This is a genomic window from Fontibacillus forbon (assembly GCF_046559655.1).
Classification (GTDB): domain Bacteria; phylum Bacillota; class Bacilli; order Paenibacillales; family Paenibacillaceae; genus Fontibacillus.
Genome location: NZ_JBKGFV010000011.1, coordinates 1 through 57,671 on the forward strand (window position 1 = coordinate 1; position 57,671 = coordinate 57,671).

Here is a 57,671-nt window from a genome sequence, read left to right on the forward strand (position 1 = left end):
AGGCCTGAGGTGGAAGTGCAGCAATGTATGGAGCTGACAGGTACTAATCGGTCGAGGGCTTATCCAAAACAACTCCAAAAAGTGGCGTCAGGCTGAACAAGCCGATAGGAGCACTTGAGGAGACTAAGACGCAAATTCACGTTTCGTATCCAGTTTTCAAGCGATTAAGACGCTTGAACCGTTTGGTGGCGATGGCGGAGGGGTTCCACGCGTACCCATCCCGAACACGACCGTTAAGCCCTCCAGCGCCGATGGTACTTGGACCGAAGGGTCCTGGGAGAGTAGGACGCCGCCAAGCATAATGTTCCCTGATAGCTCAGTTGGTAGAGCACTCGACTGTTAATCGAGTTGTCACAGGTTCGAGTCCTGTTCGGGGAGTCAACTCCCCAGAAAGTGACGAATGGCTTTGAAGCATATTCCGATTACTTTCTGGGGACCCCAAAATAAATTATGGCCCGTTGGTCAAGGGGTTAAGACACCTCCCTTTCACGGAGGTAACAGGGGTTCGAATCCCCTACGGGTCACCATTTTTCTTAATAAGTGCATTACATATGGAGGCTTAGCTCAGCTGGGAGAGCATCTGCCTTACAAGCAGAGGGTCGGGGGTTCGATCCCCTCAGCCTCCACCATTAACTTAATATCTTTTTACTGACGCGGGGTGGAGCAGCCCGGTAGCTCGTCGGGCTCATAACCCGAAGGCCGCAGGTTCAAATCCTGCCCCCGCAATTATCCCTTTAAGGGATGGAAAATTACTAGTGTGGAGCCGTGGTGTAGAGGCCTAACATGCCTGCCTGTCACGCAGGAGACCGCGGGTTCGAATCCCGTCGGCTCCGCCATTTTCATCTTAGATTCGCTTATGCGAGCCATTAGCTCAGTTGGTAGAGCACCTGACTTTTAATCAGGGTGTCGAAGGTTCGAGTCCTTCATGGCTCACCAGTTTTATTATTAGTTTGCGGACGTGGCTCAGCGGTAGAGCATCGCCTTGCCAAGGCGAGGGTCGCGGGTTCGATTCCCGTCGTCCGCTCCATAATATGCGCCCTTAGCTCAGCTGGATAGAGCGTTTGACTACGAATCAAAAGGTCAGGAGTTCGAATCTCTTAGGGCGCGCCATTTTTTAATTGTATAGGCCGGTGTGGCGGAATTGGCAGACGCGCGCGACTCAAAATCGTGAGGGAAACCGTGGGGGTTCGAGTCCCTTCACCGGCATATATCGGGACGTAGCTCAGCTTGGTAGAGCACCTGGTTTGGGACCAGGGGGTCGCATGTTCAAATCGTGTCGTCCCGATCAAAGACAGTCATCGCAGATGGCTGTTTTTTTATTGTTTTCTGAAATTTTGCCTCAAAGAAGCAATGCGGTGCTTAATGCAGATGAACTTATCGAGATCCTTTTCGGATGTTGTATATTTCCACCCTTTGGCGGTCACAATATACATAAAATTCCGAATGAAGGGGATCCCCGTGAATATTTTTCATATCAGAAGGCAGCTCAGAAAACGTTGGAGACGATGGAAACGGGCTATTTGGACCATTGGGGCTTGCGTCTTGGTGGCATTGATGGCATGGCTAGGCATGCTCCTGTCAGAACAAATGGAGAAGCTGATGATGAAAGAACCGCTTGTCCTGGAAACGTTCGGTAAACTGGAAGATCAGTTAGCGGAGGAATCCTCGCAAGATTGGCTGGAGAAGCTCCGTGAATCCAATCAAGTCCGAATCGTTCATTTGAATAAAATATATACCTGCGGTGAAGAAAATTTGGTGCTCGGATTGATGAAACCGACGGAAATTAGTCAATTAGCCAGAGAACACCCTGCTTGGAACGGCCGGCTCGCCCCGGGCGGCGATGTATGGTTCGACGAGCATGTTCAAGGGCTGTCCGACATTTGCCAGCGCGAGGGCTACGTGGGCATCGACAAAAACGGGAATTTGAGTCTTTTTGAGGGCCCGCCGAAGCAGGAAAAGGTGATTCGTACTTTCTTTCAACTTGATGTAGAAACGATGGAAAGCGCGCTTCCTTCGGAAGTGCTGAAACAGCTGAACAGCGGCATACGAATTCAGGACGTTGAAGAATATAACAGTGTGTTATCCACCTTTAGCGACTTTGCCGTTGAAGCATCGGAAAAAACAATGCAACATACCGAACAGTAGGGCGTATAAGCTTAGAGACGTTAAAATTAACGTCTCTTTTTGCTGTGTTCAATTTTGATGCAATTGTGGGCGGATTACTTTTAGGCAGGTATACAAACTTTTTCCTCAATAACAGTAATCTTTTGTTATAATAAAGTGAATACATATGTTCGCTTATCAGGACATAAAGCCGGACCTTTGCAATCTAACGTTAAAGGTTTCGGAAGACTTGAGCAGGTTGGGGAGAGGTTGAACTTTGCGAATATTGGGAATAGACCCCGGAATCGCTATTGTTGGTTTCGGATTTATTGATAAGCAAGGAAGCAAATGTGTTCCGGTTCAATACGGCTGCATTCAGACGGAGGCACACACGCCCGAAGAGGAACGTTTGCTTCATGTGTATGAAGGCATGGTCCAACTGATCGACAAATATAAACCGGATGCGGTAGCGCTGGAGAAGCTGTTTTTTAATCGCAACGTAACGACCGCGATGTCGGTTAGCCAGGCACGGGGCGTCATGATTCTGGCTGCGATGCAGAAGGGGCTCCCGGTGTCGGAATATACGCCGATGCAGGTAAAACAGGCGATTGTTGGTTATGGGAAGGCTGAGAAAAGACAGGTACAGGAAATGACCAGGATGTTCCTGAAGCTTCAGGCGATCCCGAAGCCGGATGACGTAGCGGATGCGCTAGCTGTAGCAATTTGCCACGCTCACTCCTGTACATTAAATTCCAAATTGAATGAGGTATTGAGGTCATGATTGATTTTTTACGGGGCCAGGTTGCCCATCTTGAAAGTGAATACGTTGTGCTGGACGTCAACGGGGTAGGGTATCGCGTTTTCTGTCTGAACCCGTATGCCTTCTCGGCCAAAAATCAGGAGACAGTTACGGTGTATACGCATCATCATGTACGTGAAGATGCTATTTTGCTGTTCGGGTTTTCGACCCGGGAGGAGCAGAAGCTGTTCCGTAAGCTGATCGAGGTGTCGGGGATAGGCCCCCGCGTGGCAATGGGGATTTTAAGCGGCGGCAACCCGGATACGGTAGTGGCTGCGATCCATCAGGAGAATATTTCATTCTTGACAAAGCTGCCAGGTATCGGCAAAAAAACTGCGCAGCGCATGATCCTGGATTTGAAGGACAAGCTGGAGGGCATGGGTGGCATGGCTTCCTTGTTCGATCCCGAACCGGCTGCTGCTGCGGCTTTCCAAGACGGCAATCCGGGCTGGCCTGAGGCTAGAGAAGGATTGAAGGCGCTTGGATACACCGAAACGGAACTGGACCGGGTATGGAGCAAGCTGAAGGATCAGGTGAGTCAAGACGAAGCTGTCGATTCGGTTATGAAAAAGGCCCTCAAGCTGCTGTATGCAGGTTGATAACAGGCCGGGAGAAAGAGGTGCTGGAAAGCGATGATGGATGACCGGATCATATCCGCGAACTTGATGATGGAAGACCAAGCCGTCGAGCTGAGCCTGCGTCCCCGCTATTTGGCGGAGTATATTGGGCAAAATCAAATCAAAGAGAATTTAAAAATATATATTGAAGCCGCAAAGATGCGGAAAGAAGCGCTGGATCATGTCCTGCTATATGGACCTCCCGGACTTGGCAAAACGACGCTGGCCAATATTATCGCCAATGAGCTGGGCGTAAATCTGCGGACGACGTCTGGCCCAGCCATCGAACGGCCGGGTGATCTTGCCGCTTTGTTGACCAATCTACAGGAAGGCGATGTCCTGTTTATCGATGAAATCCACCGGTTGCACCGGACCGTGGAAGAAGTTCTTTATCCGGCGATGGAGGATTTCGCGCTGGATATTATGATCGGTAAGGGCCCAAGCGCCCGTTCCGTCCGGCTTGATCTGCCTCCATTTACGTTGGTTGGCGCTACAACCCGCGCAGGTCTGCTGTCAGCTCCGCTACGCGACCGCTTCGGGGTAGTCAGCCGCCTGGAGTTTTACACGCAGGACGAGCTTAGCTATATTGTTTCGCGCAATGCCGATATTTTGGGGATTGAGATTATCGGTGATGCCGCGGATGAAGTCGCGCTCCGATCCCGGGGAACGCCGCGGATCGCGAATCGCCTGCTGAAGCGGGTAAGGGATTATGCTCAGGTTCGGGGCGACGGGATGATCACCCCTGAAATCGCCAGAGAAGCTCTTCAGATGCTTCAGGTTGATCCGATGGGGCTGGATATGATCGATCATAAGATGCTTCGTGCCATGATTACGAGTTTCCGGGGCGGCCCCGTAGGACTCGATACGATCGCGGCAACGATTGGCGAAGAAAGCCAGACGATCGAGGATGTATACGAGCCTTATTTACTGCAGATCGGATTCTTGCAACGGACGCCGCGGGGACGGGTTGTGACTCCGGCGGGGTACCATCATTTAGGCTTACCGATTCCGGATGAAAAATAAAAGAAACATGAAATAAGCTTGGCATCATGAAGGAGGAGTAACCGCGTGAGATCAACGTTATCGGGATTCAAATGGAGCAGATGGGGAAAAGGAATCATTGCCGGAATACTGCTGGCCGGCGCGATACAGCTTCCGGCATCGGCGGATTCGGCCACTGGCACTCATGTTCGGGTAGCCATGTATCTGGATCTCGGCAGTACCTATAAATCGACCGCACCGGCGGTTACTATAAAGGCGGATTCGGCCTGGGGCGCAGGACCGCGGACGGGAGCGGAGAACTGGATTCAACTAGCTCCCGGGCAATCCGCTCGCTTTAGTGTAGACGGATATAAGGTAAAAGCGCTGGAAAGCACGGACTGGAAGACGGTGTCGGCAGCGGTCAAAAAATTGCAGGGAACGACCGACAAACCTGTGGCGTTTGCCCGCAATAGCACAGAGGGAACGGTGTACGAAATTTATACGGGACCCTATGCCAACGCCGCTGAAGCCCAAAAAGCCGTTGATAGAGTCGCCGGCTCCGTGTCGGCCTGGCTAAAAGGCCAAAAGCCGTCGGTTCATGGCAATTATTATGTTTCGGCCGGCAGCTTCGGCAGTCAAGGAGAAGCGCAGGCTGTTCTGAGTACATTAAACACCTCCGGGGCGGGGGCCTTTGTGGTTATGACGGGACCTCAGCAGTATGCGGTCTGGGTGGGGGGCGCTGCCAATGAAACCGAGCAGGGTACGCTACAAGCTCAATTGGCTCAGACATTTCCGCAAATAGCCTGGTCGCCTGTTTCGCAAGGGGGAGCCGCGATCATTCTTCGCAGCGATGTAACGCTGAACCTGGATAGCCCGGTACCCGTTGATCACTATGAGCTTAGCGGCAATGATGCGGCTCTCCTGATCCGTGATGGCGATGATTCTCTGCTCCAGCTTGTCGAACGTTCCGGACGCAAATACCGCGGCGATTTTGAAATCAGCCGGTATAACGGACAGCTCGCGCTCGTCAATGAGGTCCAGTTGGAACAATATCTTTACTCGGTCCTTGGGGCCGAGATGTCGGCCTCCTGGCCTCAAGAATCGTTGAAGGCGCAAGCGGTTGCCGCCCGGAGTTACGCGTTGTATAATGCTTCTCTTAATAAATTCAAGATTGCCGGTCTGGTGGATACGACGTTAAGTCAAGTTTATAATGGGACCGAGAAAGAGGCCGACAGCATTGCCCAGGCCGTAGACAGTACGGCCGGCGAAGTGATGATGGCGGACGGGAAAATCGTTGAAGGGATTTTTTCCTCCAACAGCGGCGGAGTGACCGCGGATTCCACGGAAGCATGGAACAGCTTCAACTCCGTGTATTCCAGCGTACCGAGTAAGGAAGATGAGGTAACGCAGGCTTCTTTAAAATCATGGTACCATGTGCTTCTATCGAACGGCGCGACCGGTTATGTACGCGAGGACAATACGGCCATGTCCGGAGGGACCACGGCAGCGGGTTTAAGCAAACTGACGGTGACCACCAGTTCGGTCATGGTTCGGCCGCTTCCGTTAATTCAGTCCGATGTGGATCCCGTAGCCAAGCTGAATCCGGGAGATCAAGCCATTGTGCTTGATAAAGTGGATGAATCGAGCGCCTACTCCTGGATTCGGGGGCCTTATAGCTCGGCAGAATTGCTGAAGTCGTTAAAAGGCAAAACAGCCACCGAATTTTCCTCTCCGATCGTGAATCTCGAGATTACCCAAAGAGGACCCTCGGGTCGGGTAATCCAGATTAAAGCGAATGGGCAAATCCTTGATGTGAAATACCCGGATGCTTTCCGTTCGGCGTTAAACGGACTGCCCAGCACCCTGTTTGATATTGCCGCTACCGGAAGGTATACTGTACAGAGTGCCGGAGGCGTAACCGCAAACGGCACGGCAGCCTCGGGCACTCCGGTGCTGACGTCATCCGGCGTCAAAACCTGGACCGGAGGCAGTATGGTTGTTATGGACGGCAACGGAGTTGCCCGCGTCATCGATCAAAGCAACGAATTTTTGTTCGTCGGCAAAGGATACGGTCATGGAATCGGCATGTCCCAATGGGGCGCCAAGGGAATGGCTGATGCGGGGTATGATTACCGGCAAATTCTGCAACACTACTATCAAAATGTGACAATAGTCAAGGAATGAAGGCGTACTGATTATGAATGTGGACTTGTATGATTTTGAGCTGCCGGAAGAATTAATTGCCCAGACTCCGCTCGTGGAGCGGAGCGCTTCGCGGCTGCTGACTTTAAATAAGCAGGATGGCGGCATCCGGCATCAACTTTTCTCGGATATCGTGGAATACTTGCAGCCGGGAGACACATTAGTCTTAAATGACACCCGGGTTATTCCGGCGCGCTTGTTCGGCGTCAAAGAAGATACAGGGGCGAAGGCGGAAGTTCTTCTGCTCAAAAACCTGGGCGACGATCGCTGGGAGGCGCTAGTGAAACCCGGCAAAAAACTGAAAATCGGCGCGATTATTGTTTTTGGCGATGAGCTGAAAGCCACGATCGAGTCGGAAGGGGATATGGGTGGACGAGTCCTTCGCTTCGCTTATCAAGGGATCTTCAATGAGATTCTTGACAGGCTGGGGCAAATGCCTTTGCCGCCATATATAAAGGAAAAGCTGGACGACCGTGAGCGGTATCAGACGGTTTACTCCAAACATGAAGGATCCGCAGCTGCACCGACGGCCGGTTTGCATTTTACCGAGTCCTTGCTGGAGGAAATCCGGGCCAAAGGCATAGACATCGCTTTTGTAACGCTGCATGTCGGGCTGGGAACTTTCCGTCCGATGTCCGTCGATCGCGTTGAGGATCATGTGATGCACGAGGAGTATTATGTTCTTCCGCAGGAAACGGCGGATCTGCTCAACGAAACCAAAGCCAGAGGCGGCCGCGTCATCGCGGTGGGAACGACCTCCGCGAGAACGCTGGAGACGGTCGCCCGGAAATGCGGCGACGGACCCGTCGTGAAAAGCAGCGGCTGGACGGGCATTTTTATATATCCCGGTTATGAATTTGGCCTGGTGGATGCGATGATCACCAATTTTCATCTTCCCAAGTCAACGCTGGTCATGCTTGTCAGCGCGCTTGCGGGGCGGGACAATATATTAAAGGCGTACCAGGAAGCGATCGAACGGAAATACCGGTTCTTCAGTTTTGGCGACGCCATGTTTATTTACTAAGGCTACAGAGGATGGATGATAACAATGGCAGCGATAACTTATGAACATATCAAAACATGTAAACAGTCCGGAGCAAGATTGGGTCGGGTGCATACGCCTCATGGCACGATTGAAACGCCGGTATTTATGCCGGTAGGGACTCAGGCTACCGTTAAGACGATGAGCCCGGAAGAATTGAAAGAAATGGATGCCCGGATCATTCTTAGCAATACCTATCATTTGTTCCTGCGTCCGGGTCATGAACTTGTCCGGGAAGCCGGCGGGCTTCACAAATTTATGAACTGGGACCGCGCTATTTTGACCGACAGCGGCGGGTTTCAGGTGTTTTCGCTTAGCGAAATGCGCAAAATTACGGAGGAAGGCGTTCACTTCCGCTCTCACTTGAACGGGGATAAGCTGTTTTTGTCACCGGAAGTGGTGATGGAAATCGAAAACGCGCTCGGTCCGGATATTATGATGGCCTTTGACGAATGCGCCCCGTATCCCGCCGACTACGATTATGTAAAAAAATCGATGGAGCGGACCACCCGATGGGCGGAGCGCTGCCTGAAAAGTCATGCCAGACCGCATGATCAAGGGCTGTTCGGGATCGTTCAGGGCGGCATGTTTGAAGATTTGCGAAAGCAAAGCGCCCGAGATTTGACTTCCCTGGATTTTCCGGGGTATGCTATTGGTGGACTGAGTGTGGGCGAGCCCAAACATCTCATGTATGAAATGTTGGAGTGTACGGTGCCGCTGTTGCCGTCAGACAAGCCCCGTTATTTGATGGGGGTAGGTTCTCCCGATGCTCTGATTGAAGGGGCGATTCGGGGAGTCGATATGTTTGATTGCGTCTTGCCGACACGGATTGCCCGTAACGGAACCACGATGACAAGTCAGGGCAGACTGGTTGTCCGTAACGCTCAGTATGCCAACGATTTTGGACCATTAGATCCGGAGTGCGGATGCTATACTTGCCGGAATTATTCCCGCGCTTATCTCCGTCATCTTATTAAAGCGGATGAGACGTTCGGTCTTCGGTTGACTACATACCACAATCTGCATTTCCTGATCAATCTGATGGGCAAGGTCCGTCAGGCTATTATGGATGACAGACTTTTGGACTTCCGGGATGAATTTTTTGAGCAGTATGGTCTGATTGGCAATGAAAAGGGATTTTAATGGAACCACGCTATAAATTTGAAAGGAGGAAGGATGTATGTTTCCATTAGCAGCAGGCACACCAAGCGGAACCGGTTCGTTGATTTCGTTTATCGTTCCACTCGTAATTATGTTTGCCGTGTTTTATTTCTTGCTGATTCGTCCTCAGAAGAAAAAACAAACTACCCGCAATAATATGCTCAATTCGCTTCAAAAAGGCGATAAGATCGTCACGATCGGCGGGTTGCACGGCACGATCCTGGAACTGGCCGACGATGTCGTGGTATTGCGCATCAATGATACGACGAAAGTGACTTTCGACCGCAGTGCGATCAGTCACCGAGTTTCGGAAAGTTAGGATAAGCGAATAGCAATATTAAAGCCGCGAAAGCCTCAACTGAGGTTTTCGCGGCTTTTTCGCCATTATGCAGAAATAAGAACACGGGCATCATAGCTGCGATTCCAGCGTCAGGCCCATTTGAGAGCGGGCGTAGAGGAGGCGCCGGCAAGGAATAACCCTCCCAGCATATCACTGAGCCAGTGGATTCCTAAATAGAAGATGGAGAACACGATAATGACAGCGCTGATCGATGCGAAAAATCCCCATCTGCGGTTACCCGAGCGAACCGCCAGAAAAGCTATAGTGATTGAGATGGAGGTAGAAGTTTGCAGTTCTTTTACTTCTTGTTCAAATTCACCCCGAAAACCCCGCCGATGCCTCCCAGTAACAGCGCAGGCACGACTAATGCCAACTCGCCAAGCCCCAGTGAATTATCCAAGGCCAAAAAGCTGATCAAGAGCAGCAGAATTCCATAAATCAGGCCTGTAATCGATCCCTGGTATAACCCTTTTTGTTTGGCGCGTTTTCCGGACACGACTCCGCCAGCAAGCAGCGATACACCATGGACAATATAAGTGTACAAAGACAGATTTTCTTCTTCCAAAATGTTGGACTGCAAAAGCAGGGACAAGACAAAAGCGCCGACCATCATCCAGAAAAAAGCGTACCATAAACCGGATAAGGTGGGATGGGATAGTCCGAAAGAACCCAAACGTCGAATGAAATGCATAAGTGATCCTCCATTCAAGTCTTGATATCCCATTTTATGGCCAAGCTTCTGGCGATATGACAGAAATAACATAATTTAAGGAATATATTGTTTGGCATGGAATGTGATGACCGAGGCCAGAATACCAGTACACCCTTGACTTATAAGAACGACAATTGCAGGGAGGGGAAATGCTGTGGTGGCACACCTGTCGGGTATGATTTTTCGTACATTGCTTATGTATGTAATGGTGTTCGTGGTCATGAGAATCATGGGAAAAAGAGAAATCGGCCAACTGTCTATTTTTGACCTCGTTATTTCCATCATGGTTGCCGAAATTGCGGTTATTGTCCTGGAGGATCAAAACCGTCCGTTGTATGACGGTATCGTGCCTATGATCATTCTGCTGCTGATTCAAATCGGCATCGCCATTCTGTCCTTGCGGTTTCGCAAGCTTCGCCTTTGGTTTGACGGAAAACCCAGCGTAATTATACGCAATGGCGATATCAATCAAGAGGAAATGAAGAAGCAACGCTATAATATGGATGACCTTCTCATGCAATTACGCTCCAAAAATATAGATAGTATAGCCGATGTGGAATTTGCGGTGCTTGAAACCAGCGGGCAACTCAGTGTTCTGCCCAAAGAACAAAATGAAAGCTCTGAAAATGTTCCCGTCGGCAAAGCGTATAAAAAGCGGGATTCGGCATTGTCATCTCTGGTTCCTAAAGTAAAATACGAAGCTCTTCCTTTACCGCTCATTCTGGATGGGAAGGTAGATGATAATAGTCTGATGCAAATCGGAAAAACCCGGTTCTGGTTAAAAAATCAAATTCAATCCAAGGGGATTCATGATTTTAAGGATGTGTTCTTCTGCTCTATCGATCATAAAGGAAGGCTTTATATCAACCCCAAAAATTTCCCCTGAACTCATCCCCGGAACCACTTGCGGAGAATGGGAAGCCGTCTGATGTCATGCAGGTCGATCAATCCCATGATTCCGGCAAGAAGAATATATAGAACCGTCGATACGAAGGCTGCGGAAATGAATTGCAACCAGAGGCTATCGCTGAACGCAAAATTATTGTAAAGATAGGTAGCCGCTCCAGCCATAATGACCATTCCGCAGCAAACCTTCACTATATCCAACACCGGCAGACGGTAATGGATGGTTCGGTACACACTGTACCCGTGCAATAAAGTTACAATCACAAAATTGACTATGATCGCCAGAATCGCTCCGTAGATGCCAAATTCGGGATTGGAAGCCAAGTAGAAGATTAAAACGATCTTTATGACGGCACCGACCAAGGTATTAATCAATGCTCGCCCAGGTTTGTCCAGCGCCTGCAATGTCGCCTGAAGCGGTGCTTGCGCGTAAAGAAAAATCGCGAACGGTGCCATGATTTTCAGCATTCCAGCAATCTCGGTGTTGTTGTAGATCAGCAAACACAAGGGTTCTGCCAAAACATACATAATGGCTGCAAAAGGTGCGCCGGTGACCAGCGCTAGCCGAATCGACTGATGCAGCCGAAGGTGAATGGTCTTTATATCGCCCCTTGCTTGGGCATCCGCAAGCGAAGGGACCAACGAGACGGCAAGGGAGGATGTGAGCGCACCGGGCAGGAGGAGAAGCGGAATAATCATCCCTTGAAGCGCTCCGTATTGGGAAGTTGCCACGGCGGTTGCAATTCCGGCGATGGCCAGGCTTTGCGCCGTTGTGATCGATTCCAGCAAATAGGACATGGATCCGACCAACCGACCGCCGGTGACCGGGATGGCAATTCGCATAATTCTGCGAAGCATAGGCATGAACGGCAAGTTGTCCTTGGGCGTCAACACATCGGCGGGACTGGAACCCTTAGCGGAAGCGGGATCAGAACTTGAACCGGAGCTATTCTCCCGACGCCGAAGCAGCCGATACTGCCAGAGCAGTACCGCCAATCCCGCGACTTCACCCGCTACAACCCCCAGCATGGCTCCCGCTGCTGCATACTCAATGCCCATCGGCAGCAATAGATAGGAAAACCACAGGACGCAGATAATTCTGGCAATTGTTTCCAAAATTGAGGAGGCGGCGGAAGGGATCATGTCCTGCTTCCCTTGAAAATAACCGCGATATACCGAAGAGATAGAGACGATAGCAATCATCGGGCTCATGGCGACAAAGGTTTGATAGACCCGAGCGTCCGTCAAAATATAACGGCTGGCAAGCGGAGCTCCTGCTATACACAACACTGTAAATAATATTCCCGCTCCCGCAGCGAAGATCAGGCTCGTCCGCAGAACGTTTTTCGAACGTTCGGGGTTTCCGGACGATTCCGCTTCGGCTACCAGCTTGGCAACGGCCAAGGGAATCCCGCCGGAAATGATCGTGACCAGGACAAGAAAAAACGGATATCCCAGCTGATAAAGTCCAACGCCTTCCGATCCGATGATCCGGGGCAACAGTATCCGGGGGATGAACCCTAGAATACGGTTGACGATACCGGCAGCCAATAGGATCATGGTGCCTTGGATAAAGGTTTGTTTGTTCAAAATGGTTCCCTCTCTCCCGAAAGAAGCGATATATCCAGCAAGACTAGCAGTTGTTACTAAGGATATGCTGGACCTGTCCGGATTCATGACTTGTCTTTTTATAGTTCGTATGCAGGAATCATAAAAATAAGGTAGAATGTATTAAGACGGGTAGACGGAAGGAGGCATCATGATGGCTGAAGACGAAATGGGCGAGCAGGAGTTTAATGAAGCGATCGAAAGCTTATGCCGGAGCAAAGCGGAAGAGTTCCGGTTACTCGGTTACGAGCAGGTTACTGGACCTGATATCTGGGATTGCGTCAGCCAGAAATACGAGAAGAACGGCATCCCGCCTTTATATCAGCTAGTGAATGATATCCTTTCATTAAAAACAACCCAGTTTATGAATTTCATGACGATTTCCGCATATCGTGGATCCCGTTTCGATTGAAAGGGGTCTTTTTTGTTGGAATGATGAAATTGATGAATCAAAACGACAATATTTGATAAATTGACGGTCTTTTCATGCATCGCTATAATAGGAATATTGAGATTTGAAAGGGGAAAAGAGTATCGGATGAAAAGGATCTTCGCATCCATAACCGTCATGTTTGTTATCATGGGCACCGCAATCACTGCCTGCTCATCCCCTGGCCCGCAAAGCAGCGAATCTTCCGGACTTGATCATAAAGAAGGTTTCGTGATTACGTATGAGGCAACGCCGATGGAAGGCGGGGCTCCGGTAACCAAAGAAGCGCTGATCATGACCGTCCAGAGTCTTGAGGCGCGAGCCGAAGCACTAGGACTAAGCAAACCTGAAATAAGGGTTGTCGGAACCAAACGAATCCGTGTCAGACTGGCGGACGTTACGGATGAGGACGAAGTCCGAAGGCGGTTGGGGGAACCGGCTTTGCTTACTTTTCGAAGTAAGGACGGTACGGAGGCATCGGCCGACGAATACAACGTTGTTGAAATGACAGGATCGGATCTTATTAAAGAAGGAACCGAATTGGTTTACAACCAGGTGAATGAGCCTATGGTTGCCATTGAATTCAAGAGCAAGGACAAGCTGGCGGAGGTGACGGAGCGTCTGCTCGGTCAGCAGCTGGCAATCTTTATGAACGATATATTGATTTCGGATCCAATGATTCAAGCGGTTCTGACAGACGGTCGTGCCTCCATCTCCATTGGAGGAGATCTGCAAGCTGCAAGGGATTTATGCGATCTGATCAATTTGGGTGCCTTGCCTCTTAAACTTACAGAGATTGAAAACTGAAAGGGGAAATAAGTACGGGATGAAAAGAATCATCGCATTCATAACCGTCGTGGTTGTCTCTGCCGGCATTATGGCCTGGTCAACCCCCGGCTTGCTGAACAATGTGCATCTCGGCCTTGATTTAAAAGGCGGATTCGAGATTTTGTATGAAGCGACGCCGATGGAAGGCGGAGCCAAAGTATCCAAGGAGTCATTGCTGAAGACAGCCCAAAGCCTGGAAGAACGGGCAAATAAACTGGGAACCAGCGAACCGGAGGTTACGACCGAAGGTACGAACCGTATCCGCCTCAAATTGGCGGGCGTAACGGACGAGGCTGAAGTCCGCAAGCAAATGAAAGAGCCGGCTTCGCTTACCTTCCGCAGTAAAGACGGAACGGAGAAGACCGCCGACGAGTACAACAAAATCGAAATGATCGGTACGGATTTTGCCGAAAACGGGGCCAAGCTGGAATTTAACCAGATGAATGAACCCCTTGTTAGCATCAAGGTAAAGAGCAAAGACAAGTTTGCCGAAGTGACCAAGCGATTGCTTGGTCAGCCGCTGGCCATCTATATGAATGATACATTAGTTTCCGACCCTGTAGTACAGGCTGTCCTTACTGACGGAACCGCCTCGATCAGCGTGGGCGGCGATATTAATAAAGCCAAGGAACTGAGAGACCAAATCAACCTCGGCGCCCTGCCGCTCCAGTTGACGGAGAAATACTCGCAGAGCGTCGGCGCTACGCTTGGGAAGCAATCGCTCAACCAAACCATCGAAGCCGGTTTGATCGCCTCGGTGTTCATTTTGCTGTTCATGGTCGGTATGTACCGGGTTCCCGGTCTGGTGGCCGCATTTACACTGATCGTTCATACTTGGCTGCTTATTCTAGTGTTTGTATGGGCTGACTTCACCCTGACCTTGCCGGGGATCGCGGCGTTCATTCTCGGAATCGGGATGGCCGTGGATGCCAATATCATTACCAATGAACGGATCCATGAAGAAATGCGGACCGGCAAAAGCATCATGTCCGCCGTCAAAGCCGGGGACAAGCATTCTTTGCGTACCGTACTGGACTCGAATATTACGACCATTATCGTTGCGGCTGTCATGTACTGGTTCGGGACCGGTGCCGTCAAAGGCTTTGCCCTTGTCCTGATCGTGGAAATCGTGCTCAGTATCGCTACGAATGTTTATCTCTCCCGTTGGCTTCTGAACCTGCTGGTTAAGGCAGGAAAATTGTCGAAGCCGAAATACTTCGGTGTAAAGGAGAGTGAAATCCGTGAGCTTTAATAAAAACGTGAAAAGCTTCAATTTTGTGCATATTAGTAAGTATTGCTACATGGTCTCGATCGCATTGACGGTCGTCGGGATCATTTGCTTGTCCTTGTTCGGATTGAATTACAGCGTCGATTTCCGGGCCGGTTCCAATGTGGACATTACGACATCCCAAAAGCTGACGGAGGAACAGATCCATCCGATTCTGGAAAAACTCGGCGTTGCGGAAGGAACATCGGTAAGTCCGGGCGATGACCGTATGACTATCCGCTTCACGAATGTTCTTAACGAGGATCAGGAATCCCAGTTGAAACAGGAAATTACGAAGCTTGACGAGTCGGCTTCGTTCGAAGTCAATACGGTGGATCCGGAGATGGCGAAGGAATTGGCCAGAAATGCCATCTATGCCGTGCTGATTTCCTGCCTTGGCATTATCATCTATGTCAGCATCCGGTTTGAATGGCGCTTCGCGCTGGCAGCGATCGTATCCTTGCTGCATGACGCTTTCTTGGTCGTCGCGGTTTTCTCCATTTTCCGCTTCGAAGTCGATTTGACATTCATCATTGCCGTTCTGACCATCATCGGTTATTCCATTAATGATACGATCGTTATCTTTGACCGGATTCGCGAAAACTTGCGCTTCAGCAAGCTGAAGACGACAAGCGATTTAGCCGATCTTGTAAACAAAAGTATATCCCAGACGATTATGCGGTCCATTTACACCGCTTTGACGGTCTTTATCGCCGCCTTCTTCCTGTTCCTGCTTGGCGGAGAGTCTATCCGGATGTTCTCGCTGGCTATGGTCGTCGGGCTTCTGTTCGGCGCATACTCGACCATTTTCATCGCCAGCCCGCTGTGGTTCGTTCTTAAAAGCAAACAAAAAAATAAGCCGGCCAAAGCATCCTAAAAACTTAAATAAGGCCATGTTGCCTTTTGTTTGGCATGGTAGAGCCGCGTCGAAATGGACGCGGCTTTACGATTCTATATGTTAATAGCGCATTGCAATAACTTTTGCAGGGATACTTTAAAAAGTGCTTCAGGAGGATTCATATGTCACGCGAACAAGCCGCTCCAGCCGATTCAGCTGCTTGGCTCGGTATTGCTAATCATATTGTCTTGGCCGCTTTCAAGGGCACGGTGGGCCTGCTGTTTGACAGCCGGGCTCTGCTGGCTGACGCTTTGTATTCGGCTTCGGACGCAGCCGCAATGCTGTCGGACAAACTTAAAATTAACCGGCAATTGATGAAAAGAAGAACGGCCCATTCGGGATCTTTGCCGGGAGGCGCGGGAGAGCCGCTGTTGGTTATTTTCCTGTCCGTATTTTTGCTGATGGGGAGCTTTCAGATGGGAATCTCCTCGATTGCCGCTGTTTCAAAAGGGGAACTTGTCCCTCCGGGTTATATGGCCGGGGTTGCCATTGTAATATCGATAGCTCTAAAAGAAGCGTTGTTTCAGTATCAATACCGCCAAGCGCGGAAACAGCCTGGAGAGCATACGCAATTTCTCATTGAAACACACCGTTATTCGTGGTATTCGTCCGTCGCCGTGCTGATCGGCGTGTTCGGAACGATGGCCGGGCAAGCGATGGAATTGCCGGTATTACTCTATCTGGATCCAGCCGTAGCGCTGTTTGTGGCATGCATGGTGCTTTGGCGGGTATTCCGGATGGTGCGCGGATCCGTATACGGTTCTTTGATCTCCGAAATGCAGGAGGAAGACGCCACGCGCTTTATTGAGACCGTTCAACGGGTGCATGGAGTCATTACCGTGGATGAGTTAAAAGCCCAGGAAAATGGTCATTATGTAACGATCGCGGCCAGGATCAGCGTGAATCCGCGGATTACCGTCATGGAAGCGAACGAAATTGCGAGCCGGGCGAAAGTGCTGCTCATGAACCGCTTCTCGCATATCAGCGATGTAAGTATTCAAGTGTTGCCCTATGATCCCGGTTATCCATATAAAAGCAACTGCGAGGGGTCCGGCGATGACTTACCGACCTTGATTCAGTAGTATAGGGCGCCGAGAAAGAAGGTGTAATTTTGCTTCAGCCGAAATACCAATGGAAGACGCTCCCTTGCGACGGAGACGTTGCCGCCAGACTCGCGCAGCAATTGGACATTCCCCCGCTGCTGGCTGCTCTGATGGTTACGCGGGGGATGGAAGATCCGCAGGCAGCCTCCCGCTTTCTTAAAGGCACGATGGAAGATTTGCATGACCCGTACCTCTTGAGCGGCATGGCAGAAGCGGTTCCCCGCATCAGGCAGGCAGTTGACAATAGGGAGCGCATTTTAGTTTACGGGGATTATGATGCGGACGGAGTTTCCTCAACCGCTCTGATGATCCATCTTATGCGGCATTTGCAAGCCGACTTCGAATATTATATTCCCCATCGCTCCAAGGAAGGCTACGGGCTGCATATTCACGCCCTGGAGCAAGCCAGGGAGCGCGGAGTAACTTTAGTAGTCACAGTCGATACAGGTATCAGCGCCGTGGAGCAAATCGCCTACGCTTCAGGTGCGGGAATGGACGTGATCGTAACCGATCACCATGAGCCTCCGGCCGTTCTTCCGGCTGCTTATTCACTCATTAATCCGAAGCTTCCCTACTGTCCTTATCCCTTTAAGGGATTGGCGGGAGTCGGAGTTGCCTATAAGCTGGCCTTGGCTTTGCTGGGCAGTGAAGTTCCATCCGAATGGACCGAGCTGGCGGCACTAGGTACGATCGCAGACTTGATGCCGCTTACCGGCGAGAACAGGGTGATTGTCACTTACGGGCTGGCGTCTATGATGCACTCTGCTTTTCCGGGAATGACGGCTTTGCTTCGAACCGCAGGCTGGAAATCCGGCGAAGTGACGGCTACAAATGTTGCCTTCGGTCTCGCCCCGCGCATCAATGCAAGTGGGCGGATGAGCCATGCCAGCACAGCGGTGGAACTGCTGACCACTAAAAGTATGGAGGAGGCCGAGCGTGCTGCCTTTGATCTGGATCTCTTGAACAAGCAGCGCCAGGCACTGGTCGAATCCATAGTCCAAGAGGCGATGGTTGAACTGGAGGCGAAAGAGGCGGCTGGAAGACTTCCCGATGTGATTGTCGTCGCCGGAGAGGGATGGAATGTCGGCGTGGTCGGTATCGTCGCCTCGAAAATTCTGGAACGGTATTATCGGCCGACCCTCGTCCTGGGCATTAATACGGAGACTGGGGAATGTAAAGGCTCCGCCCGGTCCATTCCAGGTCTGGACATTTACGAGGCCCTGACACATTGCTCCGATCTGCTTGACCATTTTGGCGGACATCCTGCAGCGGCAGGCATGTCCTTGCACCGGGAGTCGCTTGCCGACTTCGACCGGCGGCTGAATGAATTTGCCTCCGGGGTGCTGCAGCCTGAGCATTTCATGCCGGTCATGCATAATGACCTGGAATGCTCTCTGCAGGAGATTACCCTGCCGGTCATTGAACAATTGGAGCTGCTCGCTCCATTCGGAATGGAAAATCCTTGTCCCCGCCTGCTGATCCGCGGCGCTAAACTGATCGAATCCAGGCAGATGGGCAAGGACGGCAAGCATTTGCGGCTGACGTTAAGCCAAAACGGGAAAACGGTGGAGGCGGTTGCCTTCGGGAAAGGCGATCTGGATTTCTTGCTTTCGGAAGAAGCGGTGCTTGATATCGTAGCGGAAGCAAGCATTAACGAATGGAACGGTTCCCGCAAGCCGCAGTTATTGATTCAGGATTTGGGTATTTCCCATTTGCAGGTCTATGATTATCGCGGCTCACGAACCCCCGCCCTCAAAATGAACGAACTGATCGGGAATCTGGCAAAATGGAATCTTTGCGGACCGGGGACGGCTGCGGCTGTGGTGAATCCCGGGTCTTTGGTTCTAAAGGGACATGATTTGAATGAACCCACAATTTGGGTATATGATAGGAGAGTCGGCGTTTGCCCGGCGGATTCAGGTTCAGATCCAAAGGGGTCTGAGGACATCAAAACGCTGTTTATTTTAGAAATGCCGGAATCGCCTGTGGAATGGAACGGTATGCTGTCCTTGTTCGGATCGCTGGAAAGAATATACTTACTGCATCCGAAAACTCCGGTCCAGGAATTGATAGAGCCGCCATCCCGGGACAAATTTAAAAAAGTATACGCCCTGCTTAGAAGCCTTGCTCACGAGGGGCTTAGGGAAGAAGATTTAATTACCGCGCTAATAGCCCGCACCTCCTTGTCCGGACGCATGCTTATCATGACATTGGACGTTTTTGAGGAACTTGGCTTTATTGCGAGAACTTCGGGAATAGTAACGGTGACGTCATCTCCCTCCAAGCGGGAATTGGAAACTTCGACGAGGTACAGAGAACTGGGGCGGCTGGCAGAAATGGAACGGATTCTGCTGCATGCGCAGGTTCCGCAGATTACGGAATGGATGCAAGTCCGGACACAAGGGGCTTCATAACCATATACTTATTAAGCTTTGCATATATTCTAGGAGGAGATTTTATTGGATTTCAAAGACTATATCCGGGTCATTCCGGATTTCCCGCAACCAGGCATCAGCTTTAAGGACATTACAACCTTATTGAACGACGGGGAGAAGTACCGTTTGGCGATCGACCAATTGAAAGAGCTCGTTTCCGATCTGAAGATCGATCTGATCGCCGGCCCGGAAGCCCGCGGCTTTGTTGTCGGTGCACCGCTTGCTTATGCATTGGGGGTAGGCTTTGTCCCTATCCGCAAAAGCGGCAAACTGCCTTATGAAACCATTGAAGTAGGTTACGATCTCGAATACGGTAAGGACACGCTGGCTATGCACAGCGATGCCATCCAACCGGGGCAAAATGTCCTGATCGCCGATGATCTTCTCGCTACGGGAGGTACAATTTCAACTTCGGTTAACCTTGTCCGCCAGCTTGGGGGAAATGTAGTCGGCACCGCTTTCCTGATCGAGCTCGGCGAATTGAACGGACGCGCAAAGCTGCCGGGAATTGAAGTGTTCTCTCTGGTTCATTACGATTATTAATTTACATGGCTGCCAATAAAAAAAGCTGTCTTCAAGTGAAAACCTCACTTGAGAGACAGCTTTTTTAGTTCACAATTACTCTAGCTTAAGTTTAGTGAGCCGCTTCATCTTTATCGTTGGACCAGCCAAGCACTTGAATCAGTTTAAAGAACAGGCTGAGCACGATGCCGACGATGGTGGCCAAAGCCATCCCCTTCAGTTCGACATTGCCCATAGCCAGTTTGGTTCCGCTGAGCCCGATGACAAGCACGATGGTCGCGAGCAGCATATTGGTCGGTTTGGAGAAATCGACTTTTTGCTCTACAAAGATACGCAGACCGGAAGCCGCGATGACACCGAACAGAAGCAAGGAAACACCGCCCATGACCGGCTCCGGAATAAAGGCGATGATCGCGGAAAATTTGCCGGAGAATGAAAGCAGGATCGCGAAGATGGCCGCACCTCCGATAACGAAGATGGAATAGACCTTAGTCAGCGCCATGACCCCGATGTTTTCACCGTAAGTGGTGTTAGGGGTGGAGCCGACGAAGCCGGACAGTATGGTCGATATCCCGTTCCCGAACAGCGAGCGGTGCAGACCTGGATCTTTGGATAAATCTTTACCTACGATATTGCTCGTTACGAGCAAATGCCCGATGTGTTCGACAATTACGACCAGGGCAACCGGGATAATGGTAATGATCGCGGAAATATCCCATTGCGGTGTAGTGACGGTAGGAAGCGAGAACCATTTGGCTTCGGCGATCGCTGCCGTATTCACTTCTCCGAGTATATACGCCAGGACGTAGCCGACAACAATCCCGATCAGGATATGAATGATTTTTGGAAAGCCGCGGAACAGAACGGCACCTAGCACGGTGACACCGAGGGTAACCAAGGACAACAGGATGCTGGTCGAGTCCGGGGTCCAAGACTCGGCAGGGTTTTTCGAGATCCATCCTGCCATGCCGGCGGCTACCGGGATCAGTTCGAGACCGATCAAGGCCACGATGGCGCCCATGGCTGCCGGCGGAAACACGACATCGATCCAGGACGTGCCGGCATACTTGGCAACCAATCCGATCAACACGAAGATGATGCCGGTCACAATGAAGGCTCCCAGTGCGAGCGAGTAGCCGTTACCCGGATGCGCAGCCAGAACTAAGGTTACCGGGGAGATAAAAGCAAAGCTTGAACCGAGGTAAGCGGGGATTTTTCCTCTACAGATGAAAATGTAAAGCAGGGTTCCGATACCGTTCATCAGCAGAATCATGCCGGGATCAACCCCGAACAGATTCGGTACAAGCACGGTGCTGCCGAACATGGCGAACAGGTGCTGCAGACTCAGCAGAACGCCGGGTCCAAAAGGAACTTTTTCATTAACTTGGATTTCGCGCTGCAAACAAGGTCACTCCTCTATTTTTTTCACGGTTAATTATGACTATCCTTAATAGATTAATTAGATTGCACTCATTTTACAACAAAAAATTTTATAAAAAGCGAGTTTATTCTACAGATTCCCCTAAAGAAAATACCAGCATACATGGAATGGGATCACGGTTTGTTTGCAAACAGCGCTGGTAAAGGGCTGCTTTTTTCGCAGACAACAAGGCCAAGAGTTGACGGAAGGAGGCGCAAGAGTCATAATTATAGGAAATCAAAATTGGGGATTATAGAAAGGAATCGAGCAGGATTCAATGGGCATAGAGCGATTACTTGAAAAGGCGTCGGCCTATATAAAACAACCGGACCTGGAGCGCATTCGGGAAGCTTATGATTTTGCGGAGCAGGCCCATCACGGACAAGTGCGCAAATCCGGGGAACCATATATTCTGCATCCTTTGGCGGTTGCGGAAATTGTCGTCAATATGCAGATGGATATCTTGTCCATTATTGCTGCGTTGCTTCATGATGTTGTGGAGGACACGACCGTTTCCCTGAAGGAAATTCAAGAGCATTTCGGCCAAGACTGCGCCATGCTTGTCGACGGGTTGACCAAGCTGGAACGGATCAAGTTCCAGTCCAAGGAAGAGCAGCAAAATGAGAATTACCGGAAAATGTTCATCGCCATGGCGCAGGACATCCGCGTCATTGTCATTAAGCTCGCGGACCGTCTCCACAATATGCGCACGTTGAAATATCAATCCGAGGAGAGCCAGCGGCGCATCGCGTATGAAACGCTGGAAATTTTTTGTCCGATTGCGAATAGGCTCGGGATATCGGCTATCAAATGGGAGATGGAAGATATTGCGCTCCGGTACTTGAATCCGCAGCAATATTACCGGATCGCTAATTTGATGCGGAAAAAAAGAGCGGAACGCGAAGAATATATTGATAGCGTCATTGCACGTATCTCCGAAAAGCTGGACGAGATGGGGGTCGAAGCCGACTTATTGGGCCGTCCCAAGCATATTTACAGCGTCTATAAGAAGATGACCACGAAAAACAAACAGTTTAATGAGATTTATGATCTGCTTGCGATTCGGGTTATTGTCGACAATATCAAGGATTGCTATGCGACTCTGGGCATTATTCATACGTTATGGAAACCGATGCCGGGCCGTTTTAAGGATTATATAGCTATGCCGAAGGCCAACATGTATCAGTCGTTGCATACGACGGTTGTGGGGCCAAATGGTGAGCCGACCGAAGTGCAAATCCGTACCTGGGAGATGCACCGAACCGCAGAATACGGAATTGCGGCGCACTGGGCCTATAAGGAAGGTCCGGAAAACGGCGGCCCTGAGAAAAGAATGACCTTTTTCAACGAAATTTTGGAACTCCAGCACGAGGCCAAGGATGCTTCGGAATTCGTGGAGTCGCTTAAAATGGATTTTTTCACGGATTTGGTGTTCGTGTTTACTCCATCCGGCGAAGTAATCGAGCTGCCTTCCGGATCGGTGCCTTTGGATTTTGCCTACCGGATTCATACCGAAGTCGGCAACCGAACGATCGGCGCCAAGGTGAACGGCCGGATCGTTCCCCTGGATCACAGACTGAAGACCGGGGATATCGTCGAAATTCTGACGTCCAAACATTCTTACGGGCCGAGCCAAGACTGGCTTAAAATCGCCCAATCCTCCCACGCCCGCAGTAAGATCAAGCAGTGGTTCAAGAAAGAGAAGCGGGAGGAAAATGTTGAAAAAGGACGCGAAGCGATCGAGCGCGAATTGAAACGCGCAGGCATCGAACCGTCTGCCTGGATGTCCGATGACAAGCTGATGGAAGCTTGTAAAAAGTTCGCCTTCAACGATATCGACGACATGCTGTCCGCCGTCGGCTTTGGCGGTATTACCGCCGCCCAAATCACGACGAAACTGACGGAGAAGCTCCGGAAAGAGCAGGAAGAAAGCAACTCGATCGAACTTACTTCGGAAGTGAAGGAAGTCAAAGCTGCGCCGGAAGAGCGGAAACAGCGTCCGACGAACGGAGTTGTGGTAAAAGGGATCGACAATCTGCTCGTTCGCTTTGCCAGATGCTGCAATCCGGTTCCAGGTGACGACATCGTCGGTTATATTACGCGCGGCCGCGGCGTCTCCGTACACCGCAGCGACTGTCCGAACATTCCAAACGGGAACGACGACGAAGAAGCAGCCCGCGTCATCGATGTGGAATGGGAAAGCGCCATTGAGGCCAATTACAGTGTCGATATCGAAATTACGGGACACGATCGGCGCAATTTCCTGAATGAAGTGCTTCAGGCCGTGTCGGAAAGCAAAACGAATATCTCGGCGGTTTCCGGAAGGTCAGACAAAAATAAAATGGCGCTTGTCCATATGACGATTCTGATCAGGAATACGGATCATCTGCAATCCGTGGTGGAAAGGATCAAGCGCGTGAAAGACGTTTATACGGTGCACCGGATTATGCAATAGCGTGCAATAAACCGGGGCATCCGTTATCAGGACATGAGGAGCAAGGCAGGATGAAAATAGTGGTTCAACGCTGCAAGCAAGGCAAAGTGGTTGTTGGAAACGAAATGATCGGCTCCATCGGCCAAGGCCTCGTTTTGCTGGTAGGCATTACGCATGAGGATACCGAAAAAGATGCGGCATACCTTGCCGACAAAATCGCGGGGTTGCGCATTTTTGAAGATGTGGAAGGCAAGATGAACCTCAGTGTGGCGGACATCGGCGGGGCCATTTTGTCGGTTTCGCAGTTTACCCTTTATGGTGACTGCCGGAAAGGAAAACGCCCGAGTTTCACCACCGCCGCGAAGCCGGATATCGCTGCCCCGCTTTATGACCGGTTTAACGAACTTCTTCGTCAAAAAGGCCTGGTTGTGGAAACCGGAAAATTCGGCGCCGATATGGATGTGGAGTTTACAAACTGGGGGCCGGTTACGCTCATTTTGGAGCATCCTCTGGTTTGAGATTGGTTGCTTTGCGGGATAACGGATTCTTTTATTGGACAACCTGTAGGTATACAGTGAAAAACGTCCGCTTAAAGGAGTTCATGATCACAATGCGTCAATCTTTAAAATCGAGAATTTGGCAATCTTCTCCTCTGCTCACCGCGGGAGGCCGAAACGAAGCGCAGGCTCTGGCGCGCTCCGCACAGGCAGAGGAACTGCAGGCCATTCGGGAAGTCAGGCCATCCGGTGAATATATTCCGCGGCCTGGAAGCTGAGACGGCGCAATAAAAAGGGATCAGGGAAACCTGGTGCCTTTTTTGTCTTGTTATAAAGCGAAGCCATTCGGGTAATAACAAGCGAAAGACACTTCCGGGAGGAGAATGAACTCATGAGCAAAGTAGCCTTTTTGCTTGCGAACCAATTTGAAGATTCGGAAATGCAGGTTCCATACGATGAAGTGAAGAAAGCTGGTCACCAGGCCGATATCATCGGTCTTAAAGCAGGGGGAACTCTAAAAGGCAAACAAGGTAAAGCCGAATATACGGCGGATAAGGGAATTGCAGAGGTGAAGGTTGAAGATTACGACGCCGTGGTTATTCCCGGGGGGTCTTCTCCTGAAAATCTTAGGCTGGATCCGGGAATTCTGGATTTTGTCACAAAGGCTGACAAAACCGGCAAGCCGATTGCCGCGATCTGTCATGGCCCGCAAATTTTAATCAGTGCGGATTTGTTAAAGGGAAGGACGATCACCTGTTATCCGCCATTGCAGGACGATATGGTTAATGCAGGCGCGGAGTTCCGTGACGAGGAGGTCGTCGTTGACGGCAACTTCGTAACATCGCGAACGCCGAAAGACGAGCCTGCGTTTGTTCGGGAACTGTTGAAAAAGTTGTAGTCAGTCAAACTCATGCTATACAAGGCTAGACCGCTCGGGACTGAAGGAAAAATACGATGCAGTTCAAAAGGAGAGATCGACATGGCCAAGCATATTCAAGCTTATTTCAGGAGTGAAGACCAGGCGGAAGGGGCAAGGACAAGCTTGCTTACCTTCGAAATGGAACAGGTGGAGGTCAGTTCGCTGGATCATTCGATCGGCAGAAGCCACAATATTCTCGTTCCCTTACTCCCTGTTAATAGTACGACCACTAACACGGGCGGAACGTACGGGGCCGTAGGCATTCCGGGAACCGTATCCGCGCAAGGAGTGCTGCCGGTAGTGGCGATGGGAGACAAGGACGCCGAAGATGGCAAAATCAACGGCGAGCGAGTCGATACCGAACGGGATCGTCCTGACTTTGATTCGGAACTGGATCCCGTTACCGACGTTACTGGTATAAGTGATGATGATTATAGAAACTTAAAGTATGTATTGACCGCCAAAGTCAGGGAGTCGGATTATGACGATATTGTTCATAAACTGCGCCTTCAAGGCGCGTTTGTTGAACACTTGGATTAAGGTCACCGCCTTTTTGCAACGAAAAAAGTCGACTGTACGATTTCTTGTAATGTAACTGTAATATTAGTTTCATGTTCCTTTAACATAGCCTGTTTATAATAACAACATGACCCCCTTTTTTATATAACCTTTGGACCTGTGCCCCGTTGGTGCAGGTTTTTTTCTTTGTTCTTACTTGACTTTGTTACTGCAATTCCTTAAAATCAGGAAATATACAGTTTCATACCGATTTGATGACGGGACAAAGTACTTCAGCCCCACACCCGCAGAGAGGAATCCCTGCCTTGACGGTTTGGCAATTCATTCATGAATTTCAATCCGGATAAGGCTGGCTGGAAGGATTCCGGTGATGATTGAACGAAAGACTTCCCCGAGAACCGACGGCAAAATGCGCGGAGTTATGACAAAACTTTCTCCGGCAAAGTAGACGTTCGGCGCAGGCGGGCGTTACACCGCTGTGAAGCGAATACCTCATAACATGCAGACCATCGGACGGATCATCCGAACCTGCTTGAAGCAATAAGATGGGTATTTCGGAATGTGGGTGGCACCACGGGTAAATTGGAAATCCAATCTCTCGTCCCTGTTGTAATTAAACAGGAACGGGAGTTTTTTATTTTTCAGGGTGTTTTCATGCTAACGAAAAAAGAAAATGATAAATGCAAAGGATGGAGGATGGGAACATGGCGTTTCAAAAACCTACGGGTACGCAGGATTTGCTGCCGGGTACCGTGGAGAAATGGCAATTGATCGAAGAGAAAGCCCGGGACTTGTGCCGGCGTTTTAATTATCGGGAAATCCGTACGCCGATTTTTGAACAGACTTCGCTGTTTGAGCGGGGAGTGGGCGAAACGACGGATATCGTGGAGAAGGAAATGTATACCTTCCAGGACAAAGGCGAGCGGTGGATGACGCTGCGGCCGGAAGGGACGGCCGGCGTCGTTCGTTCTTATGTGGAAAATAAACTGTACGGTGAGCCTGATGTAACCAAGCTATACTATATCGGACCCATGTTCCGGTATGAACGGCCTCAAGCAGGGCGCCAGCGTCAGTTCCACCAGTTCGGGGTAGAGGCGTTCGGAGCGACCGATCCGGCGATTGATGCGGAAGTTGTAGCCCTAGGCTTCCAGTATTGCCGTGAGCTTGGACTCAAGGACGTAAAAGTGGAGATCAACTCGGTCGGCAATCCGGCCAGCCGGGAGGCGTACCGCGAGAAGCTCCTGGCCTTCCTGTACCCGATGAAGGACAGCCTGTGCAAGGACTGCAAGTCACGGATGGAACGCAATCCGCTGCGGGTACTGGACTGCAAGGTCGATCAGGACAAATTCGGCGGGGCGCCATCGATTTTGGACAGTCTTGATGAGGAATGCACCGCCCATTTTGCCAAGGTTCAGGAACTGTTGACGGCGATGGAAGTGGATTATGTCATCAATCATCGGCTGGTGCGCGGATTGGATTATTACACGCATACCGCGTTTGAATATAAAGCCCAAGGCATCGGTGCGATCGACACGATCGGCGGCGGCGGCCGGTACAACGGCCTGGTGGCTGAAGTCGGTGGACCCGACCAGCCCGGAATCGGCATGGCACTCGGCATGGAGCGGATTGCGCTCATTCTCGAGAAGCAGGAAATCGGGCTGAGCGGCATCAAACCGCTCGACGTTTATCTCGTTGCCCTAGGCGAAGCCGCCGATAAGGAAATTACGACCCAACTGTTCAATTTGCGCAAAGCCGGCTTCTCTGCCGAACGCGATTACCTGGGCCGTAAAATGAAAGCGCAGATGAAATCCGCTGACCGCATGCAGGCCCGCTTTACGGCCATTCTCGGGGACGATGAACTGGAGCGCGGGGAAATCGCGTTGAAGTCGATGGAAACCGGAGAACAGCGTACCGTTAAACTTGCGGAACTGGTAAATGAACTCAGATAAACGCTTGAAATGGATATAAGTTTTAAAAATATATATTTGCGAAGGAGTTAGAAACTGATATGAAACGTACTCATCAATGCGGTACACTCAGCACCGCGAACATCGGAGAAACCGTAACACTGAACGGTTGGGTTCAAACCCGCCGCGACCTCGGAGGTGTCTTGTTTATTGACCTGCGCGATCGCAGCGGACTCGTCCAAATCGTTTTCAACCCGGCTTATTCCGGAGAAGCGCTGCAAGTCGCCGATAAAGTGCGCAGCGAATACGTGCTTGCCGTTAGCGGCAAAGTAGTAAAACGGGACGCCGAAACCGTCAACCCGAATTTGCCGACCGGCGAAATCGAAGTGCAAATTACGGAGATCGAAGTGTTGAATGCGGCCAAAACGCCTCCGTTCTTTATCGAAGACGGCGTCGAGGTGGATGAAGCGCTCCGCCTGAAATACCGTTACCTGGACCTGCGTCGTCCGGAAATGCAAAAAACGCTTTGGCTTCGTTCCAAAGCCTCTAAAGTATTCCGCGATTTCCTGGACGGCGAGGGCTTTATCGATGTGGAAACCCCGATCCTGACATTGAGCTCGCCAGAAGGCGCGCGGGATTATCTCGTGCCAAGCCGCGTACATCCCGGCGAATTCTTCGCTTTGCCGCAATCGCCGCAATTGTACAAACAGCTGCTGATGGTGAGCGGCGTTGAACGCTACTATCAAATCGCCCGCTGCTTCCGTGACGAGGATCTGCGCGCTGACCGCCAGCCGGAGTTCACGCAGGTCGACATCGAGACCTCCTTCCTCAGCCGGGACGAGCTGCTGGATTTGATGGAAAAGCTGGTTGTCCGCCTGTTCAAAGAAACGAAAGGGATCGATATTCCTACGCCGTTCCAGCGCCTTAGCTATGCCGATGCCATGGGCAAATACGGTTCGGACAAACCGGACTTGCGCTTCGGCCTTGAGCTTGTGAACGTGAGCGATCTTGTGGCTACCAGCGGCGTGAAGGTGTTTGCCTCCGTGATCGAAAAAGGCGGGGAAGTTAAAGTACTTAACGCCAAAGGCTGCGGTACTTGGAGCCGGAAGGATATCGACGATCTCGGTCCGTTCGCGGCGCGTTACGGAGCGAAGGGACTTGCGTGGATTCAAGTGAAGGAAGGGGAATTCAAGGGCCCGATCGTCAAATTCTTCACGGAGCAAGAGATCGAAGCGTTGAAAGAACGCACGGGTGCGGAAGAAGGGGACTTGCTTCTCTTCTCGGCGGACAACAAAAAAGTGGTTGCCGACGTTTTGGGCGCTCTTCGCTTGAAAATCGGCCGCGAGCTCGGTTTGATCGACGATAATGTTTATAAATTTGCCTGGGTTGTCGACTTCCCGCTGCTCGGCTGGGACGAAGAACAGAAACGTTACGTTGCGGAACATCATCCGTTCACCCGTCCGCGCGAAGAAGATCTGCACTTGTTCGAGACCGATCCGGGCCAGATTTTGGCACAAGCCTATGACCTCGTATTGAACGGTTATGAAGTGGGCGGCGGATCCATGCGGATTTACAAGCGCGATATTCAAGAGAAAATGTTCGATGCGATCGGAATTTCGCCTGAAGAGGCACAAGAGAAGTTCGGTTATTTGCTGGATGCATTCGAATACGGTACGCCTCCGCACGGCGGCATCGCCTTCGGTTTGGACCGTCTGGTCATGCTGCTGGCGGGACGCTCGAATCTGCGGGAGACGATCGCCTTCCCGAAAACGGCAAGCGCCACCGACCTGCTTATGAATGCGCCGTCCGAAGTGGATCCGCGTCAATTGGAGCAACTTCATATCAAGCTGGCTAAGAAGCCGGTTGAAGACAAAAAGTAAATTTGGCTTTGAAAAAGCATGATGCTGATAAAGCGCGGGGGATTAATCCCCCGCGCTTTAAATTTGCATTGATAAAATAATGAGCCCTTTTAATTAATCGCGGTCTTTATCAGGCGGTCTGGACGATGAAGATCGTTTATTCCGGTCGGGATTTTCGGAATTTTCGAGATGCGTAGCTTGCGGCATCTTGAGGAACGTCGGGCGGGATGGTATTATGACAAACAGGACAATCATCTGTATGTTAAGCTGCAGTCGACCGATCACGCAGAAGCGGATTTCATCGTCAAAAGGGAATTCAGGATCTCAGCAGATGATGCTAATACATGAAGGGCCTATCATGAAGGATAAGCCAAACCTATCTGGGAGGTAGCAAACCATGCTTCATCAATTTTCACGGACAGAGCTTGCCATTGGAGCCGAGGGCCTCGACATTCTGAAAAAGAGTACGGTAGCGGTGCTCGGTATCGGCGGCGTGGGTGCTATGGCGGTCGAAGGGCTGGCGCGAACCGGAATCGGACGTATTATACTGATCGATAAGGACGTTGTCGATATCACCAATATTAACCGGCAGATTCACGCCTTGACGACGACGATCGGCCAGAAGAAAGCGGATCTGATGTGCGAGCGGGTCAAGCTGATCAATCCGGAGTGCGAGACAATCGCTTTGAATATGTTCTACACCGAAGAAACCTATGAAGAACTGTTTAAATATGATATCGACTATGTGCTGGACGCCTCGGATACGATTATTTACAAAATCCATCTGATCAAGGAATGCCGCAAACGCGGGATTCCGATCCTTTCCAGCATGGGAGCTGCAAATAAGATGGATCCTACGAAGTTCCAGGTCGCCGATATTTCCAAAACCCATATGGACCCTATGGCCCGCGTAATTCGTACCAAGCTGCGGGAAGACGGGATCAAAAAGGGCGTTAAGGTCGTTTTCTCCACGGAACAGCCGGTTAAGCCACGGGCAGACGTAACGGAGAAAATCGCACCGGCCGGAGCCAAGATCCGCAAGGCCAAACAGCCGCCGGCCAGCAATTCGTTCGTGCCGCCCGTCGTGGGCTTGATCATGGTCAGCGTAGCCGTGCGGGAACTGCTTGAAGCGGGGGAAACGCAGGGATGAAAGCCGGAGCTGATCCATGGGATCTGACCGGCAATGAAGTTACGCAGACTCGGATTTTCCGGGTCTGCGTTTTTCCCGTTATTCGCTTTTTACATGAACGAATGCTATAATATAACTCCTTTTGACTTCGGAAAAGTAAGCCGGAGAGCAGACGGAATACTAACCTTAGGAGGTAACTGAAAGTGGACCATTTTCAAAGTGCCTATCAAGAAGAGAAAGAGCGGCTGGACCGCACTCTCCGCGATATTGAAGGCCAGTTGAAAGCGCTGCGGAGCATTCCCGTCTACACAGGGCATGACTTTACCGAGCAAGTGCTGGAAGCGGGCAGGGAATCTCACAGGCAGCAACTCGAACGGTCAGTCCGTGAGCCCTATTTCGGACGGCTGGATTTTGAGGAACAGGGTAAAGAAACACAACCTCTTTATATCGGCAAAGTTGGCGTAGGGGATCAAGACGGCGGAAAGCCGGTCGTCATCGATTGGCGAGCTCCGGTGGCGAGCTTGTTCTATTCCTTTACCGGCGGCGATTCTGCCGCCTATGAAGCACCGGAAGGCCTGATTGAAGGCCTTGTTTATTTGAAGCGGAACATCGTCATCCGCAAAGGAATTTTGGATCGGGTAGTGGACACTTACAACAAGAACAGCGAAGGACCGGCGGTCTCCGATGAATTTCTCGTCTATCGTCTCGGGGAGAACAAGGACAATCGTCTGCGCGATATCGTTTCGACAATCCAGGCGGAGCAGGATCTGATTATCCGTGCCGCCAGAAATACCGCACTTATTATTCAAGGGGTTGCCGGCAGCGGAAAAACGACCGTAGCGCTGCACAGGCTCGCCTTTTTGCTGTACCAATACAAGGAGCAAATCAAGGCAGAGCGGATGGTTATCTTTGCCCCGAACCATATGTTTATCGATTATATATCCGAAGTCTTGCCGGAATTAGGGGTCGGCGACATTCAGCAGAGTACCTTCGGCGATTGGGCGGCTCGGGTACTTGAGCTGGATCAGGCACCGGCCGATGGATCGGAAAGTCTGGCCCGCTGGTTTGATGGCGGGGACAAACGGCATGACGCTTCAAAGGATATCGAATTGCCGGGAAGGTTTAAAGGAGCGATAGCTTTTAAATCTATCCTTGACGACTATCTGGTAGAGATTGAATCCGGCTGTGTGCCCGAGAGCGATTTCGAACCATGGGAAGGGGCGAAGCTATCGCGTCAAACCATCGTTCAATGGTTCGACGGAGAATACCGTCATTATCCTGTCGCCCGTCGTAAAGAGCGCGTATTGGCCCGGATTCACCGATGGGTGGAAATGGAACTGAAGAAATCTCCTTCAGCCGCCGCGCTGAAAGAGCGGAAGAAGAAAGCGCAGCAACGGGAAAAAGCATACGCCAAAAAATGGCCGGAGCTTGAAGCCGTGGCATTGTATAAGGGGCTGTTTCATTCCGCCTTCACCAAAGCTAAAACATCCTCCGGAGATGATCTTGCTTTCGGGATCCCGAAAGCGATTGTGAAAGAGACGCAGGCATACCTGAAAAAAGGAGTCGTCCAGGAGGAGGATCTGGCGGCTCTGTTATACCTGTACTCCCGAATTTATGAAATTGAAGGGAGTATGACTTTCGACCACGTCGTGATCGATGAAGCACAGGATTTCAGCCCGCTGCAGGTTGCGGTGCTGGACCGCTTTGTGAAGGGCCATTCCTTTACCATCCTGGGGGATCTGTCGCAGGGGATTCACTATTATAAAGGAGTCCGCAGCTGGAAAGAGATGCAGGCGCTGTTCGCGCCGGAGGAGACGGCTTATTTCGCTTTAACGCGAAGTTACCGGTCGACGATGGAAATTATCGATTTTGCCAACGAGATTCTGAAACGCGGCGTCGGAACGGAACTGCTGGCCGTGCCGGTATTCCGCAGCGGAGAACCGGTGCGGGTAAACCAGGCTGCAGGAGAGGAACGTTTGACGGTTATATCGGACGTCTTAAAGCAGGTACTGACGGGAAGCCATCGAACGGTAGCTTTATTGACCCGGACGATGGAAGAAGCGGAGCAATTGCATGGCTATTTGAATGAAGCAGGCACGGGCGCCAATTTAATAGGCGGCGACCAGAAGCGATATGCCGGCGGGATTTCCGTGCTACCCGTCTATCTTTCCAAGGGACTGGAGTTTGATGCCGTCATCGTGACCGATGTGGACAAGGAACATTACAGCCCGAGTGACGCGCGCTTGCTTTATGTCGGCTGTACCCGGGCCCTGCATGAGCTTTGGCTGCTGCATGATCGGGATTTGCCCGGTTACGTGCCCGGGCCTGAAGATGACGCCGAAACGACAGATTACGCTCCTATTTCCCAATAAAATCTTCCAGGCTCCGGTCGGCTTTGCTCTGATTGCATTCGTTGCAGGCACAAACGCAGTTCATCGGTGTGGTATGCCCACCCTTGGCTTTCGGCAGCAGATGGTCGATCGTATCGCCGTAGCCGCCGCAAAAAAAACAGGTATGGCGGTCGCGTACGAGGATGTAGCGGCGAAATGCCTTATTGCTGTATAGGCGGCGGATCGTATGACGGTTTACTACGACTGCCGCATGCTCCTTCACCAAAGTGACGGCCAGTTCAAGGTCGACTTCCTGATGCCAGCGGCTGCCTTTGTCCGTGCGCCCGCGCATGCGGATCTTGCCTTGCCGGTTCGGACGCAGCACCGAGGCGTCCGGGCCTTCTACGGGAAGCGGGGCAGGCAAAGCGCGCGTTGCCGCCCGGCGCTGGGGCTTCACCGCAAGCTTTTCCGGTGCAGGGAATTGCGTATTCGGCTCTGTACGCGAAGGTATGTCGGGGGACGGACTAGTTACGGTTGGTAAAGCCGCCGTTTGCTCCAGTTTTTTCAGTTGGGCCCGGCAACTGCGGCATGTGCCGCGGCGCGAACCCTTGGCGGAATGCTTGCCGGTTCTTCTGAGGAAATCGGACACAGGTTTAATCTCGCCACAGCGCGCGCAGCGTTTGGAGCCCGCCTGGGAATCACTTCGGCTGGATATTCGGCTTTGATTGTCTTGGTTCATCTGCATTCGTCCGGTTACCTCGATTCAATGGAGTTCCAATTTCGTTTTTTGATCATTATGTATATTATACCTTCTGCCTGCTATAACTCCTACCGCCATTGAAAAAAATGAATAAGTAACAGAGACAACAATAAAGGCCGCCCTCAACTTGACTAGGGACGGCCTCTTGGCTTATTCAGTAACTGTCGCCGCTTCTCTGAGCGAGGAGCGCATTTTGCAAACAATTTTACGGATGCTTTCATCGGATAGAAAAAACCTTTCCGCCAAATCGCTGACAGAATGTCCGGTGCGGTATAGCGAGAATATTTCTTCGTTTCTTTTGGCCATTGATGTGCGGGTTCCGCTGAGTTCTCCCCATAACGCTCTGGAACAATCCGGTTTGGGGATATAGAGCAGCTCGCCTTGAATATAATCCTGGAGCTCTTTCAGCAGCCTAGGGGGAAGCACATCCTTCCCGTTTTTGTAGTTCACGATCATGATCCTCCTTGATCCGTTCTGTTAGTGACGGTTTGAGTTGGAAAAATTGAGTGTACATGGTCGTAAATCCCCCTTTCGGCATAGTTTGAATTTTCCTTATTTTGCTTATCTTGCATCTATCTTAACATAGACCGGTTCAAACGGAAATAAGAGGGGCAATAAGCCCCTCGTTGCATGAGCTACCGCATTACGCGGTAGCCACCTCACTCACTGTAATCACTTCGATCAGCCCCCTTTCCAGTGATTCGTCGGCCCGACATCTATATTAACTCATATTCCCGGACCGGAAGGAAGCTAAAGAACGTTTATAAATGTTTTTTACCGGGCGTGTGCTAGAATAGATAGAGTATAGTGGACAAACAATGATTCAAGGAAGTGAAGTCATGGATTTATTCTCTTACCGCCAGGATCAGGATCCATCCGGACGGCTGCTTGCCGACCGGATGCGTCCTACAACCCTGGACGAGTATATAGGCCAGGAAAACATCGTCGGCCCCGGAAAATTATTGCGGCGAGCCATCGAAGCGGATCAGGTTTCCTCCATTCTGCTGTATGGCCCTCCGGGATGCGGCAAAACGACGTTGGCCACCATTATTTCAAATCATACGCAGGCTGAATTCGTCCGGCTCAATGCAGTCGATGCATCCGTTAAGGACGTGCGCGAAGTCATCGAGAAAGCGCAGAATGATAAAGCTTTTTACGGCACGAAAACGATTTTGTTTCTCGACGAGGTACACCGCTTCAACAGTTCCCGGCAGGACGCCTTGCTGCCGGCGGTGGAGAAGGGAACGATCATTTTTATCGGCGCGACGACGGAGAATCCGTTCCATTACGTCAACGGGGCCTTGCTGAGCCGTTCGACGCTCTTCCAGCTGGAGCCGCTGACGAAGGAGCATTCGCTGATCGCGATGCGGCGGGCGCTGAGCGATCGGGACAAGGGCCTCGGCTTTATGAAGCTCGAGGCCTCGGAAGAGGCGCTCCGGCACATTGCGGAGATGGCCAACGGCGATATCCGCCGGGCCTTGAACGCGCTGGAGCTTGCCGCGATGACGACGCCGCCGGAAGAGGACGGCACCGTCCGCATTACGCAGGAGGTGGCGGAGGAATCGATCCGCCGCCCCCTGGTGAAAGCGGATGAGTCGACGCAGTACGACGTCCTCTCCGCGTTCCACAAGAGCATCCGCGGCTCCAGCGATGCCGCGCTGTTCTGGTTTCTCTACGCGGTAGAGAAACTGGGCATGGACCCGATGACGTTCATCCGGCGGCTGATCGCCGCCAGCAGCGAGGACATCGGGCTCGCCAACCCCCAGGCCATGGTGCAGGCGGTAAGCGCGCTGGAAGCTTACCGCAACAACGGTTGGCCTGAAGCGAAGCTGAACATCGCCCAGGCGATCCTGTTCGCCGTGGAGAGCCCGAAATCGAACGCCGTCGTTGCGGCGATCTCAAACGCGATGTCGGCCATGGACGAAGTCAAGTCGGCCGAGGTGCCGCTACATTTGCGGGACGCCCATTACAAAGGGGCGGTCAAGCTCGGACACACCGGCTACAAGTATCCGCACGATTTCCCCGGGCATTACGTGAAGCAGGATTACTTGCCGCCGAATCTGGCCGGTCGGAGCTTCTATAAAGCGACTGAGCAGGGCAATGAAAGCAAGATCCGGCATAACCAGGAGCTGCGGCGCAGGGGCGATTAGCCCGATATGAAACGGTCCGGATCCGGGGCGGATCAATTGGTGCAGAATAACTGGATTTCCTCCAGTTATTTTGTCGTGATCACGTCGTTCGCAGCAATTAACTGGAAAACCTCCATCTATTTCGGAGGTTTTGCGTAGAGTGCAGCGTATTCGGTCTAATTAACTGCAGGTTTTACAGCTAATGAAGTACCAATAGCTGATTTCCCGATAATTAGCTGTAGATTATCCAGCTAATTGGGCCTTTTTGTCACTCAGCAAAAAGAAGCACCCGCGCTTTCCGGAATGAGACGCCGGAAAAAGCGCGGGTGCTTTATCTTAATGGTTGCTCTTGAAATTACCGGTGCAAGCCCAGTTCCGGAACGGGCAGCTTCTCCGGAACTTCAATGATGCCGCCGCCGAGGCAGACTTCGCCGTCATAAAATACGACCGCTTGCCCTGGCGTGATCGCTTTTTGCGGTCCGTCGAATTGCACGAACAAGGTGCCGTCTTCCCGCGCCGTTAGGGTCACGCCTTGATCCGGTTGGCGATACCGGAATTTGGCGGTGCACTTGAACGGCCCTTGCGGCAACTGGTCCGCTCCGGCGATCCAGTTGATGTCCGAGGCGGTCAATCCGGTGGAGTAGAGACTCGGATGCGTATCTCCTTGCACGACGTAAAGGATGTTCCGCTCGAGATCTTTTTCGGCGACAAACCACGGTTCGCCCGAGCCCGATCCGCCGATGCCAAGGCCTTGCCGTTGGCCCAGCGTGTAATACATCAGCCCGTCATGCCGGCCCTTGACTTCGCCGGTGGCGATGTCGACCATTTCTCCCGACTTGGCCGGCAGGTAATGGCTCAAAAATTCGCGGAAATTGCGCTCCCCGATGAAGCAGACGCCGGTGCTGTCTTTTTTCTTGGCGGTGTAAAGTCCGGCTTCTTCCGCAATCCGCCGCACTTCCGGTTTAGGCAGATGACCGATCGGAAACATGGCTTTGGACAGTTGTTCCTGATTCAGTGCATTCAAAAAGTAAGTCTGGTCTTTGTTGCTGTCCACGCCCCGCAGCAGTTTGAAGATTCCGTCTTCTTCCACGACGCGGGCGTAATGCCCGGTGGCTACATAATCGGCGCCGAGATCCAGCGCTTTGTTCAGAAACTCGCCGAATTTGATTTCGCGGTTGCACATAACATCCGGGTTCGGTGTGCGTCCCCGCTTATATTCCTCAAGGAAATAGGCAAATACTTTATCGTAGTATTCTTTTTCGAAATTGACGGTATAGTACGGGATATCGATCTGCTCACAGACGCGGCGCACATCTTCGGCATCCGCTTCCGCCGTGCAGTATCCGAACTCGTCCGTATCATCCCAGTTTTTCATGAATATGCCGATTACGTCATACCCCTGCTGTTTCAGCAGAAGCGCGGTAACCGAGGAATCGACCCCGCCGGACATGCCGACGACGACGCGGGTTTCTTGTATGGGTTTGGTCTTGTTCATTTCATCACTCCTTCAGGCGCCTTGGCCTGATGTTATTTTACCATAGGCGGACGTTCACTTCGAGCCAATGGTTGAAGCGGCGCGAAACCTTCGGGATTTCGTTAAATATTGTCCGCGCCAGGCGAACAAATTATATAATTTATTCACCGATTTATTTTCCAAAACGAGATGGGATATGTTACGATAAACAAAGGTTAATGATAGGAATAGATGCATATGGAAATCCAGTTGTCTTTTCCTTAACCTTATTTGATCAAAGTTCAATTATATAAAGATTATTTGAAAATTGAAAGAGGTGGCTTCTTTGAAGATTTCCACAAAAGGACGCTATGGCCTGACAATTATGATGGAGTTGGCCGCTAAATTTGGCGAAGGACCGACTTCCCTCAAAAGCATTGCCGAAAAGAACCAGTTATCCGAGCATTATCTCGAACAACTGATCGCACCGCTGCGCAATGCCGGCCTGGTCAAAAGCGTTCGTGGCGCTTACGGCGGGTATATTTTGTCCCGCGAGGCAGGCGAAATCACCGCGGGTGACATTATCCGCGTATTGGAGGGTCCGATTTCTCCGGTTGATTTTACGGAAGAAGATGATCCGGCCAAACGTGATTTATGGCTGCGGATTCGCGATAGCATCGCCGAAGTGCTGGATTCCACGACCCTCGAAAACCTGATTTCCTTCGAGGAGCGAGGCGCCAAAGAAAATTATATGTTTTATATATAGTACGATATATGCGCTTAACTCAATAAATCGCTGTAGCTACATTAGTATAGCGGGAAAATGACCCGATTCGTTCAAGCGATTCGGGTTATTTTGTTCATAGCTTTTTTAGTGAGATTATGATGATTTCCCCACTCCAATAGGGAAAAAAGTACAACCGTACAGGAAGTCCAAACGTGACAAGCTTCACTCCCATATTTTATGATGAGTAACTTTTTGGGAGGTGATTTTATGCCGCGGGCTTCTATTATTATGCCGGTTTACAATAATGCGGACTTTGTTATGGAAGCGGTCGACAGCATGCTGGGCCAGACTTACAAGGATTTTGAACTGATTTTGATCGATGACGGTTCTACGGACGGCTCGGCCAGCCTGATTTCGCGAATCACGGATTACAGGGTCAGGAGAATTTATCATCAAAAAAATCAAGGCCTGGTTTCCACGCTGAATGAAGGACTCGGATTGGCAACCGGGGAATATATCGTTCGCATGGATAGCGACGATATCTCCATGCCCAACCGGTTGGAGCGTCAGGTCTCTTTTATGGATCAAAATCCGGACATCGGCTTAAGCGCCGCTGCCTTTGCCAGTTCGGGCGCAGAGAGACCTAAAGTAAATCCGGCTAACCATGAGGAAATCAAAACCTGGCTGCTGTTTCATTGCTGCATTTGCCATCCTTTAGTTATCATGCGCAACGATCTGGTTCAAAGGTTAGGAGTCCGGTATGACAGCAATTATCCGCATGCCGAAGATTATGAGCTTTGGAACCGGCTCGCATTTGAAACAAAGGTAGCCAATCTGCCTGACAACCTGCTATTTTATCGTCAGCATAGCGGACAAGTATCCCATCGGCACAAGGCCATTCAGGATGAATCCGCCCGGAGAATCCGGCAAAGACAGTTCTCGCAACTGGGACTTGAGTTGTCTGCCGAAGAAAATCAGATCATGCTGGATTTTGTGTTTTTTAGAATCAATCAATGGGATCAGCATAGTTATACAAGAGCTTTAGGTTTTGCGAATTGGGTACTCGAACAGAATGCGAAGTATAAGGTTTATGATCAACAAATGTTGAATCTTGCTTTTTCCCGTTGCATCTCCAATCTTCCTTATTGATGCCGCTATTTTCCATTTTGTTTATTATAGTTAATAAGCTGTACAAATTTGGGGAATACGATTAATATGGATAGGCACCAGTACAGTAAATAGCCTTTACATTTTGCCGAGATACGCATAACATAGATGAGCTAACATGAAAATGCCGTCCCGGAAGGGACGGTATTCCATTTAAAGATAACCTGTAAGGTGTACAACCTCTAAAACAAGGTGATGTAAAAATGAAAACCATATATTTGGATCATGCGGCTTCGACCCCGGTACATCCGGGGGTAGCGAAGGTGATGCTGGACGTCATGACGGAACACTACGGTAACGCGTCAAGCGTTCATTCCTTCGGACGCGCGGCCAAAAGGCTCGTGAACGGCTCAAGGGACAAGCTGGCCCGGTTTATTGGATGCCGCTCCGACGAGCTGGTATTTACGGGGGGCGGAACCGAGAGCGACAATCTCGCGCTGTTCGGGACAGCGGAGGCACGGAGTGACCGTGGCCGGCATATCATCACGACGGCGATCGAGCATCATGCCGTTCTTCACGCTTGCCGTCGGCTGGAAAAACAAGGATATGAAGTTACATATTTACCAGTCGACCGGTATGGACAAGTTAACCCCGAACAAGTTGAAGAAGCCATCCGGCAAGATACGATTCTGGTCAGCGTGATGTACGGCAATAACGAAACCGGAACGATTCAGCCGATCGCTGAAATCGGTAAATTGACTTCTTCCCGGGATATCGTTTTCCATGTGGATGCGGTTCAAGCAATGGGGGCCTTGCCGATTAACTGCCATGAGCTTCCTGTCGATTTGATGAGCTTTTCCTCTCACAAGATCAACGGACCTCAAGGTGTTGGCGTTTTGTATATCCGGCGGGAACTTTCCATCGAGCCCCTACTTTACGGGGGATTACAGGAGCGCAAGCGCCGGGCCGGGACGGAAAATATGGCGGGAATCGTCGGCTTTGCCAAAGCGGCCGAACTGGCCGCCGCACAACTTCCGGAGCGGGCAGCCCACGATGAACAGCTCCGCGAAGTTCTGATCTCGGCCCTGAAGCGTGAGATCGGAGAGGACCGGTTTCGTGTTAACGGCCACCCAACGCAGCGCCTTCCGCATATTCTTAATATCAGCTTTCCCGAATGCGATACTGAGACGATGCTGATGAATCTCGATATGGAAGGAATCGCCGTCGCCAGCGGCTCTGCTTGTTCCTCGGGTTCCCTGGAACCATCGCATGTTCTGGAGGCAATGAATCTGCCGCAAAATATTTTGAACTCGGCGATTCGATTCAGCTTTGGTTTGGGTAATACTACTGAAGAAATGAAACATACCGCCGAAAAAATTGGAACCATTTTGGAACGTCTTCGTAAAAGAAGATAATGGGCGTGTTTTGCAGTTTTTTCGGAAGGAGGTATTACGCGGTTTATCAGGATCAGAAGACTGTCACAATAGGAGGACCATGCTCATGAAACTTCAGGAAATGGTAGGCTTGGCCGTTTTTGATGTACAAGACGGCAAACAGATCGGGAAAGTCCTCGATTTCCTCCTGGATGAGAACTGGAGTATCACGGGCATTCAATTGGAAGGGAAAGCGATGTTTTCCTCCACGATCAAGGTGGTGCTTTGGGAAGATATCGTTGCATACGGCGAAGATGCCGTAATGATTCGCAATCAACAGGCGATCCGAAAACAGGAAGCCGAGAATATACAATTCACCTTTCTTTCCGGCAACGGCAAGTTGAAAGAACTTCCTGTCCTTACGGAGGACGGAATTTTGATAGGGAATGTTACGGATGTTTATTTTGACCATGAAATGGGAAATACAATTACAGGTATTGAAGTCAGTGACGGGTTTATCTCGGATCTGATGGAAGGGCGTAAAGTGCTGCCTTTTACCCCCGAAATGAGCAAGGGCGAAAATGCGATCATGGTGCCTCCAAACAGTGAGCAGCGGCTGGAGAATGCTATGAATTCTGTTAACGGATAGGTGATAAGTGAATGATGAAGTGTCCAAACTGCAGTTCCAAAGATATCGGCAAAATCGGTTCCCATCAATTTTATTGCTGGGGCTGCTTTATCGAATTAACGGTAAATGGGGAGAAGATGTCGGTCTATCAAGTAGAAGAGGATGGAACGCTCAGCTCTTTGGATGATTTGTTTTTTGGAGAAGAAGTTCCTCAGGAATTTCCCCAAATGCATCTGTCCTAGCAATTTCTGATTTGCGGATAATGAATGGTCAAGGGGGCGATGCTCAGAGCGAATTACGCTTTGGACATCGTCTCTTTTTCGTTTCTTCACGATTATTTTTGTCCTCCCGGGCATATACTTTCTTCATAGCTGGTCCGACTCCGAAGTTCGGGAGGGGGTAATTTGAAGTGGAGCCGTTAAATAACAGCAAGGTGTTCCGCTATGGGGTTTGGCTGCTGCTGGGTCTCGTCATCTTATATTTTGTGTGGCTGCTCCGGCCGATGTTCGGCGTTGTTTTCGGGTTCCTGAAAGCGATTCTTTCCCCCTTTATTATCGCCATCATCATCTCGTACGTGCTTAATCCCGTCGTCAGGATGCTTGGCGGCCGGAAAGTGCCTCGCACGGTGTCGGTGTTGCTCATATATGCGGTATTTCTAACCAGCCTTTCCGTTATCTTGATGAATGTGATTCCGATGTTCGTGGAACAGCTGGAGGAGTTGGGAGAGCACTTGCCCGAGCTTACTTTACATACGCAGCAGTTGATGAACCGCTGGGATAACAGCATGCTTCCCGGCAGTATCCGAATGGGAATGAATAATTGGTTCTTTCAATTTGAACACCGTTTAGCCGCCTCGATTTCGAGTTTTCTGAATAATATCGGAACGACGATCGGCGTCGTATTTAACGCGTTTATCGTACCGTTTCTGATCTTCTACATGCTCAAGGACTTTGAGGCTTTCGAACGGATCGTACTGAGATATTTGCCTAAATCCCGGCGCAAATCCATTGTGACGCTGCTCAAAGAAATCGATGATGCATTGGGCAACTACGTGCGCGGCCAGCTGTTGGTCTGCGTCATTATCGGGGTGCTTGCCTACATCGGCTATATCATTATTGGAATGCCGTTTGCCCTGCTTCTTGCCGGAGTTGTAGCGGTTTGCAATATCATTCCATACCTCGGCCCTTTTCTCGGAGCAGCCCCGGCGTTAGTCATGGCTTCGACAATCTCCTGGAAAATGGTGCTGATGGTGTTTCTGGTCAACATGATCTGCCAGTTGATCGAGAGCAATGTCATTTCTCCGCAAGTGGTCGGAAGAACGCTTCATCTGCATCCCATGCTGATTATTTTCGCCTTGCTGGTCGGTGGCGAGATCGGCGGCATTCCGGGGCTTGTGCTCGCTGTTCCGTTTTTCGCGGTGGGTAAGGTCGTGCTTCAGCATTTTTATGCGTATTATGTAAGGCGTAAAACGGTATAAAAGCATAGAGGAAGCGCATTGACAGCTTCGTTGCCGCCCTTTATAATTTGTAATCAAAGTGTTATCTGATCCATATGAGCAAAACGTTGACGAAAAAAAGTATGTCCGTTGTTGATTTTCCCAGAGAAGGCGTTCCTTCGCCAAGGTATGCGGCCGAGTCGGCCACGCTCCTGGCGCTGGCTGAAAGAACCCGAAATATCGCCGGACAGAAATGCTGCTTTCCGAGTGTGAGTTCAAAATTCACCGGGGGTTCCCGTTATCGAACCGTACAAGGCGATCGCTTCTCTTTATGTTGTAATAGTGGGGGAGACGATAACCAGGGTGGTACCGCGAGACAATCGTCCCTGATTTTCAGGGGCGTTTTTTCTTTTTTTAAGAGAAGAGTTCAATTTTAGGAGGAAAATAGATGAAAACAAGTGAGATCCGCTCTAAATGGCTGCAGTTTTTTGCAAGTAAAGGACATAAGGTTGAACCGAGCGCTTCGCTCGTACCGCATAACGATCCGTCCCTGTTGTGGATCAATGCCGGGATGGCCCCGCTCAAAGCTTATTTTGACGGCCGGGAAAAACCGGAGAATCCGAGATTGACCAATTCCCAGAAATGTATTCGCACCAATGATATTGAGAACGTCGGGAAAACGCGCCGTCACCATACCTTTTTTGAAATGCTGGGCAATTTCTCGATCGGCGATTACTTCAAGGAAGAAGCGATTACTTGGGCATGGGAATTCCTGACCGGTAAAGACTGGATCGCGTTTGATCCGGACCGTCTTTCGGTGACCGTGTATCCGGAGGATGAGGAAGCTTTCAAGCTCTGGAACGAAAAAATCGGGATTCCGGTAGAGCGAATCATTAAGCTGGAGGACAATTTCTGGGATATCGGTGAAGGTCCTTGCGGCCCTTGTACGGAAATTTTCTATGACCGCGGCGAAGCCTATGGCGATCTGTCCGATCCCGAATGCTTTCCGGGCGGCGAGAATGAACGGTTCCTGGAAGTATGGAATCTTGTATTTTCCCAATTCAATCACAATAAAGACGGCAGCTACACTCCGCTTCCGAACAAAAACATTGATACCGGCGCCGGTCTAGAACGGTTCGCATCGATTCTGCAAAACGTCAACTCCAACTTCGACACCGATTTGTTCCAGCCGATTATCGCTAAAACGGCTTCGTTGGCCAGCGTGACTTACGGCGTTCAAGAGGATACGGACGTCGCCCTGAAGGTGATTGCCGACCATATCCGTACCGTCGCCTTCGCGGTAGCCGACGGCGTGCTTCCTTCCAATGAAGGCCGCGGTTATGTAATCCGGCGTTTGCTCCGCCGCGCTGTCCGTTACGGAAAGCTCATCGGGCTGGACAAGCCGTTTATGTACAACCTCGTTGAGACGGTTGGAGAAATCATGGGCAGTTACTACACCGATATCGTCACGAAGCGCGAATTCATCGAGAAGGTCATCCGCTCGGAGGAAGAACGTTTCCACGAGACGCTGAGCGACGGGCTGGCGATTTTGGCGGAAGTAAGCGCCGAAGCCAAAGCGGCGGGTCGTTCATTGATCGGAGGCGCGGATGCGTTTAAATTGTACGATACGTACGGCTTTCCGCTGGATTTGACCGAAGACTTTGCGGCCGAGCAAGGACTTGGCGTTGACCGCGAAGGATTTGAGGCGGCAATGGAAGAACAACGCGAGCGCGCCCGGGCCGCCCGTCACGATAGCGGAAGCATGAAGGTTCAGGGCGGGGTTCTGTCGGATTTTACGACTAAAACGGATTTCATTGGATATAATGAGCTTGATGCGGCAACTGAAATTGTGGCGATTATTTCGGACGATCAGTTTGTCGATACGCTCACAACCGGCCAGATAGGCCAGGTCATTTTGGCGAAGACGCCGTTCTATGCCGAAAGCGGCGGTCAGGTCAGCGACCAGGGAACGATTCGTAGCGGTTCCGGAACGGCTGCGGTACAAGGGTTGTTCAAGGCTCCGCACGGACAGCATGTTCATCTGGTTACCGTGACTTCCGGCGAACTGCGCACCGGTTCGGAGGCAACTGCGGAAGTTAACCGGGAAATGCGCCGGGATATCGTGAAGAACCACACGGCGACTCACTTGCTTCATAAAGCCTTAAAGGAAACTTTGGGCGAGCATGTCAATCAGGCAGGATCCCTGGTGGAGCCGCAACGGCTGCGTTTTGACTTTTCCCATTTGGGCAGCATTTCGCCGGAGGAACTGGTCGAGATCGAGCGCCGGGTAAACGAGCAAATCTGGAATTCACTGGATGTCTTGATTGAACTGAAGCCGATTGATGAAGCGAAGGCTATGGGTGCAATGGCGTTGTTTGGCGAAAAATACGGCGATATCGTCCGGGTCGTTCAAGTAGGCGGTTACAGCTTGGAGTTGTGCGGCGGTTGCCATGTGAACAATACGTCGGAAATCGGACTGTTCAAGCTGGTTAGCGAGAGCGGGATCGGCTCCGGGGTACGGCGGATCGAAGCGGTAACCGGTCGCAGGGCGTATCTATTCATGGACGGACAACTGGACCTTCTGAAACAATCGGCAGGGTTGCTGAAGTCCAATGTAGGCGATGTCCCTAAGCGGATCGAAGCGTTGTATCAGCAGCTTAAAGATTTGGGCCGCGAAAATGAATCCCTGCAAAGCAAGCTGAGCGTTATTGAAGCCGGAGAATTGACCGACAGAGTGACCTCGGTAGGCGAAACCAAGCTCCTTTCCGCAAAAGTGCAGGCAGGAAGCATGGATGCGCTTCGCGGACTGGCCGATGAGTTGAAGGTGAAACTGCCGGATACCGTGCTCGTGCTTGGAGCGGCTATGGACGATAAAGTGAACTTTGTCGTGGTTGTGCCTCAGGATGAAGTGAAGCGCGGGCTTCATGCCGGCAAGCTGGTCAAAGAAGTCGCAGCCGTTTGCGGCGGTGGCGGCGGGGGTCGTCCGGACATGGCCCAAGCCGGGGGCAAGGATGTTTCCAAGCTGGATGCGGCGTTGAAGCTGCCAGAGCAATGGATCGCTTCGCAAGCATAAGCAAAATTGGCTTTTTGAATTACCCTACCGAAAATTTCCTTATGGGGCCCATGATATGATATAGTAAATATATATAATGACGAAATCGGCTGCGGATTTGCCGCATGTCTGAAGAAGCGAGGTGTCATCATGGACTCCATGGATAAAACCGTCAAGTTTAACGTTACCGGCGATGAGCAGGAAGCGTCGGCACAGGAAATCTTACTTGCGGTTTACGAGGCTCTCCAGGAGAAAGACTATAATCCGATTAATCAGATTGTAGGTTACTTATTGTCCGGAGACCCGGCATATATTCCGCGCCATAACAATGCGAGAAGCATGGTCCGCAAGAAAGAGCGCGACGAATTGATCGAAGAGCTGGTCAGATATTATCTTGCCGGCCACCGTTAGGAGATGGCATGAAAATATTAGGTTTGGATTACGGGGACCGGCGGATCGGTGTAGCCGTTAGCGATGCTTTCGGCTGGACCGCCCAAGGGCTCACGGTGATTGAGCGCCGCCGTGAAGGCGACGATCTTGAAATCATCGCAGGACTGGTATCGGAGCATGAGGTTGAGGAAGTCGTTGTCGGGCTTCCCAAGAACATGAACGGTACGGTCGGACCCCGTGGAGAGATATGTATGGCCTTTGCCGAGGAACTGAAGAACCTTCTTCAGATTCCCGTTCATTTATGGGATGAGCGTTTGACCACGGTATCCGCCCATCGGACTTTGCTCGAAGCGGATGTCAGCCGGAAAAAGCGCAAAGGGGTCGTTGATAAAATGGCCGCAAGTTTGATTTTGCAAAATTATTTGGACTCTAAGAGTCAAAGGTGAGGGTGATCGCACATGTCTAAAGATCGTATCGGCAATGAAGAAGAACCGGAAATTATTTATATCCCCGACGACGAGGGCAATGAGGAAGAATTCGAAGTCATTATGAAATTCGAAGTCGACGGTTCGGATGCCAAGTATATGATGGTCGTTCCTTTGGATTCCACTGAAGGTGAAGATGAAGAGAGCGAAGAAGTATACGCATTCCGTTACGAAGAAGACGGAGATGACCTGAAACTGTACACCATCGAGAGCGATGAAGAGTGGGAAATCGTTGAGGAGACGTTTAATACGCTCATCGACGAGTTTGACGGGGAGGATGACCGTGACTGATTATTCAGCGGATCAGGTCGTTTGGACCTCGCGCGTCAACGATGCTTTCGGCCCTGTAGTGGAACTGCAGGATGATGCCGGTAAAGTTTCCTACTATAACGTCGAAAAGGAATTCGATGTAGCCGGAGCTTCTTACGCCGTACTTCGCCCTGAAAACGGCGATGACGATGAAGAACACGAAATTTTCAAAATTTTAACGGCTGCCGACGGCTCCCTGGAACTCATCACGATCGATGACGATGAAGAATGGGAAAATGTGTCTGAATTGTATGATGAATTGACCTTCCCGGAATAGACCGGGAAGGCATACCTGTGGTAATATAGATCGGACTGAGAAGGGCGGGACAACCGCTCTTTTTGAATTGTCAAGAGTTATTCATTTTCGGGATTCCCGCTGCGGAGACGGAAACTTTAGTTGATCTGCGGATCTTAGAGGGGTTGATCTATTGAAGAAGGTAATGAAATGGCTGGTTTCGATCTTCCTGATTATTATCGTCATCGGTGCGGCCGGCGGCTGGTATGTATATAACGGGATGCAGCCTGTAAAGCAATCGGAGCAGCCGGTAAAATTTACGATCGAGCCTGGGACCGGAACGAGCGGCATTGCGGACACGCTTGAAGATCAAGGCCTGATTAAAAATTCATTTTTCTTTCTTTCCTATTTGAAATGGAAGTCGGAAGGGAGCCGGTTTCAAGCCGGCGTGTACGAATTGAAGCCGGGCGTAACGTATGACGAAATTATCGCCAAGCTGAACAGCGGCGACGTGGTCAAGGCGGAAATGATCCGCTTTACGATTCCTGAAGGATTCACCGTGACGCAGATGGCGGAAAAGCTGGTTGAGCAGGGAATAATCAAGAAAGATGCCTTTTTGGATCTGGCCAAGAACGCCGAAGGACTGGACAATACGCTGCTTGCCGACCTGCCTGAAGATGACCAGCTCACTTATAGATTGGAAGGATACTTGTTCCCTGAAACGTACGAATTGAAAAAGGGGAGTACCGAAGCGGATATCGTACAACGGATGCTAGACGAAACGGCAAACCGGTTGAATGAAATTCCGGATTACAAAGAGAAATTGGCGCAGCGCGGAATCGGGCTGAATGAACTCATGACGATAGCTTCGCTTGTCGAACGGGAAGTGGTTGCCGATTCTGAACGTGGGGTTGTGGCCGGCGTAATTTATAACCGGCTAGCAGAAGGAATGAAGCTGGAAATTGACGCAACCGTTCAGTATTTGCTTGGAAAGCCGAAGGAGCGGCTGCTGAATTCCGATCTAAGAAGCGTTGACAGTCCTTATAACACATACCTTTACGAAGGGCTTCCTCCAGGGCCCATCGCCGCGCCAAGTCTGAAATCGATTGAGGCGGCACTTGCTCCGGAGGCATCGGAGTATCTCTTTTATGTGACGAAAAAAGACGGCAGCGGCGAGCATCTGTTTGCCAAAACGTATGAAGAGCATTTAAAGAACATCAAGAAAAGCAAGGCTATGGCCAAATAACAGAGGTGGATATACATGGGTAATAAACCGGAACTGCTCGTACCTGCAGGGTCTTTGACCGAACTGAAAGCCTATCTGGAAGCGGGGGCAAATGCGGTGCTGGTCGGCGAGGCCAAGTTTGGGATGCGACTGCCAGGCGATTTAACGGTCGCAGATATCGCGGAGGCTGTAAAGATCGGGCACGAACGCGATGCCAAAGTTTACGTTAGCATCAATAAATTGATGCACAACGAACAATTGGACGAGCTGCGGCATTATGTGACGGAGTTGGCTAAGGCGGGGATCGACGGAATTCAATTCGGGGATCCGGCCGTGCTTCAGACCGTCCGGAAAATCGCTCCGCAAATCCCGCTTCACTGGAACGCCGAGATGACCTCGACGAACTATTCCACGGCCAATTATTGGGGAACTAAAGGGGCGAACCGCGTCGTGCTTGCCCGGGAATTGAACATGGATGAGATCACGGAGATGCAGCCTGAGCTTAAGGTAGACTCGGAAGTTCAGGTACACGGAATGACGAATATTTATCATTCCAAACGGCGCCTTGTGCACAGTTACATGACGCATCAGGGCCGGCCGGTCGAAGGAGGAAACCTGGATAAGGACCGGGGTCTCTTTCTGATCGAAGCGGAACGCCCTGACGAGAAATTTCCGATCTATGAAGACGCAAACGGGACTCACATTATGAGTTCGGACGACATTTGTATTTTGGAGGATCTACACCTGCTGATGGCGGCCGGGGTGGATAGCTTCAAAATCGAAACCTTGTTCAAACCGTCAAAATACAACGAAGCGGTGATCCGCATTTATCGCCAAGCGATCGATGCCTATGATCAGGACCCGGAAAATTACGAGTTTGACGAAGCCTGGATCGAAAGCATCCGGGCGATCCAGGATCCCGAGCGCGAGCTCTCGTTCGGTTTCTTCTACAAGGAGCAGGTGTATTAATTTGATCCGTGCGGAGCGGGACGTTTGAATCTATAGAAACGATAGTGTTCGCCTTTGCCGCCGAATTATTACCTTTTCTGAATTAAGCAATTCAAATAATTTGGCGGCAACAGCGATCGGAAGATCAAACGGCGTGCGCAGCATGCTTTTATAAACATTCAAGAGGTGAACGAAGATGCAAACAGCGGAGAGACACATACCGAAATACACCGGGAAGCGGTATCGGCTGGAGAAGCCGGAATTGCTCGCGCCGGCGGGAAACCTCGAAAAACTGAAATTCGCGATTCACTACGGGGCGGATGCCGTGTATATCGGAGGACAAAAATACGGCCTTCGTTCCAATGCGGACAACTTCAGTTTCGAGGAGATGCGCGAAGGGGTCGAATTTGCAAAAAAATACGGCGCCAAAGTATTTGTCGCAACGAATATATATGCCCATAACGAGGATTTGGAGGGGATTGAGGAATACCTGCGCAATTTGTACGAAGCGGGAATTTCCGCGGTCATCGTCGCCGATCCGATCATTGTAGATACAGCCCGCCGGGCGGTACCGGGACTGGAAGTCCATCTTAGCACCCAGCAGTCGACCGTGAACTGGCAAGCCGTGAAGTTTTGGAAAGAAGAGGGGCTACCCCGGGTCGTGCTTGGACGGGAGACGAGCCTGGAAGAAATTGAAGAGATCAAAAAGCATGTAGATGTCGAAATTGAAGCGTTCATTCATGGCGCTATGTGTTCTTCCTATTCCGGCCGCTGCGTGTTGTCCAACCATTTTACGGACCGCGACTCCAACCGGGGGGGCTGCTGCCAATCCTGCCGCTGGAAATACGATTTGTTCGAGGACAGCCGTCCTGAAGCGGCCTGGATTTCGGAAGAAGAAGCCATGGAGGATCCGGTGCTTCGCCAATTCCAGCTTGGCGTGACGCAGTTGCCTTTGTTCGAAGAGCAGGATAACGCGTTTACTATGGGATCCAAGGACCTTTGCATGATCGGGCATGTCCCTGACCTGATCGATGTAGGCGTGGACAGTTTCAAAATAGAAGGGCGAATGAAGTCGATTCATTATGTGGCAACGGTAGTTAATGTATACCGCCAAGCGATCGATTCTTACATGGCCGACCCGGAAAACTACGTCTTGAAGCCCGAATGGATCGAGGAGATCAATAAGGCGGCGAACCGTCCGCTGAATACCGGGTTTTTCTATGACACGCCGGATCACGAAGATCATATTTACGAGCCAGAGGAAAAGGCGGCTCCTTATGATTTTGCCGGACTGGTTCTGGAGTATGATGAAGCCACCGGTATGGCGGTCATTCAGCAGCGCAACCATTTCAAACCGGGACAGGAAGTCGAGTTTTTCGGTCCGGGAGGCACCTTCTTCAAACAGACCGTTACCGCGATCTGGGACGAAGAGGGCCATGAGCTTGACGCGGCCCGTCACCCGCTGCAAAAGGTTAAAATCAAGGTAGACCAACCGGTTTCCTATTTCGACATGATGCGGAAAAGAAAATAACATACTGTCTCATTTCAAGCCTCGGCCAAGTTTAAAAAACAGCCGGGGCTTTGTTCATATTTACGCCATATCATTCCCAAAAAATAACTATCGAATTTCCAATTGATACCGTTTTCAAAAAAGCCTTTGTGATAAATCGTTTGCACAAAAATTGGGAATTAGGACGAAAGTCCCCTTTTTGTGTTTCGTTGATATTTTTAACGGAAATCTTTAAATTCAGCCCTTCAACTTGCCGATATTAAAGAGGAAGTCGTCATTTACTGTCGAATCATGTTAGAGAAATGTAAAGTAATTAAGCAATTTTGGGCATGACCTCAAACCTAGTTTTGAGGGTGAGACGACTATTATGAGCGGTGGGTGATTGAAATGGGTCTGGTTCCGAAGAGAGAGAACCAAGAGAGTAACAACAAGGATACCAAGAAGAAGGGCTTAGGGGCTACAAAAGAAGGTGGTAAGAAATCCTTCATCGTGGGATTGAAGGACAAAACAACATCGTCTTTGGGAAATATGTTGCCTAACCAAATGAATCCCAGCAAATCGGTTGGTGTCCGTTTATTTTTGATCTTTTTTATCGCTATTATGTTCTTCGTATTGACGATCGGGATTATTTCTTACCAAATGGCAAAAGGGACCATTCAGGAAAACGCGAAAAGCGCCAACCTGCAGACGATTGTACAAACTTCGCAGAAATTGGATATCGTGCTCAAAAAGTACGAAGAAAATCTTCAGCAGATGTTTTTGGATGACGAGATGCAGAATGCGATTATGGAAGCTTCGCTTCCCAACATTTCGGATTATGAGCGCTTTACCGTAACGAACAAAATGAGAACGCGGTTGAACGGCCTGACGTTTTCTACAAAGGGCATTCTTGCTGTATACATGATATCGCCCGATAAAATCGTAGATGACGTAACCTCGGGAAATACTAGCTTGACTTTTTTGGAATCGGTACGGAATGAACCTTGGTTTGAAGAAGCTTCCCAAAGCACAAAAGTAATGTGGATGAACGTGCCTGAGGAGAAGAGTTCAGGAACGTCCATGTTCCGTCTGGTTCGTTCGGTGCAAAGCGTGAACAGCATGAAGCGTTTCATTCTGATAGCGGATGTAAATCTGGAAGTACTTACCGAATATTTGAAAGAAGTCAATCTCGGCAAAAATTCGGAGATCCAAATGCTCACCGGGGATAACGTGGTGGTCGGTTCGTCTATCGACGGACAAGAGGGCAAGCCTACGGGAATTGACATGGCTAAAGCGGCAGACAAACCGACAGGCAGTATAACGACTAAAAACACTGATGGGAAATCGGTTCTTGCCGTCTTCAATACTCAGCAAGCGACCGGATGGAAACTGGTGGGAACGGTAGCGACAGCGGAATTGATCAAAGACGCTAACGGTATCTTGCTAACTACATATATCTCTGCGGCTGTAGTAGCTATCATAACGATTCTCCTTGCGATGTGGATGGTAAGAATGATTGCCCATCCATTGGGTAATTTGAGAAATCTGATGGAAGAAGGCGCAAGAGGAAACCTGAATGTGCGGATGGAAACGAAATCCAAAGATGAAATCGGCCAGTTGACGGGTAGCTTTAATCTTATGATGGAGCACATTACGGAACTCGTAAAACAAACGAACCACTCGGCACAGGACGTTTTGGATACAGCTACCGAGTTGACTCACGCTTCCAATAAGACGGCTCTGTCAGCGAAAGAGATTGCCGTTGCCACGGAAGAAATCGCGAATGGAGCAACCAGTCTTGCCAACGAAGCCGAACGCGGCAACACCTTGACCGAGAATATTTCCCGGCAAATGGAACGGGTTATTTATGCCAACAAGGAGATGGAAGAATCCGCTCATCAGGTCGAGAAATCAAGTCAAACCGGTACGGAATATTTGAACGGACTTTTGGATAAGACGAATATGACCGTCGAAATGATTAACTCGTTAACCGAGAAGGTTGATTCCCTGAAAGCAAGTACTTCGTCGGTAATGAAAGTGCTTGAAGTTATGCAGAATATTACTCAGCAGACGAATATTTTGTCCCTGAATGCTACGATCGAAGCAGCTAGGGCAGGCGCAGCCGGGCGCGGCTTCATGGTAGTCGCCGATGAAATTCGTCAACTGGCGGACCAATCGCGGCAATCGATTACGATGGTCGGACAAATTACGGATAACATTCAGCAGGAAATGAACGAAACGGTTCAGGCTCTGTCGGATGCCAGCCCGCTGTTCCAGGAGCAAATCAGTTCGGTGAAGGAAACAAGTCAAATTTTCGTTTCCGTTCAAGAGCAAATGGTAGGGTTCATTCGCCATCTGGATACGGTTACGTCTTCCATTGATGAATTGAATGCTTCGCAGAATGTTCTTTCCGAAGCGATGGGCAATGTAAGTGCAGTTGCTCAACAATCCTCAGCTACATCCGAGGAAGTTGCATCGCTTAGCAGTGAGCAGCAAACGGTCGGAGATCAACTCGTTCAATTGTCGAACAAGCTGGAGAACGTGTCTAACGGATTAAAGGAATCCTTGTCCAAGTTTACTGTATAAATAACGGATTTAAGACCGCCGGAGCTTTTGCTTCGGTGGTTTTTTATATTTTTGCGGGTTGCCTTGTTGTCGGCGTGTGAACCTGCTTTTCCCAGGAAATAATGGAGGGAAAAAGAGCGGGAGCGATTGGCATGTCATTATTGCACAAAAAACGCATATTCTATACTTTAATGGCTTTTATAATCGTCCTTGTCCTGTTTGTTGCGCGAATATCCTGGATCCAGTGGGCCTCTGCCTATTTGCCTCTTACCGCCTCGGGGAGAACGATGAATGAAATGGCAGTGAGACAGCGGGAAGAGGGGATTATGCTGGATTCGGGCCGCGGGCATTTTGTGGATCGAAACGGGATGCCGCTTACGGGTTTTATCACCTGGAGACCGACTCTGTTTCCCGTTTCGGAACTGCCGGATGAACCCCAGATGAAAGCATTGGCCAATCGTCTTGGCACATCTCCGTGGGAGTTGAAGACTCTATGGAGCGGATTGTTGAAGCCCCAGATGTGGCGACAGCCCAAGGAAGAGGTCTTGCCGGTTACCAGTCCTGTCTTAGGATATGGTGAACCCAAAACGCAGGACAAGTTTCTTAATGGGGAGCGTCACGGAGGTATTTGGCCTTCAGTAAACGGATTTGAAATGCTTCCCTACATGGAACGTTATCCGGTCGGAATGAGCGGTAACCAATGGCTTGGTTATGTCGCCCAGCGTCCGGACGTGATCCGTAAAATCGGCAAGCCTTATCAATTTCCTTTGACCACGCAAGTGGGCGCCTCAGGATTGGAAAGAACGATGGATCGTTTTTTGCGGGGGAGCGGGGGAACTCGGGTCTATTATTCGGTCGACGGAAAAAAACGGCCCTTCTCCGAAATCGGGACAAGGGTGGAAGGAGATTCCAACCCCTATTATCCGGTTCAAGTTGTTACGACGGTCGATAACGGCCTTCAACAGAAACTGGAGCAAATCGTTGACCGGATGGATATGCAGGAAGGCGCAGTCGTTGTGTTGGATGCAAGGCAGGGGGACGTCATCTCGATGATTTCCCGCCCGTTTCATGACCCGGTACATGTGGATTTAAGCAGCGGGGATTGGAGCAACAGAGCTGTGAAAGCCGTTGCCCCCGGTTCCATTTTTAAAACCGTGATAGCTGCGGCAGCGCTGGAGGAACAGCTTGCTTTTCCGGGTGAGGTGTTTCATTGTTCCGGACATTACGGCAAATACGGGTTATCGTGCTGGAAAGAGGGCGGACATGGCGACATCACGCTGAAGGAAGGATTTGCAAAGTCCTGCAATGTGGTATTTGCAACTCTTGGAGAGCGTCTTCCCGCGGATGTCATCGAGCGGACGGCGTACCGCCTTGGGCTTAACCGCAAGGTCGGTTGGAGCCAGCACGCTTTTATGGGAGGAGAAGATTTATCGCAAATTGACCAGGAGGAGAAAGGAGCCGTATTCGGTCCCCATGTAAACATGGATGGAGGCGTGCTGGCGCAGACTTCCCTTGGACAACGCGATGTGCTTGTAACACCGCTTCAAGCGGCAAACCTGGTCGTTACGTTGCTTCATGACGGGCAAGTTGCATTTCCCCGTCTGGTCAAGCAAATCCGTTTTAGGGACGGTTCCGTAATGGCCAATTTTCCCGTACATACAACGAACATACGCCAGGAAAGAATATCTGCGCAAACAGCGGGGGTACTGCTCGACTGGATGAGACAAGTGGTGGAAAACGGAACGGGCAGTGCCCTAAAACAGGCGAAGTGGCCGTTAGCCGGCAAGTCAGGTACCGCCCAGGTAAAAAAAGGCGGGAAGAAACTCAATCATCAATGGTTCATCGGATACGGTCCGGTCGGGAACCCGAAATATGCGGTTGCGGTACTTGTGCAGAACCGGCCGGAAGGCTCTCCGAATCAGGCGACCGCCTTGTTCCGGCGAACGATGGATCTGTTGGCAGAACAGGGAACGTGAGCGGCGTGAACTGGCAAATCAACCATACTCTTTTCTAAAAAAAGGGCACTAAATATGTGTTGTGTATGATAAAATAGTGGGGATGCTATGCTTTAGGGCATGACAAAGTCATTGATCATAGAAAAGTGGGGAAAAGCGACATGGAGACTTTGCTGCTGTGGTTGTTCTATATTTCATCGCTATATGCGTTCATACCCGGTCTAATTACGCGTATATTCGGTTTTCGCGTATTCAGGCGCGGGGTGAGAAACGATACATTTGCACTTACTTTTGATGACGGTCCCGATACCGTATATACCCCTCAATTGCTGGACTTGCTGAAGCGCTATGATGCCAAGGCAACCTTTTTCGTTGTCGGTTCCAACGCGGAGAAACATCCCGACCTGTTAAAACGGATGCACGAAGAAGGACATTTGATCGGGATCCACAATTACGTTCACAAGACGAACTGGTTGATGGGCCCCGCGGCCGTAAAGAAACAGATCCAAAAAACGAGCAAGATCATTCAGGACGTTACGGGAGACAAAACCAACTATTACAGACCGCCATGGGGCATCGTAAACCTGTTTGATTTCGCCAAACGGGACGACACCCAAATCGTGCTTTGGTCCGCGATGTTCAGCGACTGGCGCGTACGGATCGGCGCGGATCGCCTGACGAAGCGGATGATGAAGAAACTCCGGGGCGGGGAAGTATTCCTGCTGCATGATTGCGGAGCTACGCTGGGAGCCAACAGCGGGGCACCGGGAGAAATGCTGGTCGCTTTGGAACGAGTCCTGAAGGAAGCGGAGAAGCGGAAATTGAGAAGCATCCGGGTGGATGAAATGATTCGGGCAAGCGAATCTGCGAAAATTAAAGGGACCCGGGCGAGTTCCGACGGGAATGTCACCCCGGCCGGCCCCAAGCGGTTGTCCTGGGTTAAACGATGCGTTGTTTTTTTATGGTTGCTTTGGGAAAAAATATTTCATCTTTTGTTCCAGCTTCAATCCACCAACAAGGAAGAACCGTTTTTGCATTTTCGAATCCGCCATTATCACGGGGATCCCGTTGAAATGATCGGGGGAATTAAGCTTTCCAACGGAGACCGGGTCATGGAACTTCATTTCGACAATAAAAAACTGTTCGAAATCGGTACGCGTTCCAAATCTCCGGTACAGCTGGCCATTAAAATGGTACGCAACATGGAGAAAGAGTTGCCGAAGCTGGCTAGGCACGTGGTCGACCACGACGATTTGCACGACGTGAAGGCGTTATATGGCGTAAGTATGATTAACCGCGGGCCGGAACAGTTCGGCTTCACGGTGACCGATCTTCCTAAGGGATTGTTTGCCAAGTCATCGCAATGGTATCTGAAATTTTTGCTTCGGATCATTCATCCGGATGGAGGTTCCCGGTTAAAGCAATCATCCGAGCATTTGATTCCCAAACTGATAGTGATGCCTGTGGATTATCTCGTTAAACAATATTTGACGGATGGCTCTCATCGTAAGATGGCCGGAAAACAGCAGGAAGAAGGAATCGAAGAAGAAGCGGTTTTAAGCGCAACGATTTCATATCCCTAGCACTTATATTTATACGTGATACAAAAGAAACCGTCCGGCTACTGCCGGACGGTTTTTCTTATGTTTATTATGGATATCAGATCTTCAATACCCCGCCGGAGCTGGCATTGGTAACGAGCTTGGAATAACGGGCCAGGTAGCCGGTCTTTACTTTAGGCTCGAAGCCTTTCCAGTTGGCGCGGCGGCGTGCCATTTCTTCGTCATCGACCTGGAGCTCGATTTTCCGGTTGTTCAGATCCAATTCAATGATGTCTCCATCTTCGACAAAGGCGATCGGTCCGCCCTCGGCGGCTTCCGGAGAAATATGGCCGATGCTGATGCCGCGGGATGCACCGGAGAAGCGTCCGTCGGTGATCAAGCCGACTTTGGCACCGAGGCCCATGCCGACGATTTGCGACGTAGGTGCCAGCATTTCCGGCATCCCCGGTCCGCCTTTCGGTCCCTCGTAGCGGATGACAACAACGCTGCCTTCCTTCACTTTACCATTGGCGATCCCTTCGAGCGCTTGCTCCTGGGAATCGAAGCAGATGGCCGGGCCTTTATGGTAGCCGCCAACCGAAGGATCTACGGCGCCGACTTTGATTACGGAGCCTTCCGGAGCCAGGTTGCCGTAAAGAATGGCCAGACCACCTTTTTCCGAGTGCGGCTTGTCGATCGGATGGATGACGCTCTGATCCAGAATTTCGCAGCCTTCCACGTTTTCGGCGATCGTTTTGCCTGTTACCGTAATCCGGTCCCCGAAAATGGCGCCCGGTTTCTTGAGCAATTCATGCAGCACGGCGCTTACGCCACCGGCGCGATGAACATCCTCGATGAAAATATCGGAGGCCGGTGCCAGCTTGGCGATGTGAGGCA

53 protein-coding genes, 10 tRNA genes and 1 rRNA gene (1 of these 64 running past the window's edge) are annotated in these 57,671 nt (G+C 50.7%); 56 read left to right on the plus strand and 8 right to left on the minus strand.

Translation table 11 applies throughout. The annotated features are described in order from the left end of the window. The first annotated feature begins 181 nt into the window (after nucleotides 1–181). The 20 genes from rrf to yajC all read left to right on the plus strand — a co-directional run bounded on the left by rrf (nucleotide 182) and on the right by yajC (nucleotide 9,224). Nucleotides 182–298: ribosomal RNA gene (gene rrf / locus ACLB09_RS24865) — 5S ribosomal RNA — on the plus strand. Between the two features lie 7 nt (nucleotides 299–305). Beyond that, a tRNA-Asn gene (locus tag ACLB09_RS24870) sits at nucleotides 306–378 on the plus strand. A gap of 74 nt (nucleotides 379–452) precedes the next feature. Further along, a tRNA-Glu gene (locus tag ACLB09_RS24875) sits at nucleotides 453–527 on the plus strand. A 26-nt stretch (nucleotides 528–553) separates the two neighbouring features. Beyond that, nucleotides 554–629, plus strand: a tRNA-Val gene (locus ACLB09_RS24880). A 23-nt stretch (nucleotides 630–652) separates the two neighbouring features. After that, nucleotides 653–726: transfer RNA gene (locus ACLB09_RS24885), tRNA-Met, on the plus strand. A 33-nt stretch (nucleotides 727–759) separates the two neighbouring features. Continuing rightward, nucleotides 760–836, plus strand: a tRNA-Asp gene (locus ACLB09_RS24890). A 24-nt stretch (nucleotides 837–860) separates the two neighbouring features. Next, nucleotides 861–936 (plus strand) — tRNA-Lys (locus tag ACLB09_RS24895). 16 nt (nucleotides 937–952) lie between these two features. Beyond that, nucleotides 953–1,027: transfer RNA gene (locus ACLB09_RS24900), tRNA-Gly, on the plus strand. Between the two features lie 6 nt (nucleotides 1,028–1,033). Next, nucleotides 1,034–1,110, plus strand: a tRNA-Arg gene (locus ACLB09_RS24905). A 16-nt stretch (nucleotides 1,111–1,126) separates the two neighbouring features. After that, nucleotides 1,127–1,206 (plus strand) — tRNA-Leu (locus ACLB09_RS24910). A 5-nt stretch (nucleotides 1,207–1,211) separates the two neighbouring features. Then, a tRNA-Pro gene (locus ACLB09_RS24915) sits at nucleotides 1,212–1,285 on the plus strand. Then, nucleotides 1,263–1,637 (plus strand): hypothetical protein, encoded by a 375-nt coding sequence (locus tag ACLB09_RS24920; protein WP_410772521.1) that lies wholly within the window; start codon nucleotides 1,263–1,265, stop codon nucleotides 1,635–1,637. Before ACLB09_RS24915 ends, ACLB09_RS24920 begins: the two co-directional genes overlap by 23 nt. Beyond that, nucleotides 1,600–2,145 carry a BofC C-terminal domain-containing protein gene (locus ACLB09_RS24925; protein WP_410772522.1) on the plus strand — a complete coding sequence of 182 codons (546 nt, stop codon included), beginning with the start codon at nucleotides 1,600–1,602 and terminating at the stop codon, nucleotides 2,143–2,145. The genes ACLB09_RS24920 and ACLB09_RS24925 overlap by 38 nt, the downstream gene beginning before the upstream one ends. 235 nt (nucleotides 2,146–2,380) lie before the next feature. Next, complete coding sequence (ruvC, locus tag ACLB09_RS24930; RefSeq protein ID WP_410772523.1) at nucleotides 2,381–2,884, plus strand: crossover junction endodeoxyribonuclease RuvC; 504 nt, start codon at nucleotides 2,381–2,383, stop codon at nucleotides 2,882–2,884. Then, complete coding sequence (gene ruvA, locus ACLB09_RS24935; protein ID WP_410772524.1) at nucleotides 2,881–3,501, plus strand: Holliday junction branch migration protein RuvA; 621 nt, start codon at nucleotides 2,881–2,883, stop codon at nucleotides 3,499–3,501. Before ruvC ends, ruvA begins: the two co-directional genes overlap by 4 nt. 36 nt (nucleotides 3,502–3,537) lie before the next feature. Beyond that, nucleotides 3,538–4,542, plus strand: a complete 1,005-nt coding sequence (gene ruvB, locus ACLB09_RS24940; RefSeq protein WP_410772575.1) for a Holliday junction branch migration DNA helicase RuvB — start codon at nucleotides 3,538–3,540, stop codon at nucleotides 4,540–4,542. 45 nt (nucleotides 4,543–4,587) lie between these two features. Continuing rightward, nucleotides 4,588–6,684, plus strand: a complete 2,097-nt coding sequence (locus tag ACLB09_RS24945) for a SpoIID/LytB domain-containing protein (RefSeq protein ID WP_410772525.1) — start codon at nucleotides 4,588–4,590, stop codon at nucleotides 6,682–6,684. 13 nt (nucleotides 6,685–6,697) lie between these two features. Further along, nucleotides 6,698–7,726: a tRNA preQ1(34) S-adenosylmethionine ribosyltransferase-isomerase QueA gene (queA, locus tag ACLB09_RS24950; protein WP_410772526.1), complete on the plus strand. Its 1,029-nt coding sequence runs from the start codon at nucleotides 6,698–6,700 to the stop codon at nucleotides 7,724–7,726. 24 nt (nucleotides 7,727–7,750) lie between these two features. After that, entirely contained in the window at nucleotides 7,751–8,887 is a 1,137-nt protein-coding gene (gene tgt, locus ACLB09_RS24955; RefSeq protein WP_410772527.1) for a tRNA guanosine(34) transglycosylase Tgt, read from the plus strand. 37 nt (nucleotides 8,888–8,924) lie between these two features. Continuing rightward, nucleotides 8,925–9,224, plus strand: coding sequence for a preprotein translocase subunit YajC (yajC, locus tag ACLB09_RS24960; RefSeq protein ID WP_410772528.1), 300 nt, complete (start codon nucleotides 8,925–8,927; stop codon nucleotides 9,222–9,224). A gap of 110 nt (nucleotides 9,225–9,334) precedes the next feature. Here the strand turns inward: yajC and ACLB09_RS24965 are convergent, their stop codons facing one another. Both ACLB09_RS24965 and ACLB09_RS24970 read right to left on the minus strand, forming a co-directional pair. Next, a complete protein-coding gene (locus ACLB09_RS24965) occupies nucleotides 9,335–9,613 on the minus strand; it encodes a phosphatase PAP2 family protein (protein WP_410772576.1) in 279 nt (92 codons plus the stop codon). Beyond that, entirely contained in the window at nucleotides 9,544–9,936 is a 393-nt protein-coding gene (locus ACLB09_RS24970; RefSeq protein ID WP_410772529.1) for a TIGR04086 family membrane protein, read from the minus strand. Before ACLB09_RS24970 ends, ACLB09_RS24965 begins: the two co-directional genes overlap by 70 nt. Before the next feature lie 196 nt (nucleotides 9,937–10,132). Here ACLB09_RS24970 and ACLB09_RS24975 point away from each other — a divergent pair, with 196 nt between their 5' ends. After that, complete coding sequence (locus ACLB09_RS24975) at nucleotides 10,133–10,843, plus strand: DUF421 domain-containing protein (RefSeq protein ID WP_410772577.1); 711 nt, start codon at nucleotides 10,133–10,135, stop codon at nucleotides 10,841–10,843. A gap of 2 nt (nucleotides 10,844–10,845) precedes the next feature. On the opposite strand, the gene spoVB is transcribed toward ACLB09_RS24975, so the two are convergent. Beyond that, the gene (gene spoVB / locus ACLB09_RS24980; RefSeq protein ID WP_410772530.1) at nucleotides 10,846–12,453 is read right to left on the minus strand and encodes a stage V sporulation protein B; all 1,608 of its coding nucleotides are present in this window, start codon (nucleotides 12,451–12,453) and stop codon (nucleotides 10,846–10,848) included. A gap of 172 nt (nucleotides 12,454–12,625) precedes the next feature. On the opposite strand from spoVB, the gene ACLB09_RS24985 reads away from it, so the two are divergent. The 7 genes from ACLB09_RS24985 to ACLB09_RS25015 all read left to right on the plus strand — a co-directional run bounded on the left by ACLB09_RS24985 (nucleotide 12,626) and on the right by ACLB09_RS25015 (nucleotide 19,975). After that, on the plus strand, nucleotides 12,626–12,883 hold the full coding sequence (locus ACLB09_RS24985) for a post-transcriptional regulator (protein ID WP_114494437.1): 258 nt from the start codon (nucleotides 12,626–12,628) through the stop codon (nucleotides 12,881–12,883). A 126-nt stretch (nucleotides 12,884–13,009) separates the two neighbouring features. Then, the gene (locus ACLB09_RS24990) at nucleotides 13,010–13,708 is read left to right on the plus strand and encodes a SecDF P1 head subdomain-containing protein (RefSeq protein WP_410772531.1); all 699 of its coding nucleotides are present in this window, start codon (nucleotides 13,010–13,012) and stop codon (nucleotides 13,706–13,708) included. 19 nt (nucleotides 13,709–13,727) lie between these two features. Beyond that, nucleotides 13,728–14,981, plus strand: a complete 1,254-nt coding sequence (gene secD / locus ACLB09_RS24995) for a protein translocase subunit SecD (RefSeq protein ID WP_410772532.1) — start codon at nucleotides 13,728–13,730, stop codon at nucleotides 14,979–14,981. Between the two features lie 49 nt (nucleotides 14,982–15,030). Then, a complete protein-coding gene (gene secF / locus ACLB09_RS25000) occupies nucleotides 15,031–15,873 on the plus strand; it encodes a protein translocase subunit SecF (protein ID WP_410772578.1) in 843 nt (280 codons plus the stop codon). A 143-nt stretch (nucleotides 15,874–16,016) separates the two neighbouring features. Next, nucleotides 16,017–16,976, plus strand: coding sequence for a cation diffusion facilitator family transporter (locus ACLB09_RS25005; protein WP_410772533.1), 960 nt, complete (start codon nucleotides 16,017–16,019; stop codon nucleotides 16,974–16,976). Between the two features lie 29 nt (nucleotides 16,977–17,005). Further along, nucleotides 17,006–19,411 carry a single-stranded-DNA-specific exonuclease RecJ gene (gene recJ / locus ACLB09_RS25010; RefSeq protein ID WP_410772534.1) on the plus strand — a complete coding sequence of 802 codons (2,406 nt, stop codon included), beginning with the start codon at nucleotides 17,006–17,008 and terminating at the stop codon, nucleotides 19,409–19,411. Between the two features lie 45 nt (nucleotides 19,412–19,456). After that, nucleotides 19,457–19,975 carry an adenine phosphoribosyltransferase gene (locus ACLB09_RS25015; RefSeq protein ID WP_410772535.1) on the plus strand — a complete coding sequence of 173 codons (519 nt, stop codon included), beginning with the start codon at nucleotides 19,457–19,459 and terminating at the stop codon, nucleotides 19,973–19,975. 91 nt (nucleotides 19,976–20,066) lie between these two features. Here ACLB09_RS25015 and uraA read toward each other — a convergent pair whose 3' ends face one another. Beyond that, nucleotides 20,067–21,356, minus strand: a complete 1,290-nt coding sequence (uraA, locus tag ACLB09_RS25020; protein ID WP_410772536.1) for a uracil permease — start codon at nucleotides 21,354–21,356, stop codon at nucleotides 20,067–20,069. Nucleotides 21,357–21,651: 295 nt separating this feature from the next. Between uraA and ACLB09_RS25025 the strand changes: the two genes are divergently transcribed. The 9 genes from ACLB09_RS25025 (at nucleotide 21,652) to ACLB09_RS25065 (ending at nucleotide 33,010) form a co-directional block, all read left to right on the plus strand. Next, nucleotides 21,652–23,829 carry a RelA/SpoT family protein gene (locus ACLB09_RS25025; protein WP_410772537.1) on the plus strand — a complete coding sequence of 726 codons (2,178 nt, stop codon included), beginning with the start codon at nucleotides 21,652–21,654 and terminating at the stop codon, nucleotides 23,827–23,829. A gap of 50 nt (nucleotides 23,830–23,879) precedes the next feature. Continuing rightward, nucleotides 23,880–24,326 (plus strand): D-aminoacyl-tRNA deacylase, encoded by a 447-nt coding sequence (dtd, locus tag ACLB09_RS25030; protein ID WP_410772538.1) that lies wholly within the window; start codon nucleotides 23,880–23,882, stop codon nucleotides 24,324–24,326. Between the two features lie 92 nt (nucleotides 24,327–24,418). After that, nucleotides 24,419–24,583 (plus strand): hypothetical protein, encoded by a 165-nt coding sequence (locus ACLB09_RS25035; protein ID WP_410772539.1) that lies wholly within the window; start codon nucleotides 24,419–24,421, stop codon nucleotides 24,581–24,583. A 113-nt stretch (nucleotides 24,584–24,696) separates the two neighbouring features. After that, nucleotides 24,697–25,203, plus strand: coding sequence for a type 1 glutamine amidotransferase domain-containing protein (locus tag ACLB09_RS25040; RefSeq protein WP_410772540.1), 507 nt, complete (start codon nucleotides 24,697–24,699; stop codon nucleotides 25,201–25,203). Between the two features lie 81 nt (nucleotides 25,204–25,284). Then, nucleotides 25,285–25,764 (plus strand): hypothetical protein, encoded by a 480-nt coding sequence (locus tag ACLB09_RS25045; RefSeq protein ID WP_410772541.1) that lies wholly within the window; start codon nucleotides 25,285–25,287, stop codon nucleotides 25,762–25,764. A gap of 683 nt (nucleotides 25,765–26,447) precedes the next feature. Further along, nucleotides 26,448–27,692 (plus strand): histidine--tRNA ligase, encoded by a 1,245-nt coding sequence (gene hisS, locus ACLB09_RS25050; protein ID WP_410772542.1) that lies wholly within the window; start codon nucleotides 26,448–26,450, stop codon nucleotides 27,690–27,692. A gap of 59 nt (nucleotides 27,693–27,751) precedes the next feature. Next, nucleotides 27,752–29,530: an aspartate--tRNA ligase gene (gene aspS, locus ACLB09_RS25055; protein ID WP_410772543.1), complete on the plus strand. Its 1,779-nt coding sequence runs from the start codon at nucleotides 27,752–27,754 to the stop codon at nucleotides 29,528–29,530. 376 nt (nucleotides 29,531–29,906) lie between these two features. After that, nucleotides 29,907–30,659 carry a tRNA threonylcarbamoyladenosine dehydratase gene (locus ACLB09_RS25060; protein ID WP_410772544.1) on the plus strand — a complete coding sequence of 251 codons (753 nt, stop codon included), beginning with the start codon at nucleotides 29,907–29,909 and terminating at the stop codon, nucleotides 30,657–30,659. Between the two features lie 182 nt (nucleotides 30,660–30,841). Further along, complete coding sequence (locus tag ACLB09_RS25065; RefSeq protein WP_410772545.1) at nucleotides 30,842–33,010, plus strand: HelD family protein; 2,169 nt, start codon at nucleotides 30,842–30,844, stop codon at nucleotides 33,008–33,010. On the opposite strand, the gene ACLB09_RS25070 is transcribed toward ACLB09_RS25065, so the two are convergent. Continuing rightward, a complete protein-coding gene (locus tag ACLB09_RS25070; RefSeq protein ID WP_410772546.1) occupies nucleotides 32,997–33,707 on the minus strand; it encodes an HNH endonuclease in 711 nt (236 codons plus the stop codon). The genes ACLB09_RS25065 and ACLB09_RS25070 overlap by 14 nt on opposite strands. Before the next feature lie 171 nt (nucleotides 33,708–33,878). Further along, nucleotides 33,879–34,178, minus strand: a complete 300-nt coding sequence (locus tag ACLB09_RS25075) for a CD3324 family protein (RefSeq protein WP_410772547.1) — start codon at nucleotides 34,176–34,178, stop codon at nucleotides 33,879–33,881. 389 nt (nucleotides 34,179–34,567) lie between these two features. On the opposite strand from ACLB09_RS25075, the gene ACLB09_RS25080 reads away from it, so the two are divergent. Further along, nucleotides 34,568–35,878, plus strand: a complete 1,311-nt coding sequence (locus tag ACLB09_RS25080; protein ID WP_410772548.1) for a replication-associated recombination protein A — start codon at nucleotides 34,568–34,570, stop codon at nucleotides 35,876–35,878. A 6-nt stretch (nucleotides 35,879–35,884) separates the two neighbouring features. Continuing rightward, a complete protein-coding gene (locus ACLB09_RS25085) occupies nucleotides 35,885–36,016 on the plus strand; it encodes a hypothetical protein (RefSeq protein WP_410772549.1) in 132 nt (43 codons plus the stop codon). A 196-nt stretch (nucleotides 36,017–36,212) separates the two neighbouring features. On the opposite strand, the gene mnmA is transcribed toward ACLB09_RS25085, so the two are convergent. Continuing rightward, on the minus strand, nucleotides 36,213–37,352 hold the full coding sequence (gene mnmA, locus ACLB09_RS25090) for a tRNA 2-thiouridine(34) synthase MnmA (RefSeq protein ID WP_410772550.1): 1,140 nt from the start codon (nucleotides 37,350–37,352) through the stop codon (nucleotides 36,213–36,215). Nucleotides 37,353–37,656: 304 nt separating this feature from the next. On the opposite strand from mnmA, the gene cymR reads away from it, so the two are divergent. From cymR to ACLB09_RS25175, 17 genes are all read left to right on the plus strand, one after another. Further along, nucleotides 37,657–38,076 carry a cysteine metabolism transcriptional regulator CymR gene (gene cymR / locus ACLB09_RS25095; protein WP_114494456.1) on the plus strand — a complete coding sequence of 140 codons (420 nt, stop codon included), beginning with the start codon at nucleotides 37,657–37,659 and terminating at the stop codon, nucleotides 38,074–38,076. A 228-nt stretch (nucleotides 38,077–38,304) separates the two neighbouring features. Beyond that, a complete protein-coding gene (locus tag ACLB09_RS25100) occupies nucleotides 38,305–39,186 on the plus strand; it encodes a glycosyltransferase family 2 protein (protein WP_410772551.1) in 882 nt (293 codons plus the stop codon). 221 nt (nucleotides 39,187–39,407) lie between these two features. Next, entirely contained in the window at nucleotides 39,408–40,559 is a 1,152-nt protein-coding gene (locus ACLB09_RS25105; RefSeq protein WP_410772552.1) for a cysteine desulfurase family protein, read from the plus strand. Nucleotides 40,560–40,644: 85 nt separating this feature from the next. Beyond that, nucleotides 40,645–41,166, plus strand: coding sequence for a PRC-barrel domain-containing protein (locus ACLB09_RS25110; protein WP_410772553.1), 522 nt, complete (start codon nucleotides 40,645–40,647; stop codon nucleotides 41,164–41,166). Nucleotides 41,167–41,180: 14 nt separating this feature from the next. Then, the gene (locus tag ACLB09_RS25115) at nucleotides 41,181–41,387 is read left to right on the plus strand and encodes a hypothetical protein (protein WP_114495707.1); all 207 of its coding nucleotides are present in this window, start codon (nucleotides 41,181–41,183) and stop codon (nucleotides 41,385–41,387) included. 167 nt (nucleotides 41,388–41,554) lie between these two features. Further along, nucleotides 41,555–42,622 carry an AI-2E family transporter gene (locus ACLB09_RS25120; protein ID WP_410772554.1) on the plus strand — a complete coding sequence of 356 codons (1,068 nt, stop codon included), beginning with the start codon at nucleotides 41,555–41,557 and terminating at the stop codon, nucleotides 42,620–42,622. Nucleotides 42,623–43,028: 406 nt separating this feature from the next. Further along, a complete protein-coding gene (gene alaS / locus ACLB09_RS25125) occupies nucleotides 43,029–45,653 on the plus strand; it encodes an alanine--tRNA ligase (protein ID WP_410772555.1) in 2,625 nt (874 codons plus the stop codon). A gap of 129 nt (nucleotides 45,654–45,782) precedes the next feature. Further along, on the plus strand, nucleotides 45,783–46,043 hold the full coding sequence (locus ACLB09_RS25130; RefSeq protein ID WP_410772556.1) for an IreB family regulatory phosphoprotein: 261 nt from the start codon (nucleotides 45,783–45,785) through the stop codon (nucleotides 46,041–46,043). An 8-nt stretch (nucleotides 46,044–46,051) separates the two neighbouring features. Next, the gene (ruvX, locus tag ACLB09_RS25135) at nucleotides 46,052–46,468 is read left to right on the plus strand and encodes a Holliday junction resolvase RuvX (protein WP_410772557.1); all 417 of its coding nucleotides are present in this window, start codon (nucleotides 46,052–46,054) and stop codon (nucleotides 46,466–46,468) included. Nucleotides 46,469–46,480: 12 nt separating this feature from the next. Next, nucleotides 46,481–46,798: a DUF1292 domain-containing protein gene (locus tag ACLB09_RS25140; protein ID WP_410772558.1), complete on the plus strand. Its 318-nt coding sequence runs from the start codon at nucleotides 46,481–46,483 to the stop codon at nucleotides 46,796–46,798. Further along, entirely contained in the window at nucleotides 46,791–47,093 is a 303-nt protein-coding gene (locus ACLB09_RS25145) for a DUF1292 domain-containing protein (protein WP_410772559.1), read from the plus strand. Before ACLB09_RS25140 ends, ACLB09_RS25145 begins: the two co-directional genes overlap by 8 nt. A gap of 163 nt (nucleotides 47,094–47,256) precedes the next feature. Then, a complete protein-coding gene (gene mltG, locus ACLB09_RS25150) occupies nucleotides 47,257–48,297 on the plus strand; it encodes an endolytic transglycosylase MltG (protein ID WP_410772579.1) in 1,041 nt (346 codons plus the stop codon). A 15-nt stretch (nucleotides 48,298–48,312) separates the two neighbouring features. Further along, nucleotides 48,313–49,245, plus strand: coding sequence for a peptidase U32 family protein (locus ACLB09_RS25155; protein WP_410772560.1), 933 nt, complete (start codon nucleotides 48,313–48,315; stop codon nucleotides 49,243–49,245). A 175-nt stretch (nucleotides 49,246–49,420) separates the two neighbouring features. Continuing rightward, the gene (locus ACLB09_RS25160; RefSeq protein WP_410772561.1) at nucleotides 49,421–50,755 is read left to right on the plus strand and encodes a peptidase U32 family protein; all 1,335 of its coding nucleotides are present in this window, start codon (nucleotides 49,421–49,423) and stop codon (nucleotides 50,753–50,755) included. A gap of 366 nt (nucleotides 50,756–51,121) precedes the next feature. Further along, nucleotides 51,122–53,299 (plus strand): methyl-accepting chemotaxis protein, encoded by a 2,178-nt coding sequence (locus tag ACLB09_RS25165; protein ID WP_410772562.1) that lies wholly within the window; start codon nucleotides 51,122–51,124, stop codon nucleotides 53,297–53,299. Nucleotides 53,300–53,430: 131 nt separating this feature from the next. After that, nucleotides 53,431–55,254, plus strand: coding sequence for a peptidoglycan D,D-transpeptidase FtsI family protein (locus ACLB09_RS25170; protein WP_410772563.1), 1,824 nt, complete (start codon nucleotides 53,431–53,433; stop codon nucleotides 55,252–55,254). Nucleotides 55,255–55,394: 140 nt separating this feature from the next. After that, nucleotides 55,395–56,816 (plus strand): polysaccharide deacetylase family protein, encoded by a 1,422-nt coding sequence (locus tag ACLB09_RS25175; protein ID WP_410772564.1) that lies wholly within the window; start codon nucleotides 55,395–55,397, stop codon nucleotides 56,814–56,816. Nucleotides 56,817–56,892: 76 nt separating this feature from the next. Here ACLB09_RS25175 and ilvD read toward each other — a convergent pair whose 3' ends face one another. Then, nucleotides 56,893–57,671 carry the end of a dihydroxy-acid dehydratase gene (ilvD, locus tag ACLB09_RS25180; protein WP_410772565.1) on the minus strand. Its footprint extends 907 nt past the window's final position, so 779 of the gene's 1,686 nt are visible here — the last part of the coding sequence; its start codon lies beyond the right edge, outside the window; its stop codon occupies nucleotides 56,893–56,895.

Bases quoted from the DNA above. Each gene is read 5' to 3' on its own strand.
- ACLB09_RS24920 (WP_410772521.1), top strand. From the start codon at position 1,263: ATGTTCAAATCGTGTCGTCCCGATCAAAGACAGTCATCGCAGATGGCT.
- ACLB09_RS24925 (WP_410772522.1), top strand. From the start codon at position 1,600: ATGATGAAAGAACCGCTTGTCCTGGAAACGTTCGGTAAACTGGAAGAT.
- ruvA (WP_410772524.1), top strand. From the start codon at position 2,881: ATGATTGATTTTTTACGGGGCCAGGTTGCCCATCTTGAAAGTGAATAC.
- ruvB (WP_410772575.1), top strand. From the start codon at position 3,538: ATGGATGACCGGATCATATCCGCGAACTTGATGATGGAAGACCAAGCC.
- queA (WP_410772526.1), top strand. From the start codon at position 6,698: ATGAATGTGGACTTGTATGATTTTGAGCTGCCGGAAGAATTAATTGCC.
- tgt (WP_410772527.1), top strand. From the start codon at position 7,751: ATGGCAGCGATAACTTATGAACATATCAAAACATGTAAACAGTCCGGA.
- yajC (WP_410772528.1), top strand. From the start codon at position 8,925: ATGTTTCCATTAGCAGCAGGCACACCAAGCGGAACCGGTTCGTTGATT.
- ACLB09_RS24970 (WP_410772529.1), bottom strand. From the start codon at position 9,936: ATGCATTTCATTCGACGTTTGGGTTCTTTCGGACTATCCCATCCCACC.
- ACLB09_RS24975 (WP_410772577.1), top strand. From the start codon at position 10,133: ATGATTTTTCGTACATTGCTTATGTATGTAATGGTGTTCGTGGTCATG.
- ACLB09_RS24985 (WP_114494437.1), top strand. From the start codon at position 12,626: ATGGCTGAAGACGAAATGGGCGAGCAGGAGTTTAATGAAGCGATCGAA.
- ACLB09_RS24990 (WP_410772531.1), top strand. From the start codon at position 13,010: ATGAAAAGGATCTTCGCATCCATAACCGTCATGTTTGTTATCATGGGC.
- secD (WP_410772532.1), top strand. From the start codon at position 13,728: ATGAAAAGAATCATCGCATTCATAACCGTCGTGGTTGTCTCTGCCGGC.
- secF (WP_410772578.1), top strand. From the start codon at position 15,031: ATGGTCTCGATCGCATTGACGGTCGTCGGGATCATTTGCTTGTCCTTG.
- ACLB09_RS25005 (WP_410772533.1), top strand. From the start codon at position 16,017: ATGTCACGCGAACAAGCCGCTCCAGCCGATTCAGCTGCTTGGCTCGGT.
- ACLB09_RS25025 (WP_410772537.1), top strand. From the start codon at position 21,652: ATGGGCATAGAGCGATTACTTGAAAAGGCGTCGGCCTATATAAAACAA.
- dtd (WP_410772538.1), top strand. From the start codon at position 23,880: ATGAAAATAGTGGTTCAACGCTGCAAGCAAGGCAAAGTGGTTGTTGGA.
- ACLB09_RS25035 (WP_410772539.1), top strand. From the start codon at position 24,419: ATGCGTCAATCTTTAAAATCGAGAATTTGGCAATCTTCTCCTCTGCTC.
- ACLB09_RS25040 (WP_410772540.1), top strand. From the start codon at position 24,697: ATGAGCAAAGTAGCCTTTTTGCTTGCGAACCAATTTGAAGATTCGGAA.
- ACLB09_RS25045 (WP_410772541.1), top strand. From the start codon at position 25,285: ATGGCCAAGCATATTCAAGCTTATTTCAGGAGTGAAGACCAGGCGGAA.
- hisS (WP_410772542.1), top strand. From the start codon at position 26,448: ATGGCGTTTCAAAAACCTACGGGTACGCAGGATTTGCTGCCGGGTACC.
- aspS (WP_410772543.1), top strand. From the start codon at position 27,752: ATGAAACGTACTCATCAATGCGGTACACTCAGCACCGCGAACATCGGA.
- ACLB09_RS25060 (WP_410772544.1), top strand. From the start codon at position 29,907: ATGCTTCATCAATTTTCACGGACAGAGCTTGCCATTGGAGCCGAGGGC.
- ACLB09_RS25070 (WP_410772546.1), bottom strand. From the start codon at position 33,707: ATGAACCAAGACAATCAAAGCCGAATATCCAGCCGAAGTGATTCCCAG.
- ACLB09_RS25080 (WP_410772548.1), top strand. From the start codon at position 34,568: ATGGATTTATTCTCTTACCGCCAGGATCAGGATCCATCCGGACGGCTG.
- ACLB09_RS25085 (WP_410772549.1), top strand. From the start codon at position 35,885: ATGAAACGGTCCGGATCCGGGGCGGATCAATTGGTGCAGAATAACTGG.
- mnmA (WP_410772550.1), bottom strand. From the start codon at position 37,352: ATGAACAAGACCAAACCCATACAAGAAACCCGCGTCGTCGTCGGCATG.
- ACLB09_RS25100 (WP_410772551.1), top strand. From the start codon at position 38,305: ATGCCGCGGGCTTCTATTATTATGCCGGTTTACAATAATGCGGACTTT.
- ACLB09_RS25105 (WP_410772552.1), top strand. From the start codon at position 39,408: ATGAAAACCATATATTTGGATCATGCGGCTTCGACCCCGGTACATCCG.
- ACLB09_RS25110 (WP_410772553.1), top strand. From the start codon at position 40,645: ATGAAACTTCAGGAAATGGTAGGCTTGGCCGTTTTTGATGTACAAGAC.
- ACLB09_RS25115 (WP_114495707.1), top strand. From the start codon at position 41,181: ATGAAGTGTCCAAACTGCAGTTCCAAAGATATCGGCAAAATCGGTTCC.
- alaS (WP_410772555.1), top strand. From the start codon at position 43,029: ATGAAAACAAGTGAGATCCGCTCTAAATGGCTGCAGTTTTTTGCAAGT.
- ACLB09_RS25130 (WP_410772556.1), top strand. From the start codon at position 45,783: ATGGACTCCATGGATAAAACCGTCAAGTTTAACGTTACCGGCGATGAG.
- ruvX (WP_410772557.1), top strand. From the start codon at position 46,052: ATGAAAATATTAGGTTTGGATTACGGGGACCGGCGGATCGGTGTAGCC.
- ACLB09_RS25140 (WP_410772558.1), top strand. From the start codon at position 46,481: ATGTCTAAAGATCGTATCGGCAATGAAGAAGAACCGGAAATTATTTAT.
- mltG (WP_410772579.1), top strand. From the start codon at position 47,257: ATGAAATGGCTGGTTTCGATCTTCCTGATTATTATCGTCATCGGTGCG.
- ACLB09_RS25155 (WP_410772560.1), top strand. From the start codon at position 48,313: ATGGGTAATAAACCGGAACTGCTCGTACCTGCAGGGTCTTTGACCGAA.
- ACLB09_RS25160 (WP_410772561.1), top strand. From the start codon at position 49,421: ATGCAAACAGCGGAGAGACACATACCGAAATACACCGGGAAGCGGTAT.
- ACLB09_RS25165 (WP_410772562.1), top strand. From the start codon at position 51,122: ATGGGTCTGGTTCCGAAGAGAGAGAACCAAGAGAGTAACAACAAGGAT.
- ACLB09_RS25170 (WP_410772563.1), top strand. From the start codon at position 53,431: ATGTCATTATTGCACAAAAAACGCATATTCTATACTTTAATGGCTTTT.
- ACLB09_RS25175 (WP_410772564.1), top strand. From the start codon at position 55,395: ATGGAGACTTTGCTGCTGTGGTTGTTCTATATTTCATCGCTATATGCG.